Source organism: Neoroseomonas eburnea, from assembly GCF_018129005.1.
GTDB lineage: Bacteria > Pseudomonadota > Alphaproteobacteria > Acetobacterales > Acetobacteraceae > Neoroseomonas > Neoroseomonas eburnea.
Window position 1 is genome coordinate 1 of sequence record NZ_JAAEDL010000028.1, and the last position, 53,619, is coordinate 53,619.

The 53,619-nt window shown below is 73.1% G+C and carries 57 protein-coding genes, 1 tRNA gene and 1 riboswitch (1 of these 59 only partly in view); of the genes, 28 read left to right on the top strand and 30 right to left on the bottom strand.

All coding sequences use genetic code 11. The features are described from left to right. The 3 genes from GXW74_RS21945 to GXW74_RS21955 all read left to right on the top strand — a co-directional run. The coding region (locus tag GXW74_RS21945) for an ABC transporter permease (RefSeq protein WP_211848735.1) at positions 1–851 on the top strand (851 nt) is incomplete at its 5' end. Continuing rightward, positions 848–1,780, top strand: coding sequence for an ABC transporter ATP-binding protein (locus tag GXW74_RS21950; RefSeq protein ID WP_211848736.1), 933 nt, complete (start codon positions 848–850; stop codon positions 1,778–1,780). The genes GXW74_RS21945 and GXW74_RS21950, both read left to right, overlap by 4 nt. After that, the gene (locus GXW74_RS21955) at positions 1,777–2,499 is read left to right on the top strand and encodes an ABC transporter permease (protein WP_211848737.1); all 723 of its coding nucleotides are present in this window, start codon (positions 1,777–1,779) and stop codon (positions 2,497–2,499) included. The genes GXW74_RS21950 and GXW74_RS21955 overlap by 4 nt, the downstream gene beginning before the upstream one ends. Here GXW74_RS21955 and GXW74_RS21960 read toward each other — a convergent pair. From GXW74_RS21960 to GXW74_RS21970, 3 genes are all read right to left on the bottom strand, one after another. Beyond that, entirely contained in the window at positions 2,480–2,902 is a 423-nt protein-coding gene (locus GXW74_RS21960) for a CBS domain-containing protein (protein ID WP_211848738.1), read from the bottom strand. The genes GXW74_RS21955 and GXW74_RS21960 overlap by 20 nt on opposite strands. A gap of 71 nt (positions 2,903–2,973) precedes the next feature. Further along, positions 2,974–3,834: a sulfurtransferase gene (locus GXW74_RS21965; RefSeq protein ID WP_211848739.1), complete on the bottom strand. Its 861-nt coding sequence runs from the start codon at positions 3,832–3,834 to the stop codon at positions 2,974–2,976. Further along, positions 3,831–4,793 (bottom strand): Bug family tripartite tricarboxylate transporter substrate binding protein, encoded by a 963-nt coding sequence (locus GXW74_RS21970; protein ID WP_211848740.1) that lies wholly within the window; start codon positions 4,791–4,793, stop codon positions 3,831–3,833. Before GXW74_RS21970 ends, GXW74_RS21965 begins: the two co-directional genes overlap by 4 nt. A 79-nt stretch (positions 4,794–4,872) precedes the next feature. Between GXW74_RS21970 and GXW74_RS21975 the strand changes: the two genes are divergently transcribed. The 4 genes from GXW74_RS21975 to GXW74_RS21990 all read left to right on the top strand — a co-directional run bounded on the left by GXW74_RS21975 (position 4,873) and on the right by GXW74_RS21990 (position 8,022). After that, the gene (locus tag GXW74_RS21975) at positions 4,873–5,493 is read left to right on the top strand and encodes a DUF1194 domain-containing protein (protein ID WP_211848741.1); all 621 of its coding nucleotides are present in this window, start codon (positions 4,873–4,875) and stop codon (positions 5,491–5,493) included. Positions 5,494–5,555: 62 nt separating this feature from the next. Then, positions 5,556–6,206, top strand: coding sequence for a LysE family translocator (locus GXW74_RS21980; RefSeq protein ID WP_211848742.1), 651 nt, complete (start codon positions 5,556–5,558; stop codon positions 6,204–6,206). 61 nt (positions 6,207–6,267) lie between these two features. Then, positions 6,268–6,375: riboswitch (SAM-I-IV-variant riboswitch) on the top strand. A 38-nt stretch (positions 6,376–6,413) separates the two neighbouring features. After that, a complete protein-coding gene (locus GXW74_RS21985; protein WP_211848743.1) occupies positions 6,414–6,707 on the top strand; it encodes a hypothetical protein in 294 nt (97 codons plus the stop codon). A 208-nt stretch (positions 6,708–6,915) separates the two neighbouring features. Next, on the top strand, positions 6,916–8,022 hold the full coding sequence (locus tag GXW74_RS21990; protein WP_211848744.1) for a 2-aminoethylphosphonate--pyruvate transaminase: 1,107 nt from the start codon (positions 6,916–6,918) through the stop codon (positions 8,020–8,022). 238 nt (positions 8,023–8,260) lie between these two features. Here the strand turns inward: GXW74_RS21990 and GXW74_RS21995 are convergent, their stop codons facing one another. Beyond that, entirely contained in the window at positions 8,261–8,929 is a 669-nt protein-coding gene (locus GXW74_RS21995; RefSeq protein ID WP_211848745.1) for an OmpW/AlkL family protein, read from the bottom strand. A gap of 157 nt (positions 8,930–9,086) precedes the next feature. Here GXW74_RS21995 and GXW74_RS22000 point away from each other — a divergent pair, with 157 nt between their 5' ends. Continuing rightward, positions 9,087–10,757: a formate--tetrahydrofolate ligase gene (locus tag GXW74_RS22000; RefSeq protein ID WP_211848746.1), complete on the top strand. Its 1,671-nt coding sequence runs from the start codon at positions 9,087–9,089 to the stop codon at positions 10,755–10,757. A gap of 12 nt (positions 10,758–10,769) precedes the next feature. Here GXW74_RS22000 and GXW74_RS22005 read toward each other — a convergent pair whose 3' ends face one another. The 10 genes from GXW74_RS22005 to GXW74_RS22050 form a co-directional block, all read right to left on the bottom strand. After that, a complete protein-coding gene (locus GXW74_RS22005; RefSeq protein ID WP_211848747.1) occupies positions 10,770–11,531 on the bottom strand; it encodes a nucleotide-binding protein in 762 nt (253 codons plus the stop codon). After that, entirely contained in the window at positions 11,532–12,452 is a 921-nt protein-coding gene (locus GXW74_RS22010; protein ID WP_211848748.1) for a flagellar biosynthesis protein FlhF, read from the bottom strand. It abuts the gene before it with no gap. Beyond that, positions 12,452–14,512: a flagellar biosynthesis protein FlhA gene (flhA, locus tag GXW74_RS22015; RefSeq protein WP_211848749.1), complete on the bottom strand. Its 2,061-nt coding sequence runs from the start codon at positions 14,510–14,512 to the stop codon at positions 12,452–12,454. Before flhA ends, GXW74_RS22010 begins: the two co-directional genes overlap by 1 nt. A gap of 3 nt (positions 14,513–14,515) precedes the next feature. Continuing rightward, positions 14,516–15,907, bottom strand: coding sequence for a sigma-54 dependent transcriptional regulator (locus tag GXW74_RS22020; RefSeq protein ID WP_211848750.1), 1,392 nt, complete (start codon positions 15,905–15,907; stop codon positions 14,516–14,518). Between the two features lies 1 nt (position 15,908). Continuing rightward, entirely contained in the window at positions 15,909–16,232 is a 324-nt protein-coding gene (gene fliN / locus GXW74_RS22025; RefSeq protein WP_246523869.1) for a flagellar motor switch protein FliN, read from the bottom strand. Between the two features lie 3 nt (positions 16,233–16,235). After that, complete coding sequence (locus GXW74_RS22030; RefSeq protein ID WP_211848751.1) at positions 16,236–16,892, bottom strand: FliH/SctL family protein; 657 nt, start codon at positions 16,890–16,892, stop codon at positions 16,236–16,238. Position 16,893: 1 nt separating this feature from the next. Next, a complete protein-coding gene (gene fliG, locus GXW74_RS22035) occupies positions 16,894–17,898 on the bottom strand; it encodes a flagellar motor switch protein FliG (RefSeq protein WP_211848752.1) in 1,005 nt (334 codons plus the stop codon). A 3-nt stretch (positions 17,899–17,901) separates the two neighbouring features. Continuing rightward, positions 17,902–19,536 carry a flagellar basal-body MS-ring/collar protein FliF gene (gene fliF, locus GXW74_RS22040; RefSeq protein ID WP_211848753.1) on the bottom strand — a complete coding sequence of 545 codons (1,635 nt, stop codon included), beginning with the start codon at positions 19,534–19,536 and terminating at the stop codon, positions 17,902–17,904. 208 nt (positions 19,537–19,744) lie between these two features. Then, positions 19,745–20,407 carry a flagellar hook assembly protein FlgD gene (locus GXW74_RS22045; RefSeq protein WP_211848754.1) on the bottom strand — a complete coding sequence of 221 codons (663 nt, stop codon included), beginning with the start codon at positions 20,405–20,407 and terminating at the stop codon, positions 19,745–19,747. A gap of 119 nt (positions 20,408–20,526) precedes the next feature. Continuing rightward, a complete protein-coding gene (locus GXW74_RS22050) occupies positions 20,527–22,158 on the bottom strand; it encodes a flagellar hook-length control protein FliK (RefSeq protein ID WP_211848755.1) in 1,632 nt (543 codons plus the stop codon). A 259-nt stretch (positions 22,159–22,417) separates the two neighbouring features. Here GXW74_RS22050 and flgE point away from each other — a divergent pair, with 259 nt between their 5' ends. The 6 genes from flgE (at position 22,418) to GXW74_RS22080 (ending at position 28,553) form a co-directional block, all read left to right on the top strand. Beyond that, positions 22,418–23,710 carry a flagellar hook protein FlgE gene (gene flgE / locus GXW74_RS22055; protein ID WP_211848756.1) on the top strand — a complete coding sequence of 431 codons (1,293 nt, stop codon included), beginning with the start codon at positions 22,418–22,420 and terminating at the stop codon, positions 23,708–23,710. 24 nt (positions 23,711–23,734) lie between these two features. Beyond that, entirely contained in the window at positions 23,735–25,264 is a 1,530-nt protein-coding gene (locus tag GXW74_RS22060; RefSeq protein ID WP_211848757.1) for a flagellar hook-associated protein FlgK, read from the top strand. Positions 25,265–25,268: 4 nt separating this feature from the next. Then, the gene (locus tag GXW74_RS22065) at positions 25,269–26,333 is read left to right on the top strand and encodes a flagellin (RefSeq protein WP_211848758.1); all 1,065 of its coding nucleotides are present in this window, start codon (positions 25,269–25,271) and stop codon (positions 26,331–26,333) included. Positions 26,334–26,883: 550 nt separating this feature from the next. Further along, complete coding sequence (locus GXW74_RS22070) at positions 26,884–27,711, top strand: flagellin (protein ID WP_211848759.1); 828 nt, start codon at positions 26,884–26,886, stop codon at positions 27,709–27,711. A gap of 66 nt (positions 27,712–27,777) precedes the next feature. Beyond that, entirely contained in the window at positions 27,778–28,212 is a 435-nt protein-coding gene (locus tag GXW74_RS22075) for a flagellar biosynthesis repressor FlbT (protein ID WP_211848760.1), read from the top strand. Next, positions 28,209–28,553: a flagellar biosynthesis regulator FlaF gene (locus GXW74_RS22080; RefSeq protein WP_211848761.1), complete on the top strand. Its 345-nt coding sequence runs from the start codon at positions 28,209–28,211 to the stop codon at positions 28,551–28,553. Before GXW74_RS22075 ends, GXW74_RS22080 begins: the two co-directional genes overlap by 4 nt. A 12-nt stretch (positions 28,554–28,565) precedes the next feature. On the opposite strand, the gene GXW74_RS22085 is transcribed toward GXW74_RS22080, so the two are convergent. Continuing rightward, positions 28,566–28,940, bottom strand: coding sequence for a hypothetical protein (locus GXW74_RS22085; RefSeq protein WP_211848762.1), 375 nt, complete (start codon positions 28,938–28,940; stop codon positions 28,566–28,568). Positions 28,941–29,047: 107 nt separating this feature from the next. On the opposite strand from GXW74_RS22085, the gene GXW74_RS22090 reads away from it, so the two are divergent. Beyond that, positions 29,048–30,136, top strand: coding sequence for an AbrB family transcriptional regulator (locus GXW74_RS22090; protein ID WP_211848763.1), 1,089 nt, complete (start codon positions 29,048–29,050; stop codon positions 30,134–30,136). A gap of 12 nt (positions 30,137–30,148) precedes the next feature. Here the strand turns inward: GXW74_RS22090 and GXW74_RS22095 are convergent, their stop codons facing one another. Then, a complete protein-coding gene (locus GXW74_RS22095; protein WP_211848805.1) occupies positions 30,149–30,664 on the bottom strand; it encodes an adenine phosphoribosyltransferase in 516 nt (171 codons plus the stop codon). A 181-nt stretch (positions 30,665–30,845) separates the two neighbouring features. On the opposite strand from GXW74_RS22095, the gene GXW74_RS22100 reads away from it, so the two are divergent. Beyond that, the gene (locus GXW74_RS22100) at positions 30,846–31,031 is read left to right on the top strand and encodes a DUF2842 domain-containing protein (RefSeq protein ID WP_211848764.1); all 186 of its coding nucleotides are present in this window, start codon (positions 30,846–30,848) and stop codon (positions 31,029–31,031) included. Positions 31,032–31,074: 43 nt separating this feature from the next. On the opposite strand, the gene GXW74_RS22105 is transcribed toward GXW74_RS22100, so the two are convergent. After that, on the bottom strand, positions 31,075–31,392 hold the full coding sequence (locus GXW74_RS22105) for a hypothetical protein (protein WP_211848765.1): 318 nt from the start codon (positions 31,390–31,392) through the stop codon (positions 31,075–31,077). Between the two features lie 96 nt (positions 31,393–31,488). Then, a tRNA-Pro gene (locus tag GXW74_RS22110) sits at positions 31,489–31,565 on the bottom strand. A gap of 163 nt (positions 31,566–31,728) precedes the next feature. On the opposite strand from GXW74_RS22110, the gene GXW74_RS22115 reads away from it, so the two are divergent. Next, positions 31,729–32,181: a c-type cytochrome gene (locus GXW74_RS22115; RefSeq protein WP_211848766.1), complete on the top strand. Its 453-nt coding sequence runs from the start codon at positions 31,729–31,731 to the stop codon at positions 32,179–32,181. 11 nt (positions 32,182–32,192) lie between these two features. On the opposite strand, the gene GXW74_RS22120 is transcribed toward GXW74_RS22115, so the two are convergent. Then, positions 32,193–32,873 carry a cytochrome b/b6 domain-containing protein gene (locus GXW74_RS22120; RefSeq protein WP_211848767.1) on the bottom strand — a complete coding sequence of 227 codons (681 nt, stop codon included), beginning with the start codon at positions 32,871–32,873 and terminating at the stop codon, positions 32,193–32,195. 17 nt (positions 32,874–32,890) lie between these two features. Here GXW74_RS22120 and GXW74_RS28465 point away from each other — a divergent pair, with 17 nt between their 5' ends. Beyond that, positions 32,891–33,715, top strand: coding sequence for a hypothetical protein (locus tag GXW74_RS28465; RefSeq protein ID WP_211848768.1), 825 nt, complete (start codon positions 32,891–32,893; stop codon positions 33,713–33,715). 76 nt (positions 33,716–33,791) lie between these two features. Continuing rightward, positions 33,792–34,877: a LysM peptidoglycan-binding domain-containing protein gene (locus tag GXW74_RS22130; RefSeq protein ID WP_211848769.1), complete on the top strand. Its 1,086-nt coding sequence runs from the start codon at positions 33,792–33,794 to the stop codon at positions 34,875–34,877. Here the strand turns inward: GXW74_RS22130 and GXW74_RS22135 are convergent. Next, entirely contained in the window at positions 34,817–35,245 is a 429-nt protein-coding gene (locus GXW74_RS22135) for a hypothetical protein (RefSeq protein ID WP_211848770.1), read from the bottom strand. The genes GXW74_RS22130 and GXW74_RS22135 overlap by 61 nt on opposite strands. Before the next feature lie 49 nt (positions 35,246–35,294). On the opposite strand from GXW74_RS22135, the gene GXW74_RS22140 reads away from it, so the two are divergent. The 3 genes from GXW74_RS22140 (at position 35,295) to GXW74_RS22150 (ending at position 37,472) form a co-directional block, all read left to right on the top strand. Then, on the top strand, positions 35,295–35,972 hold the full coding sequence (locus GXW74_RS22140; protein WP_211848771.1) for a phosphatidylserine decarboxylase: 678 nt from the start codon (positions 35,295–35,297) through the stop codon (positions 35,970–35,972). Next, positions 35,969–36,874 carry a CDP-diacylglycerol--serine O-phosphatidyltransferase gene (gene pssA, locus GXW74_RS22145; RefSeq protein ID WP_408903888.1) on the top strand — a complete coding sequence of 302 codons (906 nt, stop codon included), beginning with the start codon at positions 35,969–35,971 and terminating at the stop codon, positions 36,872–36,874. Before GXW74_RS22140 ends, pssA begins: the two co-directional genes overlap by 4 nt. A gap of 151 nt (positions 36,875–37,025) precedes the next feature. Next, on the top strand, positions 37,026–37,472 hold the full coding sequence (locus GXW74_RS22150) for a protein-tyrosine phosphatase family protein (RefSeq protein WP_211848772.1): 447 nt from the start codon (positions 37,026–37,028) through the stop codon (positions 37,470–37,472). Between the two features lie 185 nt (positions 37,473–37,657). On the opposite strand, the gene GXW74_RS22155 is transcribed toward GXW74_RS22150, so the two are convergent. The 4 genes from GXW74_RS22155 to GXW74_RS22170 form a co-directional block, all read right to left on the bottom strand. Further along, positions 37,658–38,890 carry a CaiB/BaiF CoA transferase family protein gene (locus GXW74_RS22155; protein WP_211848773.1) on the bottom strand — a complete coding sequence of 411 codons (1,233 nt, stop codon included), beginning with the start codon at positions 38,888–38,890 and terminating at the stop codon, positions 37,658–37,660. Between the two features lie 72 nt (positions 38,891–38,962). Further along, a complete protein-coding gene (locus tag GXW74_RS22160) occupies positions 38,963–39,358 on the bottom strand; it encodes a hypothetical protein (RefSeq protein ID WP_211848774.1) in 396 nt (131 codons plus the stop codon). Continuing rightward, on the bottom strand, positions 39,355–40,107 hold the full coding sequence (locus GXW74_RS22165; protein WP_211848775.1) for a CoA-transferase: 753 nt from the start codon (positions 40,105–40,107) through the stop codon (positions 39,355–39,357). The genes GXW74_RS22160 and GXW74_RS22165 overlap by 4 nt, the downstream gene beginning before the upstream one ends. After that, positions 40,104–40,934: a CoA transferase subunit A gene (locus GXW74_RS22170; protein WP_211848776.1), complete on the bottom strand. Its 831-nt coding sequence runs from the start codon at positions 40,932–40,934 to the stop codon at positions 40,104–40,106. Before GXW74_RS22170 ends, GXW74_RS22165 begins: the two co-directional genes overlap by 4 nt. A 113-nt stretch (positions 40,935–41,047) precedes the next feature. On the opposite strand from GXW74_RS22170, the gene GXW74_RS22175 reads away from it, so the two are divergent. From GXW74_RS22175 to GXW74_RS22190, 4 genes are all read left to right on the top strand, one after another. Beyond that, entirely contained in the window at positions 41,048–41,590 is a 543-nt protein-coding gene (locus GXW74_RS22175) for a GNAT family N-acetyltransferase (protein WP_211848777.1), read from the top strand. Between the two features lie 84 nt (positions 41,591–41,674). Beyond that, complete coding sequence (locus GXW74_RS22180) at positions 41,675–42,148, top strand: hypothetical protein (protein ID WP_211848778.1); 474 nt, start codon at positions 41,675–41,677, stop codon at positions 42,146–42,148. 209 nt (positions 42,149–42,357) lie between these two features. Then, complete coding sequence (locus GXW74_RS22185) at positions 42,358–42,852, top strand: flavin reductase (RefSeq protein WP_211848779.1); 495 nt, start codon at positions 42,358–42,360, stop codon at positions 42,850–42,852. Between the two features lie 114 nt (positions 42,853–42,966). After that, complete coding sequence (locus tag GXW74_RS22190) at positions 42,967–43,137, top strand: hypothetical protein (RefSeq protein WP_211848780.1); 171 nt, start codon at positions 42,967–42,969, stop codon at positions 43,135–43,137. Positions 43,138–43,264: 127 nt separating this feature from the next. Here the strand turns inward: GXW74_RS22190 and GXW74_RS22195 are convergent, their stop codons facing one another. The 3 genes from GXW74_RS22195 to GXW74_RS22205 all read right to left on the bottom strand — a co-directional run bounded on the left by GXW74_RS22195 (position 43,265) and on the right by GXW74_RS22205 (position 46,855). After that, entirely contained in the window at positions 43,265–44,827 is a 1,563-nt protein-coding gene (locus GXW74_RS22195) for a sulfatase-like hydrolase/transferase (protein ID WP_211848781.1), read from the bottom strand. A 255-nt stretch (positions 44,828–45,082) separates the two neighbouring features. Continuing rightward, positions 45,083–45,559 carry a hypothetical protein gene (locus GXW74_RS22200; protein ID WP_211848782.1) on the bottom strand — a complete coding sequence of 159 codons (477 nt, stop codon included), beginning with the start codon at positions 45,557–45,559 and terminating at the stop codon, positions 45,083–45,085. Positions 45,560–45,733: 174 nt separating this feature from the next. Then, positions 45,734–46,855, bottom strand: coding sequence for a branched-chain amino acid ABC transporter substrate-binding protein (locus GXW74_RS22205; RefSeq protein ID WP_211848783.1), 1,122 nt, complete (start codon positions 46,853–46,855; stop codon positions 45,734–45,736). A gap of 195 nt (positions 46,856–47,050) precedes the next feature. Between GXW74_RS22205 and GXW74_RS22210 the strand changes: the two genes are divergently transcribed. Both GXW74_RS22210 and GXW74_RS22215 read left to right on the top strand, forming a co-directional pair. Further along, positions 47,051–48,061, top strand: coding sequence for an SH3 domain-containing protein (locus GXW74_RS22210; RefSeq protein WP_211848784.1), 1,011 nt, complete (start codon positions 47,051–47,053; stop codon positions 48,059–48,061). A 4-nt stretch (positions 48,062–48,065) separates the two neighbouring features. Continuing rightward, positions 48,066–51,131 (top strand): caspase family protein, encoded by a 3,066-nt coding sequence (locus GXW74_RS22215; RefSeq protein WP_211848785.1) that lies wholly within the window; start codon positions 48,066–48,068, stop codon positions 51,129–51,131. A gap of 180 nt (positions 51,132–51,311) precedes the next feature. Here GXW74_RS22215 and GXW74_RS22220 read toward each other — a convergent pair whose 3' ends face one another. From GXW74_RS22220 to GXW74_RS22230, 3 genes are all read right to left on the bottom strand, one after another. Then, positions 51,312–51,704, bottom strand: a complete 393-nt coding sequence (locus tag GXW74_RS22220; RefSeq protein ID WP_211848786.1) for a hypothetical protein — start codon at positions 51,702–51,704, stop codon at positions 51,312–51,314. A gap of 240 nt (positions 51,705–51,944) precedes the next feature. Beyond that, positions 51,945–53,120, bottom strand: a complete 1,176-nt coding sequence (locus GXW74_RS22225) for a BaiN/RdsA family NAD(P)/FAD-dependent oxidoreductase (RefSeq protein WP_211848787.1) — start codon at positions 53,118–53,120, stop codon at positions 51,945–51,947. Further along, positions 53,117–53,619, bottom strand: the end of a protein-coding gene (locus GXW74_RS22230; protein WP_211848788.1) for an NAD(P)/FAD-dependent oxidoreductase. 1,141 nt of this gene lie beyond the right edge of the window; 503 of the gene's 1,644 nt are visible here — the last part of the coding sequence; its start codon lies off the right edge, out of view; its stop codon occupies positions 53,117–53,119. Before GXW74_RS22230 ends, GXW74_RS22225 begins: the two co-directional genes overlap by 4 nt.

Consider the following 53,619-nt stretch of genomic DNA (forward strand, 5'->3'; position numbering starts at 1 on the left):
GGCTCGGGCCGGCGGCGGGCGGCTGGGCCGCGGCCGGCGCGCTGCTGTTGGCGGCACGGCTGGCGCTCGGGCGCGCCGGGTTCGGCGCGATGGGGCGCGCCCTGGCGGCGGCTGGATTTGTCGGTGCGGTCGGCGCGATGTTCGCGGCGGGGCTGCTCGACCATCTCTCGCTGGTGCGCGAGGCGGCGGGACGCGGCGAGGAGGTGCGCGCCGCGCTGACCGGCCATCTCGCCCTCGTCGCCGCGGCGCTGCTGCCGGCGCTGGCGATCGGCGCGGCCCTCGGCGCCTTCGCCTTCGCCGTGCCGCGCAGCGCGACGCCGGTCATGGGCGTGCTGGCTGCCTTGCAGGTGATCCCGGCCATCGCGCTCTTTGCGCTGCTGATCGAACCGCTCGCCGCGCTCGGCCGTGCCCTGCCGTTGCTCCGGGACGCAGGGCTGCGCGGCATCGGCGCGGCGCCGGCGGTGCTCGGCGTGTTCCTCTACCTGCTGCTGCCGGTCGCGGCGGCGACACGGGCGGCGCTGGGCGCGGCGCCGGCGGCGGCGGTGGATGCGGCGCGCGGCCTCGGCTTCGCGCCGGGGCAACTGCTGCTGCGCGTGCGGCTGCCGCTCGGCGCGCCGGTCTTCCTCGGCGGGCTGCGCACGGCGACGGTGCAGGCGGTGGGGCTGGTGACGCTCGGCGCACTGGTCGGCGCCGGCGGCTTCGGCGTGCTGATGTTCCAGGGGCTCGGGCAGTTCGCGCCGGACCTGATCCTGCTCGGCGCCCTGCCGGTGGCGGCGCTGGCGCTGGTGCTGGACGCGGCGCTGCGTGCGGTGGAGGAGGGGCTGTCGCGCGGCACCGCCGGCGCCACATGATCCGCTTCGAGAGGGTGCGGAAGTCGTTCGGCGCCGCGCGGGCGCTGGACGGGCTCGACCTGGTCGTGCCGGAAGGCGCCTTCGCGGTGCTGCTCGGCGGTTCGGGGGCGGGGAAGTCCACCGCCCTGCGCATGGTCAACCGGCTGATCGAACCCGATGCGGGGCGGGTGCTGCTGCGCGGGCGCGACGTCGCCGCGGAACCTGCGCCGGCGCTGCGGCGGCGTATCGGCTACGTCATCCAGGGCATCGGGCTGTTCCCGCATTGGAGCGTGGCGCGCAACATCGGCGCCGTGCCGCGGCTGCTCGGTTGGGAGGAACGCCGCATCACCGCGCGCGTCGAGGAACTGCTGACGCTGCTCCGCCTCGACCCCGCGGCCTATCGCGACCGCATGCCGGCCGAGCTCTCCGGCGGCCAGGCCCAGCGTATCGGCGTCGCCCGCGCGCTCGCCGCCGATCCCGACATCCTGCTGATGGACGAGCCCTTCGGCGCCCTCGACGCCGTGACGCGCCAGGCGCTGCAGCAGGAGATGGCGCGGCTGCACGCCGCGACCGGCAAGACCATCCTGCTGGTGACGCATGATGTCGAGGAGGCGCTGTCGCTGGCCACGCGCCTCGCCGTGATGGCCGATGGCCGCCTGCTGCAGGAAGGCGCGCCGCGCGAGTTGCTGGACGCGCCGGCCGATCCGCGCGTGCGGGGCCTGCTCGATGGCGGCGCGCTCGGCATGCGGCGGCTGGCGCTGGTGGCGGCCGCGTCGATCGCGCGCGCTTCCGGCGAGGCGCCCGCCTCCCTGCCGCGCATCGCCGCCGCTGCGACGGGGCGGGATGCGCTGGAGGCGATGCTCGTCGCGCGCGCCGAGGCGGTGGTGCTGGTGGACGAGGGCGGAGCGCCTGCGGGACTGGTCGCGCTGCGGGACCTGTTGCGCGCATGAGGCCGGCGGCGCTGCTGCCGGCGGTGCTCTTCGCCGCGGCGCTGCTGGCGCTGCCGCTGGGCGGCGCGACCTTCGGCGCGTTGTTTCCGGAGGTCGCGGAGCCGCTCTACCGGCGGGAGCCCTTCACGACGCTCGCGTTGAGCCATGCCGGCCTGGTGCTGGCCTCGCTGCTGCCGGCGGCGGCGATCGGCATCGGCCTCGGCATCGCCGCGACGCGGCCCGGGGCGCGGGAGGTGCGTGCGGTCGCCGATGCCCTGGTCGGCTTCGCCCAGGCGGTGCCGCCGGTCGCCGTGATCGCCATCGCCGTGCCGGCGGTGGGCTTCGGCGCGGCGCCGGCGCTGCTCGCGCTGGTCTGCTACGCGACGCTGCCGGTGCTGCGTGCGACCGCCGGTGCGCTGGCGACCGTGCCGCCCGAGGTGCTGGACGCCGCGCGGGGCGCCGGGATGACGCCGCGCCAGGTGCTGTTCCGGGTCGAGTTGCCGCTCGCGGCGCCGCCGATCCTCGCCGGGCTGCGCGTCGCGGCGGTGCTGGCGGTGGCGACGGCGGCGGTGGGGGCGGTGGCGGGTGCCACCTGCCTCGGCACGCCGATCATCGCCGGGCTGGTCAACGGCAATCCGGCCTGGGTCGTGCAGGGCGCGCTGCTGACGGGGCTGATGGCCTTCGCGGTGGACGGGCTGCTCGGCGCGCTGGCGCGGCCGGTCAGCGCATCACCTCCATGAAGCCTGACTCGTCGTCCAGCCGGGCATGCTCCCTGGCGCGGAAATCGTAGCGGGAGACGATGCCGACCACATGGCCGCCCTCCACGATCGGCACGTGGCGGAAGCCGCAGTCGTTCAGCAGCAGCAGCGCATCCATCGCGGTGGCCCGGGGGCCGAGCGTCGTCGGGTTCTTCGTCATCACCGCATCGATGCGGGTTGCCTTGGCATCGAGGCCCTCGGCCAGCAGCCGCACAGCGTCGCGGCCGGTGAAGATGCCCAGCAGATGCCGATCCTCGTCCACCACCAGCACAGCACCCACCTTGCGCGCATACATGGCGGCGCAGGCCTCGGAGACGGTGGCGGTCGGGGCCAGCGTCAGCGGCTTCTGATCGCGGACGATCTCGCCCATGGTGCGCTGGGGCATGGCGGGGTCTCCTCCGTCTTGGGAATGTCACATTGCGCCGGCGGGCCGCCCGCAATCTTGACGCAGCGCAATCAGCCGGCGCCGGTTTCCATCGGCAGCGATGGGTCGCGGCCCCATTCGTCGAGGCTGCCGTCATAGACCGCAAGCTCCGCCCAGCCCGCGCGCAGCAGGTTGAAGGCGAGGTTGCTTGCGGCGATGCCGCCGCCGCAATAGGCGATGACCCGATGCCCCGGCGCGATGCCGGCTTCGGCAGCCAGGGCGGCGATGCCCGCGGGCGGCAGCGTCGCATCGGCGAGCCGTGTCGCCGGCAGGTTGCGGCTGCCGGCGATGCGCCCCGGACGGTGGTAGGAAAGCCCCCCGGTGCCGGCGTGCTGTTCGGACGACAGGGCGTTGACCACCAGCACGGCCGGGTCGCCCAGCGCGGCCAGCACATCCGCCCGGTCCGCGATGGCTGCCGTTCGGGGCCGCGGGGCCAGGGGCCGCGCGGCCGGCCTCGGCGGCGCCGGCGGGCCGGCCTCCACCGGCAGCCCGGCCCCCTGCCATGCCGCGAAGCCGCCTTCGAGCACGCGGACCGCATCGAAGCCGAGCCAGCGCAGGGTCCAGAAGGTGCGTGCGGCCCAGTTGCCGCCGACCCGGTCGTAGAGCACCACCCGGCTGTCCTCCCCGACACCGTGTGCGGCGAAGGCGGCCGCCGCGACCTCGGGGGAGGGCAGGGCGAAGCGGTAGGGCCTCGCCCGGTCCCACAGCCAGTCCAGCGCATCGAGATGCACCGAACCGGGGATGCGCGCCTGTGCGAAGGCGGGGCGCGCGCTCGCCTGCAACATGGTCGAGAGGTCGGGCGCCGGGCGCTGGAACACGCTGCCATCCAGCACCACGAGCCCCGGCGTGCCGAGCTCCGCGGCGAGGCCCGCGGGAGTGACGGTCAGGGTCATTGCGGCTCGAAGTTCGCGATGCGCAGCAGTTCCGCGTTGCGGGCGACATCGGCGGCGATGAAGCGTTCGGCCTGGTCGACGCTCTCCGCCACCGGCTCGAAGCCGAGGCCGGTCAGGCGCTCGACCACGGCGGGCTCGCGCATGCCCTCGACGATGGCGGCGTTCAGGCGGTCCACGATCTCCCGCGGGACGGCGCGCGCGGCCCAGACGCCGTACCAGGAATAGAATTCGAAGCCCGGCAGCCCGGCCTCCGCAAGTGTCGGCAGGTCCGGGGCGAGCGGCGTGCGCGCGGCGGTGGCGATGCCGAGGCCGCGCAACTGCCCGCCGCGGATCATCGGCAGCGTCGCCAGCACCGGGTCGAACATGAGCTGGGCATTGCCCGCCGCCACATCCGTCAGCGCCGGGGCGGAGCCGCGATAGCCGACGATCTCGATGTTCGCTCCGGTCATCCGGTTGAACTCGATCGATCCCAGATGCCCCGCCGCGCCGAGCGAGGAGGTGGCGAAGGACCATTTCGAGGGCTCGCGCTTCGCCGCCTCGACCACCTGCGGGATGGTGGTCTGCGGCAGGCGCGGGTTCATCACCAGCACGAGCGGCCCGCGCGCGGTGCGCGCCACGGGGATGAAGTCGGTGACCGGATCATAGGGCGCGGCGCGCATGACATGGCGCGCCATCGGATGGATCGAGGCCGAGCCCAGGATGGTGTAGCCATCCGCCGGCGCCTGCAGCACCGCCTGGCTGCCGATCGCGCCGTTGGCGCCCGGGCGGTTCTCCACCACCACGGTGACGCCGAGCTTCTCCTGCAGCTTCTGCGCCGCGAGCCGCGCCATCGCATCGGTCGCCGCACCTGGCGTGTAGGGCACGATCACGCGGATGGTGCGGTTCGGCCAGGCCTGCGCGAAGGCGGGTCGCGCCAGCGCGAGGCCCGCCGAGCCGACCAGAAGTTCCCTGCGCCTCATCGTCTGCCCTCCGTTCCGGTGGCGGGAGCATGCACGCCGGGGCGGGTGCGTCCAAGCTTCGCGCATGCGAAAAGCGGGCATGGAGAAGGTGGATCTCGCGCTCTGTCTCGCCGTGGATGCGTCTTCCTCGGTGGACTATGACGAGTTCGGTCTCATGCTCGGCGGCTATGCGGCGGCGTTCCGGGACGAATCGATCGCCGCGGCGATCGCCGCCGGGCCGCGCGGGGCGGTGGCGGCGGTCCTGCTGATGTGGTCGGGGCGTGGGGCGCAGGCGGTCGCGGTGCCCTGGGCGCGGCTCGACGGCGCCGCCGCCGCCGCCGCCTTCGCCGAGGCCGTCGGGAACGCGCCGCGCGTGGTGGCCCCGGGCGCCACGGCGCTGGGGGAGGGGATGGCGGCCGGCCTCGCGCTGCTCGCCGCCTGCCCGGCGGAGGCGACGCGGCTGGTGATGGATGTCTCGGGCGACGGGCGGCACAACCAGGGGCGCCCTCCGGGCCCGGTGCGGGACATCGGCGTCGGTGCCGGCGTGACGATCAACGCCCTCGCGGTGCTGAACGAGGAGCCCGACCTGCTCGACCACTACCGGGACGAGGTCATCGGCGGCCCCGGCGCCTTCGCCATCCACACGCCGGACTACGCGGCCATCGCCGAGGCCATCCGCGAGAAGCTGCTGCGGGAGCTGGCCGGCGCGCCGGTCGTCTGACGGGCCGCCGGATCCGCGTCGCCGCTTGGGAGCGGCGGGGCGGGTGGCGTAGATTCCGCCGCATGCCTGAAATCACCCAGCTTGCCCTCTTCTTCGCCGCGGCCCTCCTCCTCGCGGTGACGCCGGGTCCCGGGATCTTCTACGTCGCGGCCCGCACCCTCGCGGGTGGCCGATCGGAGGGCATCGCCTCCAGCTTCGGCACCGGGCTCGGCGGCATGGTCCATGTCCTGGCGGGCAGCCTCGGTGTCTCCGCGATCGTGCTGGCCAGCGCGGAACTCTTCACGGCGCTGAAGCTGGTCGGCGCCGCCTATCTCGTCTGGCTCGGCCTGCGCACCCTGGGGGCCGCCCGCCGCGATGCCCTCGCTGCCGCAGGAGCCGCGACCCCGGTGCCGCCGGTCGGGGCGCGGCGCGCCTTCCGCGAAGGCATGCTGGTCGAGGCGCTGAACCCCAAGACCGCCGCCTTCTTCCTTGCCTTCGTGCCGCAATTCGTCGATCCCGCATCCGGTCAGGTGGCGGTGCAGTTCGCTGCCCTCGGCACGGTGTCCGTGGTGCTGAACACGCTTGCCGATGTGGTGGTGGCCTTCGCCGCTGCCGGCATCCGCTCCGGTGTCGCGGCGCGCCCCGGCTTCGTCCGCCGTCTGCGCGAGGCCTCCGGGGCCGCGATGATCGCGCTCGGCCTCGGTCTCGCGCTCGCCCGCCGCCCGGCGAACTGACCCCGGGCGGGCGATGGGCCGCCCTGGCCCCTTGCCAGCCGCCGCCGCGCGTGGCTTTCTCGCCGTGCATCAAGAGTTGGGCCGGCGCCCAACGCCAACCTGCCTTCCCGGGCAAGGTGGCGCCTCCGCAAGGGGGGATGCGGCCACTCCGGCAACCAAACGGGATGCGCCGCCGTGTCGGTTCGACTCCGGACAAGGAGGACCCCGATGCTGGATGTGGCGCCCGCCCCCGACCTGGCCCTGCTGCTCGCCCCGGGCGACGAGGCCGAGTTCGTCGCCCTCTGTGCCTGGACCACGCGGCTCGGGCGGAGCGAGCCGTCCTGGCTCTATGTCGTGCTGCATCGCGGCAGCGGGCTTTGGACCCATGCCTATCGCGTGGTGCCGGACCGGCGGCCCGGTCACCTTGCCGTGTACCTCGAGCGCGCCGAGCCCGGCGACCGTCGCGCCGCGCTGCGGCACTGGCTGCAGGCGCGGGTGGCGGAGGCCGACGACCGGCGCTGAGAGCCTGTTTGGAAAAGCACCGTGCGGCGCTTTTCCATGTCCGGCACCGGCCCGCACCCCGACCCGGCCACCCATTCCAGGATACTGACGTGGGTGGCCGGGCGGGGGTGCGGGCCGGTGCCGGACATTCCAAACGGGCGCCGAGCGGCTTGCGTCGGCGCGGCAGGGCAAGGCAGAACTCTCCACGTTCCGCAGGATCGGGTTCCTCATGCTCCTTCTCATCCCTGGCCCCGTGCAGACCCGCGCCGAGGTGCGCGCCGCCATGGCCCAGGACATCGCGCCCTGGGACCGCGACTTCCAGGCCGTCTACGCGCGGGTGCGGGAAAGGATCGTCGGCATCGCCCACGGCACGCCGGGCGTGCACGCGACGCTGCCGATCCAGGGCGCCGGCCATTTCGTGACCGAGGCGGCGTTGCGCACCTTCGTTCCGCCGGGTGGCAAGGTGCTGATCCCGGTCAACGGCGCCTATGCCCAGCGCATGGCCCGCCTGGCGCGCGAGGCGGGGCGCGAGGTCATCGCCATCGACCTGCCCGACACGCGCGGCGCGACGGCGGCCGACATCCTGCCCGCGCTGGAGGCCGACCCCGCGATCGGCACCGTCGCCTTCGTCTACAACGAGACCGGCAGCGGCATCGTCAACGACGTGGAGGGCATCGGCGCGGCGGTGCGCGCGGCGGGACGGCGGACGGTGCTCGACGCCGTCTCCGCCTTCGGCGCGCTGCCCTTCCGCCTGGACCAGCACCCCGAATGCGACACCCTGGTCTTCACCTCCGGCAAGTGCCTGGAAGGCATGCCGGGCATGGGCTTCGCGGTGGCGCGCATCGACCGGGCCGAGGCCTGCGCGGGGCATGCCGGCTCGTGGTCCCTGGACCTGTCGGACGTGCTGGCGCATGCGCGGCGCGCCGGCTGGGGGTCGATCCGCTTCACCCCGCCGGTGCAGGCGATCGCCGCCTTCGACGTGGCGCTGGACCTGTATGAGGCCGAGGGCGGCCAGTCGGCGCGGCTCGCGCGCTACCGCGCGAACGCCGATGCGCTCTACGAGGGGTGCGCGGCGCTCGGTCTGCGGCCGTATCTCGAGAAGCGGCACCAGGGGCCGGTGATCGTCACCGTCCACCAGCCGGCCGATCCGCGCTTCGACCTGATGACCTTCGTCGAGGCGCTGAAGCGGCGCGGCGTGCTGATCAGCAACTTCTACAACACGGCGGCGCCGACGCTGCGGATCGGGGCGATCGGGGCGATCACGCCCGAGGATATTCGCGGCGCGGTCAAGGCGATCGGGGCGACGCTGGAGGAGATGCTGCCGAAGGCGGCGTGAGGGGCGCCGGAGAGGGGCGCCGCCCCTCTCCGGACCTCGCCCCGCCAAGGGCCGAAAGGCCTTTGGAAACCATGAGATTCACCGGGGATTCCGAGGCGGGGGGCTCACGGTCGCGCGGCTGATCGAGCGCGGGCCCTGGCCCACTTCGAAATCCGACAAAGTGCCGGTGTCCAGAGGCCTTTCGGCCTCTGGCGGGTGGGGTTCGGGGAGGGCAGGGCCCTCCCCGATACTCCGCCTCTCAGAACCGGTACCGCACGCTGACGCCGAAGATCCACGGATCGAGGTCCGCGGTCGCGTTGATCCGCCCGACGGCGGTGTCCACCGCGACATCCGGCCGCAGGAACACCTTCTTGACGTCGAGGTTCATCAGCCAGTTCGGCGCCAGTTCGATGTCGAGGCCGATGTTGAGCGCGAGCCCGAAGGCGTTCTCGACATCGACGCCCGTCACCGGCGGGGTGCGTCCGCCACCCTCGCTGTAGAACATCGTCCAGTTCGCGCCGATGCCGATGTAGGGGCTGTAACGCTCCGCCGGCAGCGGGTGGTACTGGAAGGTCAGCGTCGGCGGCAGTGCCCAGACGTGGCCGAGGTCCACCGTGCCGAGCGCGCTGTTGCGCACTTCGAGGTCGTGGCGGGTGGTGGCGGCGATCAGGTTCACCGCGAAGTTCGGCGTGAAGAAGTAGGTGAAGTCGAGCTGCGGGGTGACAGCGAAGGACGCATGCGGCGTGCCGCCGATCAGGTCCACGTCGCCGGCGTCCATCGGCAGCATGCCGATGACGCCGAAGCCGATCATGAAGTCACCGGCCTGCTTGCCGCGCACGGCGTTCGGCTGCTGCTCCTGCGCCAGCGCAGGCTGCGCCAGGAGGCCGAGCACCGCGGCTCCGGCCAGAAGCATGCTCTTGCGGATCATTGGAAAACGTCCCCTGTCAATTCCAGCGTGATCGCGATAGGCGCGCCGTCGCGCGGCGTCCTTGATCCTTCTCAAGCGCGGCATTGCGCCGGCGCAGGGTTGCAAGCCGGCCACACTCCCCGTAAGCGCCGCGGGTCCAGCCAAGGGGGATGACGGGATGGCCACCGACATCGAGATCGCACGCGCAGCGACGCTCAAGCCGATCCGCGAGATCGCCGAGGCGGCGGGAATCCCCGAGGACGCGCTGGAGCCCTACGGCAAGTACAAGGCCAAGGTTTCGCTCGATTTCGTCGCCGCGCAGCAGGGCCGCCCGGACGGCGCGCTGGTGCTGGTCACCGGCATCAACCCGACCCCGGCGGGGGAAGGAAAGACGACCACGACGGTCGGGCTTGGCGATGCGCTGAACGCGCTGGGCACGAAGACGATGATCGCGCTGCGCGAGCCCTCGCTCGGCCCCTGCTTCGGCGTGAAGGGTGGTGCCACCGGCGGCGGCTACGCGCAGGTGGTGCCGATGGAGGACATCAACCTCCACTTCACCGGCGACTTCCACGCCATCACCAGCGCGAACAACCTGCTGGCCGCGATGGTGGACAACCATCTCTACTGGGGCAACGGGACGGGGCTGGATGCGCGGCGCATCTCCTGGCGGCGTGCGCTCGACATGAACGACCGTGCGCTGCGCGGCATCGTCGCCTCGCTCGGCGGGGTGGCGAACGGCTTCCCGCGCGAGGACGGCTTCGACATCACGGTCGCCTCGGAAGTCATGGCGGTGTTCTGCCTGGCGAAGGACCTCGCGGACCTGCAGGCGCGGCTCGGGCGCATGGTGGTCGGGCAGACGCGCGATGGGCGCGCGGTCACGGCGAAGGACCTGAAGGCGGACGGCGCCATGGCGGTGCTGCTGCGCGATGCCTTCGCGCCCAACCTGGTGCAGACCATCGAGGGCTCGCCCGCGCTGGTGCATGGCGGCCCCTTCGCCAACATCGCGCACGGGTGCAATTCGGTGATGGCGACGCGGCTCGCACTGAAGCTCGCCGATGTGGTGGTGACGGAAGCCGGGTTCGGCGCCGATCTGGGGGCGGAGAAGTTCCTCGACATCAAGTGCCGCCAGGCGGGGCTGAAGCCGGCGGCCTGCGTGGTGGTGGCGACGGTGCGCGCGCTCAAGATGCATGGCGGCGTCGCCAAGGCTGATCTCGGCACCGAGGATGTCGCGGCGGTGAAGCGCGGCGTCGTCAACCTCGCGCGCCATGTGGAGAATGTCGGCAAGTTCGGCATCCCGGTCGTGGTCGGACTCAACCGCTTCTCATCGGATACCGAGGCCGAGATCGCCGCGGTGCAGGCCGCGATGCACGCGATGGGGACCGAGGCGATCCTGTGCACCCATTGGGGCGACGGCGCCAAGGGCGCGGCAGGCCTCGCTCGCGCGGTGAAGGGGCTGATCGACGGCGGCCGCGCGGATTTCGCGCCGCTTTATACCGATCACGTCTCGCTCGCCGGCAAGATCGAGACCATTGCGCGGGAGGTCTACCGCGCCGGCTCCGTCGCCATCCCCGCGCCGGTCGCGGCGAAGCTGAAGCGCTTCGAGGAAGACGGCTTCCGCGACCTGCCGGTGTGCATCGCCAAGACGCAGTATTCCTTCAGCGCCGACCCGACGGCACTCGGCGCGCCGACCGGCCACGTGCTGCCGGTGCGGGAGGTGCGGCTGTCGGCCGGCGCCGGCTTCGTCGTCGCGGTCTGCGGGGAGATCATGACCATGCCCGGCCTGCCGCGGCGACCGGCGGCGGAGAGCATCCACCTCGACGCCGAAGGGCGGATCGAAGGATTGTTCTGACGCGCCGCGCCGTCAGGCGAGGCCGCGCGCGATCGCCTCGACATCCTGCGCCGCCGGGCTTGTCGGGTGGCGCGTCAGCAGCGGCGCCTGGTGCCGGATGGCGTCGCGCACGCGCGGGTCGCGGCGCACGATGCCGGCAAGCGGGATGTGGCGCCTGAGGAAGGTGCCGGCCGCGCGCGCCAGCGTCGCATGGGTCCGGGTGCCGGCGGCGAGATCGCTGGCGAGGTTGACGACGATGCGCGCATCGCCGCCCGGCCGGTCGCGCGCATGCAGCTTCAGGACCGCATAGGCGTCGGTCAGGCTGGTGGGTTCCTCGGTGGCGAGGACCAGAAGCGTGTCGGCGGCGGCGGCGATGCGCCGCTGCGGCGCGTCCAGCCCGGCGCCGAGATCGACCACCACCCGGTCCCAGCGCAGCGCGGCACGCGCGATCGCGGACAGCAGCGCATCGAGCGCCGGCGGCGCGAGTGTCGCGAGCGCGCCCGAGCCCGACCGTCCGGCCAGGATGTCGATGTCCGCCGGCGGATGCCGGGAGGCCGCATCCTCCGGCGACAGCGTGCCGGCGATCACGGAGGAGAGGTCGCGCGCCGGCTGGAAGCCGAGCTGCACATCCACATTGGCAAGGCCGAGATCCGCGTCCACCAGCAGCACCCGCGCACCCTGCCGCGCCAGCGCCTGGGCGAGGGTGATGGCGAACCAGGTCTTGCCGACGCCGCCCTTGCCGGAGGCGACGGCGATGATGCGGCCGGGGGCGGGGAGAGGCGCGAGGGCAGTCATTCAGGCGGCCTCCTGCGGGGCGGCAACGCCGCGGCGCGGCGCGGCGGCAAGGCGCGCGGCGAGCCGCGCGGGCGAGAGCGGTTCAAGGCCATCCGCGACGTCCGGGCCGATGCCGGCCTCCGTCAGCAGCAGCGGCCCGGCCTCGGCGGCGGCGAGCACGGCGCCGAGCCGGCGCGCGGCATCGAGCCGCGTCGGCACCAGGTGCCGCGCGCCGATCGCGGCGAAGGCGCGCGCCAAGTCGGCGGCTTCCTGGGCGTCCAGGCCGGCGGGCAGGACCAGCACGAGATCGGCCCCCGATGCCGTGGCGAGGCCGCGCAGCGCGACCGCCTGGGGCGGGTCGAAGGGATCGCAGCCGGCGGTGTCCACCAGCACGGGCTGGCCGCGCTCGCGCCGCCCCAGCGCCTTGCCGAGCGATGCGGCGGAAGGCGCCACGGCCAGGGTGAGGCCGAGCACGCCGGTGAAGGCGGCAAGCTGCGCCGCCGCACCGGCACGCTGGCCGTCGGCGGTGACGACCACCGGCGCGGTGCCGCGCATCACCAGGCGAGCGGCGAGCTTCGCGCAGGTCAGCGTCTTGCCCGCGCCCGGGGGGCCGACCAGCATCAGCGGCTTCTCCTGCGCCTCCGGCAGCGGGGCGAAGCCGAGCGTCGCGCCGAGCGCCGCCTCCAGCGGCGCCGCGCCGAGCGCGAGCGCCAGCGCGACCGGCAGGTTGTGGAAGGCGAGCGGCCCCGCCACCGGCACCGCCGCGACCGAGGGGCCCATGGGCGGGATCAGCACCGGTTCCTCGGGTTCCAGCGCCGCCGTCACCTCGACGCCGCCGGCGACGCGGCGGGTGCCGAGGATGACCGCCTCCGCGCCCAGCTCGCTGCGCAGCAGCGCCATGGCCTCGGACATGCTCGCGGCGCGGAAGACCTTGAGCCTCATCAGAGCGACCCCACGGTGCGAATGCGGGCGCGCGGGTGGATCTCGGTATGCGCCAGAACGGTGGTCGAGGGACGGAAGCGCTCGACGATCGCGCGGACATGCGGGCGGATCGGGCCGGAGCAGACCAGTACCGGCTGTTCGCCAGCGGCGTTGGCGGCGTCGAAGGCCTCGCGCAGGCGTTGCATGAACTCGCCGAGGCGGGAAGGCGCCATGGCGAGCTGGCGTTCCTCCGGCGGTCCGACCAGCGCCTCGGTGAAGGCGACTTCCCACTCGGCGGAGAGCGTGATCATCGGCACATAGCCCTGCGGCCCGCGCGCCGCGTCCGAGAGCTGCCGCGCCAGCCGCGTGCGGACGATGGCAAGGATGCCCGGCACCGAGCGCGCCCCCGCCGCGGAGGCTTCCTGGATGCCTTCGAGGATGGTCGGCAGGTCGCGGATCGAGACGCGTTCCGCCAGCAGCGCCTGCAGCACGCGCTGGATGCCGCCGACACCGATCTGCGACGGAACCAGGTCGGCGACCAGCTTGCGGTGTTCGGCCGGCAGCTCGTCCAGCAGCTTCTGGGTCTCGGCGAAGGACAGCAGCTCCGCCATGTTCTCCCGCACCAGCTCGGTGATGTGGGTGGCGACGACGCCGGCGGCGTCCACCACCGTGCAGCCGCGGGCGAGCGCATCCTCCCGCCGCGTCTCCTCGATCCACAGGGCGGGCAGGCCGAAAGTGGGCTCGTTGCAGCGTTCGCCGGGCAGGTCGGGCACGCCGCCCGCCGGGTCGATCGCCAGCAGCAGCGGCGGACGGAGCTGGCCGCGCCCCGCCTCGATCTCCTTCACCCGGATGGCGTAGGTGTCGGGGGAGAGGGAGAGGTTGTCCTGGATGCGCACGGAGGGCAGGACGAAGCCCATGTCCTGCGCGATCGACCGGCGCAGGCCCTTGATCTGCTCGGTCAGGCGCGGCGCGTCGCCGGCGGCGAGCGACAGCAGCCCATAGCCCAGTTCCAGCCGCAGCAGGTCCATCCGCAGCGTGTCGGCGATCGGCGGCTCGCCCGCGATGGCGGGTGCGTCGGGCGGCGCGGCGGGGGCGAGCGCTGCCCGGTGCTTCGCCCAGGCCGCCGCGCCCGCGGCGCCGGCCAGCGCCAGGAAGGGCAGCAGCGGCATGCCCGGCAGCAGCCCCATGAGGCCCGCCGCACCCGCCGCGATGGCGAGCGGCTTCGGCCCGGCGCCGAGCTGCCCGACCAGCACCTTGTCCGCCGTGCCTTCCGTGCTGCCCTTGGTGACGACGATGCCGGCGGCGACCGAGACGAGCAGCGCCGGGATCTGGCTGACCAGGCCATCGCCGACGGTCAGGACGGAGAAGGTCTGCGCCGCATCGGCGAAGCCCAGCCCGTGCCGCGCGATGCCGATCGCCATGCCGCCGAGCAGGTTGATGAAGGTGATGATCAGCCCGGCGATGGCATCGCCGCGGACGAATTTCGCCGCGCCGTCCATGGCGCCGTAGAAGCCGGTCTCCTCCTCGAGTTCGCGGCGGCGGCGGCGCGCCTCGGTCTCGTCGATGATGCCGGCGGAAAGGTCGGCGTCGATCGCCATCTGCTTGCCCGGCATGGCATCGAGGCTGAAGCGCGCGGCCACTTCCGCGATGCGCCCAGAGCCCTTGGTGATGACCATGAAGTTCACCACCAGCAGGATGGCGAAGACGATCAGCCCGACGACGACATCGCCGCCCATCAGGAAGCCGCCGAAGGCGGAGACGACATGCCCCGCCGCCTGCTCCCCTTCATGCCCATGGCTGAGGATGGTGCGCGTGGTGGCGACGTTGAGCGCGAGACGCAGCAGCGTCGTCAGCAGCAGCAGCGTGGGGAAGGAGGTGAAGTCGAGCGGCCGCTGCAGGAACAGCGCCGTCATCAGCACCAGCACCGACAGGGTGATCGAGATGGCGAGCCCGGCATCCAGCAGCACCACGGGCAGCGGCACCACCAGCACGACAAGCAGCGCGACGACGCCGAGCGCCAGCGCCACGTCGTTGCCGGGCTGCGCATTCCGCAGCCAGCCGGGCAGGGCGATCGCCGCCACGCGCTACCCTGCCGCGACCGCGCCGTAGGGCGGCTGGCCGGGCACCGGCGGCACGGCGACGCCCGCGGCGCGATATTCATGCAGCTTGTTGCGCAGCGTGCGGATGGAGATGCCGAGCATCTCGGCCGCCCGCGTGCGGTTGCCGAGGCAATGCGACAGCGTCTCGAGGATCAGGTCGCGCTCCACCTCCTCCATCCGCCGTCCGACCAGGGCGGCGACGGGCTGCGGCGCGGGGCGGGCGGCGGCGACGGCGACCGGCAGGCTGGGCGCCGCCTCCGTCGCCGCGGTGAAGGGCATCGCCTCCAGCAGGTCGATCGCCTCCGGCCCGATCGCCGGACCCTCGGCCAGCAGCACCGCGCGGTGCAGGGTGTTCTCCAGTTCGCGCACATTGCCCGGCCAGGCGTGCGTCAGCAGCAGGGCCTCCGCGGCGGGCGACAGGCCGCGCTGCGGCAGCCCGTTGGCGCGGGCGTAGCGGCGCGCGAAGTGCCGCGCGAGCGGCAGGATGTCCCCCTGCCGTTCGCGCAGCGCCGGGATGCGCAGCCGGACCACGGCGAGGCGGAAGAACAGGTCCTCCCGGAAGCGCCCCTTCGCGACCTCGGCGGCGAGGTCGCGATGCGTCGCGGCGAGGATGCGCACATCCACCTTCACCGGCGCATTGCCGCCGAGCCGGTCGATCTCGCGTTCCTGGATGGCGCGCAGGATCTTGGCCTGCAGGCGCGGATCCATCTCGCCGATCTCGTCGAGCAGCAGCGTGCCGCCCTCGGCCTGCTCGAACTTGCCCTTGCGCGAGGCGACGGCACCGGAGAAGGCGCCCTTCTCATGGCCGAAGAGTTCGGATTCCAGCAGGGCTTCCGGCAGCGCCGCGCAGTTCAGCGCGACGAAGGGCCCGCGCGCGCGGCGCGACGCGGCGTGGATGTGCCGCGCCAGCACCTCCTTGCCGGTGCCGCTCTCGCCGGTGATCAGCACGGAGGCATCCGCGCGCGCCACCTGCTCGGCGCGCGCGAGCAGCGTCGTCATGGCGGGGTCCTGCACCACCGGCCGGTCCGGATCGGCCGCCACCGCCTGCAGCATCGCGGCGATGAGGTCGGCCTCCGGCGGCAAGGGCAGGAAATCCTTCGCCCCCGCGCGGATCGCGCGCACCGCCGCATCGGCGTCGTTCGGCCTGCCGCAGGCGACGACCGGGCAGGCGATGCGTTCATCCGCGAGTTGCGCCACCAGCCAGCCGACATCGTGCACCACGTCGCACAGCACCAGGTCCGCCCCCTGTGCGCGCATGAGCCCGATCCCGGCGGAGACGCCCTCCGCCGTCAGCAGCCGTGCGCCGCGCGCCGCGGCGATGCGCGCAGCCGCGCCGAGCTCCGCCTCCAGCGAGCCGATGATCAGCAGCCGCGGCATCTCAGGCGCCCCGGTCCGACTTCACGATCTCGGTCATCGTCACGCCGAGCCGGTTGTCGTCCACCATCACCACCTCCCCGCGCGCCACGAGGCGGTTGTTGACGTAGATGTCCACCGCCTCGCCGAGCTTGCGGTCGAGTTCCACCACCGCGCCGCGGCCGAGCTTCAGAAGCTGCGACACCTGCATCGTCGCGCGCCCGAGCACGGCGCTGATCTGCACCGGGATGTCGTAGACCGCCTCCAGTTCCCGCGCCGGAGCGGAGGCGGCCTGCCGCGCCTCCTCGGAGGCGGCGGAGAGCGGCTCGAAACTCGTATTGCCCGACATGGCTTACTCCCTGGGCCCGAGGCCGGCGGCGTCCAGCACGCCGCGGATGTCGCGGCGCCGGGCCGCGAGGTCGAAGGCCGCGCCACCGCCGCGCCATTCGGCGCGCGCATCGCCGGGCGCGAGCGCGGCATCCTCCTCCACCGTCACGCCATCCGCCGCGAGCAGCGCGCGGGTCGGTTCGGCGAGGCCGGGGGCGACGAGGATGCGCGCCTCCGGCGTGGTCTCCAGCAGCGGCGCGAGCCGGCGCACGAAGCCGGCGGTGAGAGCCGCGCCGTTCTCCGCCGCGATCCCCGGAAGCGCCGCCTCCAGCATGGACAGCGCGAGCCGTGCGAGGTCCGTCGCGACCTTGGCCGCCGCCTCCGCCGCCGCGGCGCGGCCCTCGCGCAGGGCGCCGGCGGCGAGCAGAGCGGCCTGGGCGGCCAGCGCCTCGCGCGCGGCGGCGGCTTCGCGCAGCCCTTCGGCGCGACCCTCCTGCCGCGCCAGGCGTCGCGCCTCGGCGAGGATCTCCTCCATAGGATCGGGCCCGGGTGGCTCCGGCGGCGGGGACGGCGGCGCGGCGGCGGCTTCGCGCCGCGCCGCGTCGAGCGCGGCAATCAGGAAGGTGGGGGCGAAGCCGTCCCTGGTGGCGGCGAGCGCGAGAGGGGCGAAGCCGTCGGCCATGTCAGTACACCATCTCGTCTTCGCGGCCGTCCTGCATCTGGATCTGGCCCTGGGCCGCGAGGTCCTTGGCCAGCAGCACGATCGCCGACTGCGCCTCGTCCACGTCGCGCAGCTTCACGGGGCCCAGGTTGGCCAGGTCCTCCTTCAGCATCTTCGCCGCACGCTCGCTCATGTTCTTGATGAAGAGGTCGCGCAGCGTCTCCGACGCGCCCTTGAGCGCGAGGACGAGCTGCTCCTTCGGCACCGCGCGCATCAGCACCTGCACCCCGGCGCCATCCAAGCGCTGCAGGTCGTCGAAGGTGAACATCAGGCCGCGGATGCGTTCGGCCGCATCGCGGTTGCGTTCCTCGAGGGCTGCGAGGATGCGGCTTTCCGACTGGCGGTCGAGGTTGTTGAAGATCTCGGCCATCATCTCATGCGCGTCGCGCCGCTGCGCGCGCGCGAGGTTCGACATGAACTCCGCCTTCAGCGTCTTCTCGACGCCGTCGAGCGCTTCCTTCTGCACCGTCTCCATGCGGAGCATGCGCATCACCACCTCCATCGCGAAGCCCTCCGGCAGCAGGGAGAGCACGCGCGCGGCGTGGTCGGACTTCACCTTGGTCAGCACCACGGCGACGGTCTGCGGGTACTCGTTCTTGAGGTAGTTCGCGAGCACCGCCTCGTTCACGTTGCCGAGCTTGTCCCACATGGTGCGGCCGGCGGGACCGCGGATCTCCTCCATGATCTGGGCGACGCGCTCGCGCGGCAGGGTCTTGAGCAGCATCCGCTCCGTGGTTTCCCAGGAGCCGACCAGATTGCCTGTCTGCCCGAGGTTGTCGGCGAATTCGCGGCACAGCTCCTCGACCGTCGGCGCCGGCACGGTGCCGAGGCTCGCCATGGCGGTGGAGATGTCGCGGATCTCGTCCTCGTGCATCTTCGCGAAGAGCCGCGCGGCGTGCTCCTCGCCGATCGCCAGCATGAAGGTGGCGGCCTTCTGCGCGCCGCTCAGGGTCGGGGGCAGTGCCATGCCTCAGGATCCTTCCGGCGCCATCCAGCGGCGCACCACGCTCAGGGATTCGTCGGGGTGGCGGTCCACCAGCTCCTGCATCTTCGCGATGGAGGAGGCGCGCATCTGCCCCTCGACCATGCCGATGGAGACCATCGCCTCGTTTTCCGCCGCGCCTTCCAGCGCCGGGTGGCCGGCGGTACCGGCCAGGGCCGCGCCCCCGGGGCCCGCCACCGCGACCGCGCCGCCGCCGGGCAGGGCGGCCGCCGGGGCCGGTGGCTGGATCATCGTCGCCAGCCGCCCGGCGAGCGGCCGCCCGACCAGCAGCAGCGCGACCAGCGCGACCAGGGCGAAGAGCCCGGTCTCCATCAGCCGTGCGAGCGTCGTGCTGCTGAAGGAGAGGTCGAACATGCCAGGCGGGCCCGCATCCGCCGCCGGCGGCTCCGCGAAGCGCAGGGAGACGACCTCCACCGTGTCGCCCCGCCGCTCGTCGAAGCCGATGGCGCCACGCACCAGGGCGGAGATGCGGGCGAGTTCTTCCGGCGTGCGCTCGCGGAAAGTGGCCGGGCCGCTCGCCTGCGGCTCCCAGACGCCGTCCACCAGCACGGCCACGGATTGCCGCCGCACCACCGGATGCTCGCGCACGGTGCTGCGCGTGGTGCGGCCGATCTCGTAGTTGGTCGTCTCCTCCTGGCGGCTCTCCTGGGAGCCGCCGCCGCCCGCCGGGTCGGCGCCGGGGACGTTGTTCTGCACCGTGGTCGGCTGGCCCTCGGCGTTGCGGCTGCTCTCCTGCACGCTCTGCTGGCTGCGCGGCACCTGGTTGTCGGGGTCGAAGCGTTCCTCGGTGGTCTGCACGCGGTCGAAATCCATCTCGACCGTCGCCTCGGCGCGGACGCGGCCCGGGCCGAGGGTGCGTTCCAGCATCTCCTCCACCGCGCGCCCGATGCGCAGTTCCTGGGCGCGGCGCATCTCGTCCTGCGACATCGCAGCCGCCGGGCCGGCCAGGGCCTGCCCCCCGCGCGCCAGCAGCGCGCCGCGGCTGTCGACGATGGAGACGTTCTGCGGCCGCAGCCCGGGCACGGCGGTCGCGACCAGGTGCAGCACCGCCTGCACGCCCTCCCGGTCGAGCCGCTGCGCGCCCTGCATGGTCAGCACCACCGAGGCCTGCGCCTCCCCACGTTCGCGCGAGAAGGCCTCGCGCCGCGGCAGCACCAGGTGCACGCGCGCCGCGCGCACGCCGGCCAGGCCGCGGATGGAGCGCGCCAGCTCGCCTTCCAGGGCGCGCAGCCGGTTCACGTCCTGCTGGAAGGGCGTGGTGGTCAGGGATTCGCCGCGGTCGAAGATCTCGTAGCCGACCGAGCCGCCCTGCGGCAGGCCTTCCCGCGCCAGGGAAAGCCGCAGCCGCGGCACCTGTTCCTCCGGCGCCAGGATGCGGCTGCCGCCGGCCTCGATGCGATGGGGGACGCGCGCGCGTTCCAGCGCGGCGACGACCTGTGCGGCGTCGCGCGGGTCGAGGTCGGCGTAGAGCAGCGCCATCGGCGGCTGCCCCGCCCGCAGCACCAGCCAGGCGAGCAGCCCGAGCACCGCGAGCCCGGCCCCGGCCATGGCGCCGAGGCGCAGCGGTCCCAGCGCGCGGAGCTGCGCAAGCACCGCGTTCACCGGCGCCACCTCCCGCGTCGCTCACCGCGCCCTGCCGGCCGCATCCATCGCATCCGAAGGCCGCCTCCTGCCGCCGCGGCAGACTTTGCCGGGTGGCGGTTGCGGCGCGGTTAACGCGGGCGCGGCGGTACGGCGCGCGGGGCCGGTGGGGCGGCCGCGCGCGAAACCGGGCCGCCGGTACCGACGTCAGCGGATAGGCCGGCCGCCATCAGGTCTCGGGCACGAGCCGACGCAGCTTGTCGAAGCCGACGCTCAGCCCGCCGAGCGACAGCGTCAGGGCGCCGTCCTGGCGTTCCGCGCCGGTGACCGTGCCGGCGACCGTGAAGGACAGCGCGACCTGTTCCCCGTTCTCCGCGCGCCCGGTGACCTGCACGCCATAGGCGCCATCCGTCACGCTGGTGCCGGCGTCGTTGCGCCCATCCCAGGTCCAGCCGCTGGCCGCGGTGCCGAGGGTGACCGTCTGCCGGCGCACCACGCGCCCGCTGCTGTCGGTGATCGAGATCTCGGCGCTGCGCGCCGTGCCGGCGGCGGGCAGGCGGATCTCGGCGCTGCCGTTCTGCAGCGCGACCTGGTCGGCCTCGACCTCGACGCGCTGGCCGATCAGCGGCGCGGCGGCGGTGAGCTGCGCCGTCTGCTGCAGCGCGATCAGGCTTTCGAGGTTCTGGTTCATCGCGATCTGCTGCTCGACCGAGGCGAACTGCACGAGCTGGTTCGTCATCTGGTTGGTGTCGAGCGGGTCGGTCGGGCTCTGGTTCTGCAACTGGGTCGTCAGCAGCGTGAGGAAGGTGTTGAAATCCCCCGCGAGGCGCGTGTTGGAGCTTGCCGCGCTGCTGGTGGCGGCGGCGGTGGTCGAGGTGATCGATCCGGACATGGCGAGATCCCTTTCCTGGAGCAGATCCCGATCGGATGGAATCACCTGATCGGGTGAGGACGCCGGTGGACTCGACGCGCCGGGGCGGCGGCCGCGAGCCGGTGCGAATGCGGGCCGCGCTAGACGGCGAGGTCGAGCAGCGAGAGGGCGCGGCGCCGGGGCGCGGGCTCGGCTCGAGTGTCGAGGCCCACCTCGCCGCCTGATTGCATGCCGCGTGCCATGCTGGTCTCTCCGCCGCGTGGGTTCCGACGCTGCCCTTCGGAACCGCCTCCGCTGCCCGGCGCGAGCCCGAGCGAGAGCGAGCGGCCGTCCGGCTCGATGCCGGCGGCGCTCAGGGCGCGGTCGAGATCGCGCTGGTCGCGCTGCAGCAGGGCAAGCGTTTCCGGGCGCTCGGCAAGGATGCGCACCTGCGCGCCATCGCCGCTGCGCTCGACGCTGACCTCGACGCGGCCGAGCTCGACGGGTTCGAGCGTGACGGAGAGCCTTGCGGTGCCGCCGCCGCCGATGGCGACCGCGACGACCAGCGGCGCGAGCTGGCGGACCGGCGCGGTGGTGGGCGCGGGGCGCGCGGTGGAGGGAGGGGCGGGCGGCGGCGTCGTCGGGGTTAGGACCGCGCCGGGAGCTTCCGTGGCTGGGCCGGTGGCTGCCGGCGCGGCGGGTGGCGGGGGCTCCGCGGCGGGTGCCGGCGGCACAGGTGTCGCGGCGACTGGGGTGGCCGCCATGTCGCTCTCGGCGGCGGCCGGCGATGGTGCCACGCCGGCCGGCGGAGCCGCCGGCGGGAAGGAGGTGACGGCTGCATGCGGCTCCTCCGCGACCGGGGGATCGCCGGGACGGGGCGGCCCGGTCTCGCCGCGTGCCGCGGGGCTGTCGGTCGCGGGGCCCGGGGCGCCGGCGCGCTGCGCTGTGGCCGGCCGCGAAGCCTTGCTCGCCGCGACCGGGGCCGCTGTCGTCGCCGTCGCTTCCGGGGCGACCCCCGGGGGTGCCGCCGGCGCGGCTCCGGCGATGACAGGCGCGCGGGCGGTCGTGCCCGCGGTGGCCGTGGCGGGCCTGGCGACGGTGCCGGCATTCGTGGGCGCGGCCGTTGTGGGAGGACAGGAGGTCGTGGCGACGGGGGCGGCGGCCATCGGGACAGCGGCGGTCTCGGACGGGCCAGCGGCCGGTCCGACGGCGGCTGCCGGGGATGATGGGTGTGCGGCCGGCTGCGCCGCGATGGTGCCCGCTTGGCCGGAGGCGGCAGTCGCCGCCGGCGCGGCCGGCTGCGTGGCGGCGGCGACGATGGGATCGGCAGGATCGCCGCTCGCTGTCGGCGTCGGGCCGGGTGTCGCCTCGGCCGGCGGCGGCGTGACGGGGCCTGGGCCGGCCATGCGCGCGGGGCGCGCATCGGTGGCGGGCGGCGTTCCCGCCTCCGCGCCATTCGACGCCGCCCCCGCCATCGTCGACACTGCCTCCGCCGCGGTTCCGGGCGGCGTTGTCGGCGGTGTCGGCGGTGTCGGCGGCACTGCGCCGGGCAGGGCCTGTACAAGCAGCGCCTGCAGATCCGGTGGCGCGCCCTCCGGCAGTTCCGGCACAGGGGCTGTCTCCGGTGCCGGAGCTTCCGCCCCGGCCGGCGCAGCGGGCCCCCCGGCAGCCGCGGGTGTCGCCTGCGCCACCTGCGCGAGCGCCTCGGCGAAGGCGCTCGTCCCGCCGGTAACGGCGGTGGCCTGCGGCGCGATGGCGATGGCGGCCGGGGCTTGGCTCGCAAGGACATCCATGCCGGTCGTGCCTTTCCTGCCGGCGCCGCGACGCGCGGCGCACCGCCGGCGCGCGGAGGCGGCCGGCGCCTGGCCGGCTGCAACCGCCGGGCCAGCGCCGGACGGCCCCCCTGCGGCAGGAAGTGCCGCCCTGGCCTGCGGGTTCTGCCGCCGAGGGGCAGAGCTCGCCCGGTCCGCGGCCGGTCTGGCCTGGCACGCCGGTTGCGCCATGCCGCAGCCGCGTCGCGCCCCGCAGCGTCCGCCCAGCCCGGAGAGCCCCATGTCCCTGTTCGGTTCCATGACCACCGCGATCAGCGGCCTGACGGCCCAGGCGCGCGCCCTCGGTCACATCTCGGACAACGTCGCCAACAGCCAGACCGTCGGCTTCAAGCGCACCGACACCAACTTCGTGTCCTTCCTGACCGACAGCACCCAGACGGTGCACCGGCCCGGATCGGTGGTGGCGCGGCCGGACTACACCAACACCCTCCAGGGCACGATCGAGCAGTCGGAGAATCCCCTTTCTCTCGCGATCGCCGGGCAGGGGTTCTTTTCCGTGGCGCTGCCCAACGGCACGTCCGGCGGCCAGGTGACCTTCGACGAACGGCAGTTCTTCACCCGGGGCGGCGACTTCCAGCTCGACACCGACGGCTATCTGGTCAACGGCGCCGGATACTACCTGCAGGGCTGGACGGCGGACGCGTCCGGCGAACCGGACCGCACCAGCCTGCAGCCGATCCGCGTGAGCGAACTGGTGTTCAACCCGATCGCGACGGCCAATATCGAACTCGCCGCGAACCTGCCGGCCTCCGGGACGGACCCGGTCTCCACGCCGATCAACGTCTATGACAGCCTCGGCGCGCTGCAGGACATGACGCTGACCTGGACGCCGACGGCGGCGAACACCTGGACGCTCGAGATCAGTGCTCCCGGCGCGGGCGGATCGCTCGGCACCATCGAGGTGCAGTTCGGCCAGGCGGCGACCCCGGCCGTGCCGGACGGCACGATCGGCGGCTTCGCCAACGCGACCGGCTCGCTGGCCGGCACGGCGTCGGCGCTGGGCGACCCGGCCAGCGTGACCTTCACCGCCGATTTCGGCCAGGGCAACCAGACCATCTCGCTCAACCTCGGCGCCTTCGGCGCCGCGCGGGGCCTCACGCAGTACGCGGGGGAGGAATACGAGCTGCGGAACCGGAGCCAGGACGGCGTGCCGCTCGGCGCCTATTCCTCCGTCACGGTGCGGGACAACGGCGACGTCGCCATCAACTACGACAACGGCGAGGCGCGCGTCATCGCGCGCGTGCCCATCACCACCTTCAACAACCCCGATGCGCTGCAGCGCCTCGATGGCCAGGCCTTCATGCGCACGCTGGAAAGCGGCGAGGCGCGGACCACCGACCCGGCCTCCAACGGCGCCGGGCGGCTCTCGGTCGGCTCGATCGAACGGTCGAACGTCGATATCGCCTCCGAATTCTCGAAGCTGATCGTCGCGCAGCGCGCCTATACGGCGAACACCAAGATCGTCACCGCCTCCGACGAGATGCTGCAGGACACCATCAACATGCGGCGCTGAGCCGCGGCCTGACGGAGCGCCGCCATGAGCCTCGACGCCGCGCTGATCACCGCGCGTTCCGCCCTTCTGCACACGCAGCGCGCCCTGGCCGCCTCGGCCAACGATGTCGCCAATGCCGATACGGTCGGTCACACCAAGAAGACCGTCGCCAGCCGGGCCGTGCAGGTGGACGGCGCGGGGATCGGCGTGCGCAGCCTGGCGCCGACCCGCGACGTCGACGAGGCGCTGGTGACGGAGCTCAATTCCCGTCGCGCCGCCGCCGCCGGCGCCGAGGTGCGGGAACGGCTGCTGCAGGCGATCGAGACCGCCCACGGCAATCCCGAGAACGGCGAGAGCCTCGGCGACCTGACCGCGGCCCTGCGCACCGGCTTCGAGGACCTGCGCGCCGACCCGGCCGAGGCCGGCCGCCAATCCAGCCTGCTGCTCGATGCCGAGGCGCTGGCGACGCGGCTCAACGAGGTCTCCTCGGCGATCGGCGATGCCCGGCAGGAGGCGCAGGACGGCATCGTGACCGAGGTCGCGCGCATCAATGCCTCGCTGCGCGAAATCGCCGCGCTGACGCAGCAGATCCGCGAGCAGACGGCGCTGACCGGCAGCGCCGCGGCGCTCGAGGACCAGCGCGACGCGGCCATCGCGACGCTGTCGGAATCGATCGAGGTGCGGGCGCTCAAGAGCGAGGACGGCAACCTCGTGCTGGTGGCGCGCAACGGCCTGGTGCTGCCGCTCGACGCCAAGGGCGACGCCTTCTCGACCGCCGACGCGACCATCGGCGCGTCGAGCTATCACGGCGCCGGGGGCACCATCCCCGGCATCATGCTCGGCGGCCAGGACGTGACGGAGAGCCTGGCCGGCGGGCGGCTTGCCGAATACGTGACGCTGCGCGACCAGACGCTGCCGCGCTACCAGGCCGAGGCGGATCTCGCCGCGGCGCAGCTCGCCGCGCGCTTCGAGGGGCAGGGGCTGCGCCTGTTCACCGATGCCTCGGGCAGCGTGCCCGATGTCACCCAGCCCTATTCCACCAGCGCGATGCTCGGCTTCGCCGGCAGCATCCGGGTGAACCCGGCGGTCAGCGCCGACCCCTCCCTGCTGCGCGACGGCACCCATGCCGTCGCGGGCAGCGCCGGCGGGCCCTCGGCCTTCACGCCGAACCCGTCGGGCGGGCCGAGCGGCTTCACCACGCTGCTCGACCGCGTCCTCGACTACACCTTCGGGGCGGAGGCGCAGGCGGGCGTCGCCTGGGACCCGATCCCGACCGGCGGGCTGGGGCCGGATGGGCTGCTCTCCTCCCCCTTCGGCGCGCCGGCGACGCTCGAAGGCTACGCCGCGCTGGTCACAGCGACGCAGACCGCCGACCGCGCGGCGGCGACCGCGGCGCGGACCGGCGCCGATGCGATGGTGCAGGGGCTGGAGGCGCGCTTCGCGCAGCGTTCCGGCGTGGACGTGGATACCGAGATGGCAGCGATGGTGGCGCTGCAGAACGCCTATGCGGCCAATGCGCGGGTGATGAGCACGGTGCAGGCGATGTGGGACGCGCTGCTCGGCGCGGTGAGGTGATGCGATGAGCGGAATCGGGTCGATCGGCCGCCTGGATGCCGGTGCCGCCGCCCTGCGCGCGCGGCTTGAGGTGCTGACGCGCCAGATGTCGGACGGGCGCAAGGGGCCGGGCTACGGCGACATCGCGCCGGAGGCCCGGCGCGCCATCGACCTGCGCGCCGACATGGCGCGGCGCGAGGCCTGGGAGGGCACGATCTCCCGCGCCCTGGCGCGGACCGAGGTGACGCAGAAGGCGCTCGGCCGCATGTCGGACATCGCGACGCAGTTCTACGAGGAAGCCATCCTCATCGACGGCACGAGCGAGGAGCGCATCTCCGCCGTGGCCGCGCAGGCGAAGGCGGCGCTCAGCGAATTCGCGAGCCTGCTCAACGAGCGCTACGCCGGCGAGTACCTCTTCGGCGGCAGCGACGGCGCCAACCCGCCGATCCCGGACCCGGAGAACATCGCCTCCTCCGGCTTCGCGACGGACATCGCGGCGGCGGTGGCGGGGCTCGGCGGCGGCAACGCGGCCGCGGTGGCGGCGGCGACGCTCGCCGCGGCATCCTCCGACGCCGCGGGCACGACGCCGTTCTCGGCCTTCCTTTCGGACCCCGCGCTGGGGCTGACGGAACCGCGCCGCAGCGTGCCGGCGGCGGAAGGCGAGCGGGTCGGCTACGGCGTCTTCGCCAACCGCAACGCGACGGCGACGAGCGAGGGCGAGACGACCGGATCCTGGGCGCGCGACATCCTGCGCGGGCTGGCGACGCTCGCGGCGATGGACCCGTCCCAGGCGGCGCTCGGCACCGATTTCACCGACCTGATCGCGACCGTGCGCGACGGGATGCGCAGCGCCATCGACGCGATCGGGGAGGAGCGCGGCGCGCTCGGCGTCACCGAACAGCGGCTGGAGACGACCGCCCAGCGGCATTCGGAGGTTTCGGTGGCGCTCGCCGGTCAGCTCGCCAGCATCGAGGAAGTGGACATGGCCGAGACGATCAGCCGGCTGCAGAACACGAAGACGCAGCTCGAGGCATCCTACAACGCGATCGCTCTGGTTTCCGGGCTGACGCTGACGCAGTTCCTGCGCTAGAGCAGATCCCGATCAGGTGGAATCACCTGATCGGGTAAAGATGCTCGCGAAAACAAGAGGCCGGAGCGGTTGCCGTGAGCCAAGGCGAACGGAAACCGCTCTAGCGGCTTGCCTGCCTGGTTCGCCGGATCTCCGGCGAACGAAGCGGAGCGGCAGGCCGCCGGAGGCACGGGCTGGCGGAGCGAGGGCGACGTCAGCGGGATGTCGGGATCGGGTCATCAGCGGGCGATGTGGACCGGGGGGGCCTCTGCCCCCTCGTGCTCCCCCGGCAGGGGACACGGTGCCCTGGACCCGCGGTGACTCGGGTGTCGGGGGCGAAAGGTCCTGTGGCCGACAGAGGGGGGCATCGCCGATGCCATGCATCGGCGACCCGGACCCCTTGCGCAGGGAGTTTGAAAGGGGCGGCGCGCCTCTCAACCCGGGCGTTCCGGATTCAGTGTCGGTTAACGCGCCGTCTGCATTCTGTGCTCGACACCGCAAGACGCGGCGCGCAACCCGGCCCGGGCGGCGGTCACCACCACCGGGCCACCGGATCCAGGGGAAGACCCCGATGTCGCTGAACTCCGTCAACACCAATATCGGCGCCCAGGTGGCGCTGCAATCGCTCAACCGCACCAACACCGACCTGAACACCACGCAGAAGCGGATCTCGACCGGCCTGCGCGTGAACGACGCCAAGGACGACGGCGCTGCCTTCGCCGTGGCGCAGTCGGTGCGTGCCGATGTCGCCGGCCTGACGGCGGCGAACGAACAGCTCGGCGGCGTGAAGGGCATCCTGGACACCGCGCTTTCGGGCCTGAACAAGGTCTCGGAGACGATGGTGAAGGTGCGCGAGACGCTGGTGCGCCTGGCGGACGACACGCTGAACGCCGATCAGCGCGCGCAGTACGAAGCGCAGTACGATGCGCTGCGCACGCAGATCACGAACTTCATCTCGGATGCGACCTACAATGGCCGCACGCTGCTCGCCACCGCCGCGCCGGGCGGCGACATCACCACCACGCGCAACGAGAGCGGCACGACCTACACCATCACCTCGGTGGATGGCGCGGGCACGCTGATCGTCGCCGCGGCGCCGACCGATGCCACCGCCGCGCAGGCCGCGCTGGCCGATGGCGGCGACTTCGACACGGTGCAGACGGCGATCAGCAACGCGCTGAACACCTTCGGCAGCGATGCGCGCTACATCGACAACCAGGTCGCCTACAACAAGGACAAGGCCGATGCGCTGGAAGCGGGCCTCGGCGCGCTGATCGACGCCGACCTCGCCAAGGAATCCGCCCGGCTGCAGTCGCTGCAGATCCGCCAGCAGCTCGGCACCCAGGCGCTCTCGATCGCGAACCAGGCCCCGCAGACCCTGCTGAGCCTGTTCCGCTGATCCCGGCGGTGGCGTCGGGCGCCCTGGCCCGGCGCCACCCCATCCACATTCGGCCGGGAGGACAGGATGTCCACGCTGGTGCTTGAACTTCGGCAAGGCGACCTGATGGTCGTCAACGGCGCGCCGATCCGCTTTCGCAACCGGGCGCGCATCGAGCTCACCGCCAAGGCGCGCTTCCTCTTTGGCAAGCAGCTGATGACGCCGGAGGGCGCGAACACGCCCTCCCGCCGCATCTACTTCGCGCTGCAGACTGCCTATATCGGCGACGAGGATGAGCGTGAGGCCGGCCTGACCGTCGCCCGCCGCCTGATCGCCGAGTTCCAGGCCGCTACCACCTCCACCCTCGCGCGGGATCTGCTCGACCGGGCGCTCGCCGCGGCCGAGGCCGATGAGTGCTACCAGGCGCTCAAGCTGGTGCGCCGCGTGATGCGGCATGAGGAGGTGGTGATGGGCGTGGCGCTGCCCGGCGCCGCAACCGCCGAGGATGAGGAGGCGCCATGACTCTCGCTGACATCGCCCGCGCCTATGGCGCGACCCGTGCCGCGCTCGACCCGCGCGAGCAGGAGGCGGATGTGTTCCGCCGCGTCACCGGCGGGCTGCGCGCCGCCAGCCAGCAGGAGGGTGCGGCACGTGTGCGCGCGGTCGCAGACAACCGGCGGCTTTGGCTGGCGGTAGAGTCCGCCCTGGCCGATCCCGCCAACCGGCTGCCGCCGACCGTGCGCGCGGGGCTGATCTCGCTTGGCCGCGCCGTGCAGCGGGAGATGGAACTGGGCGACCCGGACCTCGCCTTCCTGATCGAAGTGAACGACCAGGTGGCTGCCGGTCTCACTGGCCGCGGCTGACGCGCCGGCGCCTCACGCCTCCGCGGCGGGCGCGTCCTGCCGCGTGGGTGGGGGCGGCGCCTCGGTTTCGGGCATTGCCGCAGCATCGGCGCTTGTCTGCGGCCGCACGCCGACCGGCACCGGCGCATCCGTGACCACCGCTGCGCGATAGGCCGCGATCTGCCGGGGGGAAGGGATGGTGTTGGCCACGCCCCCTGCCGCGTCACGGAATTCGATGACCACCATGCCGAGGCTGCCATCGAGCCGCAGCCGCGGATTCGGCGTGGCAGGGGCCGGCACAGGCGCCGGCGGCGCGGCACCTGCATCGCGTTCACCCCCCGCAGCGCGCTGGGGCGCGCGGACGACTTCGGCGACCGGGCGTATCGGAAGCGCAATGTCGGCTGTCATGGTTGTGACTCCATCGTCATTCTCCGAGATGAAGATGAACGAAGGATTGACGTCGCGCGGCGCACTTTGACCGCTGCCTCGCGCGCGACGATTCTGCCCGCCTGCCCGTGTCCGATCCGCCGTCCTACGCTCCGCCGCCCGATGCCTATCTGCGCACGCTGCTGCTCGCGGTGCTGGCCGGCGGGTTGCTGAACACCATCGGCCTGCCGCTCGGCTGGATGGTCGGCGCCATGCTGTCCACCGCCTGGCTCGGCTGGCGCGGGGCCGCGGCGGTGCCGAAGTTCCTGCGCCCGGCGGGGCTCGTCGTGCTCGGTCTCGGGCTGGGGCAGGGCTTCACCGCGCCGGTGATGGCGGCGGTCGCGTCCTCCCTGCCGGCCATCCTGGCGGGCGGGGTGCTGTCCATCCTGGCGGGGCTGGCGGTGGCGCCGCTCTATGCCCGCATCGCCCGGTCGGATGCGCGCACTGCCTACTACGCTGCCATCCCGGGCGGCATCGTCACCATGGCGGTGCTGGCGCAGCGCGCGGGCGCGGCGGTCTCTGCGGTGACGGTGGCGCAGACCATCCGCATGGCGGTGGTGGTGCTGACCTTCCCGGCGCTGGTCGCGGTGATCGCCGTGGGCGGGCGGGATGCCGCCTTCTCCGCCGCGCTGCCGGGCTTCGCCTGGGGCGGGATGGCGCTGCTGCTGGCGTGCGGCGCGCTCGCGGCCCTGCTGGGCGCGTGGGCGGGGCTCGCCAATGCCGCCATGATCGCGCCCTGCCTGCTGGCGATGGGGCTGTCGGGCAGCGGGCTGCTGCCGTCCTCCATCCCGCGCTGGATGGTGGATGCGGCGCAGCTGGCGATGGGGGCGAGCCTCGGGCTGCGTCTCACGCCGCAGAGTCTCGGCGGCGGGCCGCGGCGGCTGGCGGCGGCGGGGCTGGCGTCCGCGCTGGCCGTGGGCGTGTTGCTGGCGCTGCTCGGGCTTGGCCTCGGCTGGCTGTCCGGCCTGCCGCCGGTCGCGGTGGTGCTCGGCATGGCGCCGGGCGGCATGCCGGAGATGGCGGTCACGGCGAAGGCGCTCGACCTCGCCGTGCCGCTGGTGCTCGGCTTCCACCTGGTGCGCACGGTGCTGTGCAACCTGCTGGTCGGCCCGATCTGGAGGCTCGCCCTCGCGCTCGGCCTGGTCCGCCGCCCACCGCCCGAAGACCACGGCGGATAGGCGGCCGCGGTGCTATTCGTCGTAGGCGACGAGGGATTCGAAGGGCACGTCGATCCGGTTCCTGCCGCCGAGAAAGGTCAGCTCGATCAGGGCGGCCGCGCAGGGCACCACCGCCCCCGCCTGGCGCAGCAGGCTGATGCCCGCGGCCATGGTGCCGCCGGTGGCGAGCAGGTCGTCCAGCAGGATCACCCTCTGGCCCTTCTGCACGGCGTCGGCCTGCATCTCGATGCGGTCGGTGCCGTATTCCAGCGCGTAGTTCAGCCCGATGGTCAGCCCCGGCAGCTTGCGCGGCTTGCGCAGCATGATGAAGCCGAGGCCGAGTTCGAGCGCGAGCGGCGCGGCGACGAGGAAGCCGCGGCTCTCGATGCCGGCGAGCAGGTCGGGCTTGTGCGGCCGGATCGCGCGGGCGAGCCGGGCCATGGCGGCCCGCCAGGCCGGTCCGTGCCGCAGCAGGGTGGAGATGTCGTAGAAGAGGATGCCCGGCTTCGGGAAATCCGGAATGCCGCGGATATGGGCCTTGATGTCGATGCTGTCGGTCGTCACGGGATCGCTGCCGGTCCTGATGGAGGGGGGCGCCGCCGCAGGGGCCGCGGCGACGGGCCGGCGCTTCGCTAGCCTTCCTGCGCGCAAAGTAGAAGTGCGGCGATCCGCCTGTCGATGCCGCCGATCGGGACTTGGCGGATGGCGGCGGACGCGTCAGATGCGGGGCATGTCCCGCACCTCCATCGCCCTGATCGCCGGTCTCCTCGGATTCCTGCTCTACGTCGCCGGCGTGCTGGTGGTCGCGGACCATGTGCGCGGCCTGCACTGGGCGCTGGAACTCGCCTTCTTCGCCGTGGCCGGCGTTGCCTGGGTGTGGCCCGCCAAGCGGCTCATCGTCTGGGCGGTGCGCTGACCGCCCGGGCCGGCCATCGCCCCTGGCGAGGCCGGAGGCGCCCTCAGCGCCGCGGACGCGTGCCGGTGACGATGGCCGGGTCGCCGGCGGTGATCACCTCGATCTGCGTGCCCTGCCGCTGCCAGGCGAACAGGCAGTTCGCTGCGCCCGTCCCGGCACAGGCCACCATTTCCGGCCGCCCCGCGCAGCGCGCATCGCCACGCCCGCAGCGGTCGGCGTCCGGTACCAGGAGTGGGGACCACCCCTCGCGCAGCAGCGATTCGCGCGCCTGGGCGTAGGGCGTGCCTGGCGCGACGGCAGGCTGGGCCGATGCCGGGCCGGCGAGGAGGAGGCCGACGAGGAGGATGTGCGGGCGGACCATGCCGGCAGGCTAGCCGCGCACCGCGCGCACGCGAAGCGGGCAAAAGAAAAGCCCTTGGTTTCCCAAGGGCTTAACTCTCGCGGCGCGGCCGGGAACTGGTCGGAGTGAGAGGATTCGAACCTCCGGCCCCTGCGTCCCGAACACAGTGCTCTACCAGGCTGAGCTACACTCCGTCGCCAGGTCCGCGCTGCGGAGGCGGCGGTATAGCGGCAGGTCCCCGAGGCCGCAAGACGGGGTGCCGCGAGACTTTGTCACGCGCCATTGCCTCGCGGGAATGGCAGCGTCACCGTAGCCGCGCGTGTCGTGCGGCGCGCTATCCTTGCTGGGGAGAATGCCATGAGGTCTTGGGCGTTGGTTGCAGGGTTCGGGCTGCTCGCGCTGGGCGCCGGCGTCGCCCTGGCGCAACAGTCGCCGTCGGATCTCAGCGCCGAGCGTCGCGGCCTGATGCGGCAGCAGGTGCAGGCGGTACGGGCGATCGCGCCGGTGGTGCAGGGCGGCGGCGATCCCCGCACCGTCCAGCCGCAGGCCGAGGCCGTGCTGGCGACCGCCCGCCGCAAGCTGACGATGTTCCCGCCCGGCAGCGACCGTGACGACGACCGCGCGCGTCCCGAGATCTGGACCGATCGGGCGACCTTCGATCGTGACGGCCAGGCCCTGGTCGATGGCGCGACCGCCCTCGTCGCCGCCTCCGCCGCCGGCGACCGTGCCGCCTTCGCTGCCGCCTTCCAGGCGGCCACCAATGCCTGCAACGCGTGCCACGATCGCTTCCGGCTGCCCCAGCGGCCCTGACGCCGCGCGGTTCAGAACAGGGCGAGCCGCCACAGCGCCACGGCCATCGCGGCCGCGGCGCCCAGCAGCAGCGCGGCGAGGACGCGGTTGCCCATCCGCGGCGGCGTCCGCGCCGCCGCGGAGTCGGCCGGAAACTGCGCGCTGCCCGTGACCATCGCGCCGACGAGCCGCCGGCCGAAGGCGATGCGATAGGTCGCGACCGCCGCGACATGCAGGGCGACCGCGATCAGCAGGAGGTCGAAGATGCGCGCGTGCCAGCCGGAGACGCGCTGGCTCGCGTCGTAGCCGATCCAATCGGCGAAGGGACCGCGGTAGAGTTCGGCATCGTCGGCGAACAGCCCGGTCACGCCCTGTGCCAGCAGCAGCGCCAGCAGCAGCACGACCATCCAGCCGCCCGCCGGGTTGTGGCCGGGCCTCGCCTCGTCCTCGCCGCGCAGCAGCGCCGCGGCATGGTGCAGCACCGCGCGCGGCCCGGCGAGGAAGCGGGCGAAGCGCGCCGTCTCCGAACCCAGGAAGCCCCAGGCGATCCGAAACAGGACCAGCGCCAGCGCGAGACAGCCGGAGAGCATGTGCCACTCGATCCGCCGCAGCTTCGCGGTGGCGTAGGAAACGGCGACCAGCAGGACGATCGACCAATGGAAAAGCCGCACCCAGCCGTCCCAGACCTTCACCCGCACGGTCCTGCCCGCCATGCATCCGCTCCTTCGTCGTGCCGAGCCTGCCATGGCGCTCGCCCTGGCGCGATGCCTCGGGCAGCCTGACCGGCATGGGACTCGACACGGTGCCGATGGTGGCGGTGAGCGGCATCATCGCCGCGCTGGCCGCAGTGATCTGGGCGGGTGGCGGGCGGCTGCTCGGCTGGCCGCGGCTCGCCGGGGCGGCGGGGGGATTCGGGCTGCTCGTCGGGCTGATGGCCCTGTTCGGCGTCATCAACGCTTCCCCCCGGCAATTGGTGGAACGGCTGCCGGCGCTTGCCCTGGTCGGCCTGGTGGCGGGGCTGCTGGCGGATGGCGGCCGGGCGCGGCAGGTGGCGGGTAGCCTTCTGGGCCTGCTGGCAGGTGCCTGGTGGATGGCCGGCGCGCCGATGCACCCCGACAGCCTGCTGCGGGCGGCGCCGGTGGCGCTCGGGCTGTTCGCCGCCATGGCTCTGGCGCTGCGCGGTGGGGCAACCACCGCTCCGATGGCGATGGCCTGGCTCGCGCTGGCGGCGGGCGTGGCTGCGGCCAGGGCAGGCGGGCCCTACCTCCCCGGCGCACTTGTCGGCCTGGGCGCCATCCTGGGGGCGGCGCTGACCGGGGCAGGGCAGGGGATGACGGCGCGGCTGCCGCTGGCGCTCACCCTTGCCGGCATCGCCGCGGTGCCGGTGCTGGCGCGGGCGGCGCCGGCGGATGTCGCGGCCGCCGCCGCGCCGGCCCTGGCCCTGCTGGCCGGGCCGGTGGTCGGGCGGCGCCTGCCGGTGCGGCTCGGGGCGTGGCTCGGCCCGGCGCTGGCGGCGGTGCCGGCGATCGGGCTGGCGCTGCTGCTCCGGCGATGAGCCGTGCCGGGGTGATTTCTTTGTGCACAGGTGCTTCCGTTAGGGCGTAACCTTTTGACGGATTCGGGAACCGGCGATGCAACGTGCCGCGATGATCGGCCTTGGCGGGATCGTGGTGATCCCGGCCCTTGTGCTGGCCTATCTCGGCCGGCCGCAGGCGCCCCGGCCGGCTGCACCGGGGGCCGCCCCGCCTGCCGCGGTGAGCGCCCCGCTGGCTGCCGCCTCCGTCCCCATGGCCTCAAGGCCGGCGGCTGCACCGGCCGCCTCCGCCTCGGCCCCGACCGCGGCGGCTTCCGGACCGGCTCCGACGCAGGTCGTGGCGCCGGCCGCCGCCAGCCGCGCCCCGAGCTTCGACGTCGTGCGGGTCGGGGCCGGCGGCTCGGCGGTGATCGCCGGCCGCGCCGCGCCAGGGGCCGAGGTGTCGCTGCTGCTCGACGGCCAGCGCGAGATCGGCCGCACCCGCGCCGATGGACGCGGCGAATGGGTCATCCTGCCCGCGCCGATCGCCCCCGGTGCGTGGGAACTCTCGTTGCGCGCCCGCCTGGGGACCGAGGCTTCGCCCGGTGCCGAGACGGTCGTGGTGATCGTGCCCGAACCTGTCCGTCGCGCCGCGCCCGCGGAGGCGCCCGTGGCCGTGCTGCTGCCCTCCGCCGCGCCGCCGCGCCTGTTGCAGGCCCCGTCGGCAGAGGCCGCGCCCGGCCTCGCGATCGGTTCGGTCGAGCAGCAGGCGGACGGCGATGTCCGTATCGCCGGCGCGGCGCCGGCCGGCGCTGCGCTGCGGGTGCATCTCGGTGACCGCCATGTCGCGGACACCACCGCGGATGCCGAGGGGCGCTGGCAGGTCGCCACGTCCGGCGGCGGGCAGGGAACGTTGCGGGTGGACCGCATCGGCGAAGGCGGGCTGGTCGCGGCGCGGGCGGAAGTGCCCTTCACCCCGGTCGCGGCCGCGCCCGACGGCCTGGGCGCGCGTCGCGTTGTGGTGGAGCGGGGGACCAATCTCTGGCGCATCGCCCGCGCCACCTACGGGCAGGGGCCGCGCTACACCGTCATCTACCAGGCCAATCGCGGGCAGATCCGCGATCCGGGGCGGATCTTCCCCGGTCAGGTCCTGGACGTGCCGGGCGGCCAGGCAACGCCTGCCGCCTCCAGCGAATCGAGATAGGGATCGAGCGCCAGCACGAAGCGCACCAGCGAGGCGACCAGCGCCGTCGCATTGGCCGGGGCGGCGAGCGGCGCCGAGGCTTCCAGACGCAGCCTGTGGTCGGGCAGCAACCGGGCGCGCCAGCCGCTGGGCAGGTGCGCGGGCAGGCGGGCGACGGCCGCGAAGGCGCGGCGGCGGTCGGCACCGGGTTCGGCGGTGGAGGGGATGCGCGCCGCGTCGGCGGCGAGTCGCAGCCCATCCGCGGCGACCTCCGCCCGGCAGGCGCGGCCGCGCCAGGCGAAGCGCAGCGCCGGGGCCGGATCCGCGGCGAGCGGCGCGAGGGCGCCGTCGGGCGTGACGGCGAAGGGGCCGAGGGCAATCGTTTCCATGCCGCCAGGGTTGCCCGGGACTGGTGAACACACCATAACCGCGCCCGATATGGCCCTCGGACACAGCCTTCGTATGGTGCTCGCCCCGCCGCATCCGGCGGGGCGGCCCTTCCTCATCGGCGGGGGCGCGGCGGCGCTGCTCGGCCTGATCCTGCTCGGCAACTGGCTGTTCTGGCTGGCGGTGATCTTCGTCGGCTTCTGCCTGTATTTCTTCCGCGACCCGGAACGCGTGCCGCCTTCCCGCCCCGGCCTCGTGCTCGCCCCGGCGGACGGGCATGTCGTCTCGATCATGCCGGCGGTGCCGCCCGCCGAGCTCGGCCTCGGCGAGGCGCCGCGCTGGCGGGTGGCGATCTTCCTGTCGGTGCTCGACGTGCATGTGAACCGCATGCCGGCCGAGGGCACGGTCACCCGCATCGCCTACCGGCACGGCAAGTTCCTTTCCGCCAACCTCGACAAGGCGAGCGAAGAGAACGAGCGCAACGCCATCGCGCTCAGCCTGCCGGACGGGCGCGACCTCGCGGTGGTGCAGATCGCGGGGCTGGTGGCGCGGCGCATCCTCTGCGACGCCAAGGTCGGGGATTCCGTGCAGGCGGGCGACCGATACGGCATCATCCGCTTCGGCAGCCGCACCGACGTCTACCTGCCGCCGGGCGTGCAGCCGCTGGTGAGCGAGGGCCAGACCATGATCGGCGGCGAGACCGTGATCGCCGAGCTCGGTCCGCGGTGACCGAGGACCGCCCCGGGCCGGGCCGCCCGCGCGGGGATGAAGGCCGCGTGCGCCGCCTGCGCACGCGCTTCCGTCCACGCACCCGGCCACGCTTCGAGGGGCAGTCCTTCAACCGGCTGATCCCCAACCTGCTGACCATGCTCGGCCTGTGCTGCGGGCTGGTCGCCATCCGCTTCGCCTTCGAGGGCCGCTTCGAGCAGGCCGCCGTGCTGATCGTCGTCGCCGGGGTGATCGACGGGCTGGACGGGCGGCTCGCCCGGCTGCTCAAGGCGACGTCGCGCTTCGGGGCGGAGTTCGACAGCCTGTCGGACTTCCTGTGCTTCGGCGTGGCGCCGGCGATGATCCTGTACTTCTGGACCATGCAGGACTGGCGGGCCCTGGGCTTCGCGCCCTGCCTGCTGTTCGCGGTGTGCATGGCGCTGCGGCTCGCGCGGTTCAACGCCGCGCTCGATGTCGGGACCACGGTGAAGCCGGCCTACACCTACAATTTCTTCACCGGCGTGCCGGCGCCGGCGGGGGCGGGCTGCGTGCTGTTCCCGCTCTTCCTCGGCCTGTGGTTCACGCAGGCGGGCTGGCCGATCCTGGCCTCGGCGATCCGCCACCCGGCCTTCGTCGGTATCATCCTTCTGCTGGTGGCGGGGCTGTCCATCAGCACCCTGCCGACCTGGTCCTTCAAGAACTTCAAGGTGCCGCGCCACGTGGTGCTGCCGCTGCTGGTCGGCACCGGGCTGTTCGCCGCGCTGCTGCTGGCCGAGCCCTGGGCGGCGCTGGCCATGGCGGGGGTCGGCTACCTCGGCATGCTGCCCTTCTCCGTGCGTTCCTACCTGCGGCTGAAGCGGGAGGCGGAGAGCATGTTGGAACCCCTGGTGGTGGCGGAGGGTCCGCGCTCCGGCGCGGCGTGATCCGGCGCACGGCCCTGTGATGCGCGGTCTTGGTCCATTCACGGCCCAATGCCAGTCTTCTCCCGGGCCCGTGGCGCGCCGTCGCGCCCGTAGCCGATCGGGAGGGATGCATGGTGCCGCGGCAGGGTGTGCTTCGCGCGCCGCCGCGGCCATGACACCGCGCGGTGTCGTCACGCTCGGCCTGGAGGGGCGGGAGGTGCGGATCTCCTGCGGGCCCTTCGACGCGATGCCGCAGGGCGCGCGGGGGCTGTGCCTGGAGGCTCGCGCGGCGCGCGTGGCGGAGGCCGAGTGGCGGCTCGATGTGCCCGATTTCGGCGTGCCGGACCCGGAGGCGCTGCGTTCCGTGCTGGCGGGGATGCTGGCGGCGATGCGGGCGCGACCGGAGGATGCCTACCATATCGGCTGCCGGGCGGGGCTGGGTCGCACGGGGATGGCACTGGCCTGCCTCGGCGCTATGGCCGGCATCGACGATCCCGTTCGCTGGGTGCGCGGGACTTATGACCCCGCGGCCATCGAGACATCGCAGCAGGAGGCATTCGTGATCGGCTTCGCCGATGCGGTCCGGCCGGAGGCCAGCCGGCAGGTGGTGCGCGACTGACAGGAACTGAGAGATGGCGCGCCTGCGTCATCTTCGCGCTGGATGCGCAGTAAGGTCGGGGGGAGGGGAACCTCCCCCATCCCCCCTCCCTTCCTTGTCCTTTGGAGACTGTCCTTGGAGGTCAGTTCCCAAGTGCCAAAGAAGGCTGGGGGGGGGGGGGGAAGTCCTCTTCCTTCCGTCTTCTCCTATTTCCGCCGCGCCGCGACGATCACCCCGTCATTCTCCAGCGCCGCGATCTCCGCTTCCGTGAAGCCGCGCCCGAGCAGCACGTCCCGCCCATGCTGATTGAAGCGCGGCGGCGCGGAGCGTGCTCCGCCTGGCGTGCGGGACAGCTTGATCGGCGTGTTCAGCGCGCGGAACTCGCCGATCTGCGCCACCATGTCGCGGAAGGCGGTGTGTTCGGCGGCCATCGCCTCATCCACATGCAGCACCGGCCCGGCGGGCAGGCCGGCGGCGAGCATCCGGCGCGTCAGCTCGTGGCCGTCCTCGCTGGCGAAGCGGGCGTTCAGCACCTCGGTCAGCGCGTCGCGGTTGACCACGCGCTGGCCGTTGGTCGCGAAGCGCTCGTCCTTCGCCAGTTCGGGGATGCCGAGGAACTCGCAGAACTTGCGGAAGGCCGGGTCGTTCCCGGCGGCGACGAAGATCTCGCAGGTCTTCGTCGTGAACTTGGAATAGGGCGCGAGGTTCGGGTGCGGGTTTCCCGTCGCCATGGGCCGCTTGCCCGAGAGGAAGAAGTTGGCGGCATGCGGATGCAGCAGCGCCATGCCGCAATCGTGCAGCGTCATGTCGCAATACTGGCCGCGGCCGGATTTCTCGCGCTCGTGCAGCGCCATCAGGATGGCGATGGTGCTGAACAGGCCGGTCGCGATGTCCACGATCGGGTTGCCGAGGCGGGTCGGGCCGGAGGTCTCGGTGCCGTTGATGGACATCAGCCCGACCATCGCCTGCAGCACGGCATCATAGCCGGGGAAGCCGCCGAGCGGGCCCTCGCCGCCGAAGCCGGAGACGCGGCAATGGATCAGGCGCGGGAACTTCTTCGACAGCACCTGTTCATAGCCGAGGCCCCACTTCTCCATCGAACCGGGCTTGAAGTTCTCGACCAGCACGTCGGCGCCTTCGAGCAGGCGCATCAGCACCTCGCGCCCCGCCGGCTTGGACAGGTCGAGCCCGACCGACCGCTTGTTGCGGTTCACGCCGACGAAGTAGGAGGCATCGCCATCCGCGTTGAAGGGCGGGCCCCAGTCGCGGACCTCGTCGCCCTGCGGGGGTTCCAGCTTGATCACCTCGGCGCCGTGGTCGGACAGCACCATGGTGCAGTAAGGGCCGCCGAGCACGCGCGTCAGGTCCACCACGCGCAGGCCCGCGAGCGCGCCGGGCGAGAGCTTCGCCCCGGTTTCGATCGCCGCGTTGTCGTCCATTGCCTGCCTCTCCCGAATAGCGGCCGGAAGATGCGTCAGCGTCGCGCGTTTGTCGAACGGTGCGGGGGTGGATCAGAACCCTGCCGCCACCGCAAGGCAGAGCGCCGACAGCAGCGCCCCGGCGCAGGCGGCCGCCAGCAGCGGTGCCGGCGTGCCGGGTTGCAGGGCCTCGGGGTGGCCGGGCGGGTGGCACAGGGTCAGCATCGCCCCGACCCTGGGCGGCCCGCCCGGCCGCGCCATGTGCAGGTGCGCCAGGCGCGTCGTGCCGTCGGGTTGCGGCACGGCAATTCCGATCGGCGTGGCCGCGTCGCCCGGCTCGGGCCGCGACACGACGATGCCTTCCAGGACCACCCAGCCGCGCCGTGCCCGCCACATGAGGAAGCAGGCGACGCTCGCGACGGCGGTCACCGGCAGGACCGCCCAGAGGACCAGGGCGGAGAGCCCGGGATCCGCCAGAGGGCCGCTCATGCCGCTCGGGCGCGGCCCCAGACCCGGCTGCAGAAGTCGGGATAGGTCTCGACCATCTCGTCGCAGACGCGGCCGCGCAGCAGGGCGAGTTCGGCCTCGGTCGGGTCGGGAGTGGCGGGGATGTCGCCGTCCACGTCGAAGCCGAAGCCGGTGGCTGCCCGCACGGAGTCCACCGTTTCCCCGGGGTGCAGGCTGTCCAGCGAGAAGCGCGCGCGGTCCGGATGGAAGCGGAAGACGCATTTGCCGGTGACCAGCGCCTGCGCCGTGCCGCGGCGGAAGACGCCAGGCGGCGAGACGCCGGGGGCGGAGATGTTGTCCACCCTCTCGACCAGCACGCGGGGGGAATGCTCCTCGCGGAACAGGATCGTCCGGGGCGTCATGAAATACATGAAGGCGGACCCGAAGCTGCCGGGGAAACGCACGCTCATGCCCGGCCATTCGCCGGTGCCGACCAGGTTGAGGTTGGCCTGTCCGTCGATCTGCCCGCCGCCGAGGAAGAACAGGTCGATCCGCCCCTGGCCGGTGAGGTCGAAGAGTTCCCGCGTGCCCTCGGTGAAGGGGTTGCCGCTGCGCTTGTGCAGCAGGGAAAGCCGCACCGGATTGCCCATCAGCTTCACCAGCCAGCAGGCCGCGGCCGGGATGGGGGAGGCGGCGCCGACCGCGATGTGCCGGGCCGGGGGGGCGGAGGGATCGAGGATCAGCCGCGCCAGCGTCGCCGCCAGCCGTTCTTCCAGGGCGATCGCGCTCATTCCGCAGCCACCTTCCGCGCACCGCCGAACACTTCGCGGTCAATCCAGGCGCGGAAGCCCTCCTCGGTCTTCGCCGCACGGGCGTAGTCGGCGACATAGGCGCTGTCGAAGCCGTATTCGTCGAGCAGCGCCACCGGATGCGCGCCGCGTTCGGCGATCGCCGCCGCGGTGATGTAGTTCGCGCTGATCGCACCCGGGGCCATGCGCTCATCCTCGAGGAAATTGCCCTCGACGACACGCTCCACCGTGACCAGCGCCTGCCTCGAGGCATGGGCGATCGTCGCGCACTCGCGCCGGCGGCCGAGCCAGACATTGCCCTCGCTGTCGGCCATGGCGGCGTGGAAGACGGCGAAGTCCGGCTGCTTGGCGGGCAGCAGCACGATGGGGTCCTCGCCGTTCTCGGCGAAGGGGTTCGGCACCACCTTCCAGTCCGGGCGGTTGGCGAGGATGTCGCTGCCGATGATCCCGCGCAGCGGCATGAAGGGCACGCCCTTCTCGGCTGCCTGGAGCATGGTGTGGATGGCCGGGCATGTGGCGTCGCGGACCTTGACGCGACCTTGCTTCAGCGCGGCGGTGAAGCGCGGCGGGAAGCCGGCCTCGCCGAGGGAGAGGGCGCTGGTCTCGACCTCCGCGACGCAGCCCGCGCCGATCAGCATGTCGGTCGCGAAGCCCGAGACCGGCACGCCGAGCAGCCGCAGCCTGCGCGCGCCCTTGCGGATCAGTGCCTTGGCGAGCGCGACGGACGGCAGGGAATTGTCGGGTGGCATCGCCACCAGCGCCCCATCGGGGATCTGGGCGGCGAGCGCGTCCACGGACGGCAGCATCATGGTCGGGTCCTCCGTGGCGAAGTCTAGCCCTCGGCCGGCGGGCGCGCCAAATCGCGGCCGGTGACACCGGCGGCAAGGCGCGCTAGAGCCGTCCGAACCGTTCCGGCACGAAGATGCGCATCGTCACCCTGCACGGCCGGCGTCTGACCCTTCGCCCCTGGCGGGCGGAGGATCTTCAACCTCTCCACGTCCTCAACGGCGATCCGGAGAGCATGCGCCACTTCCCAGCGGTGATGACGCGGGCGGAAAGCGATGCCTGGGCGGCCCGCCTGCAGGCCCATATGGAGGCCCATGGCTGGGGCTTCTGGGTGGCGGAGGAACACGGCGGCGCCCCCTTCGTCGGTGTCGTCGGGCTGATGAACATTCCGTGGGAAGCGCGCTTCACCCCGGCGGTCGAGGTCGGCTGGCGCATCTCGCCCGCCTTTCGCCGCCGCGGCTATGCGGCCGAAGCGGCGCGGCTGGCGCTCGACTTCGGCTTCGGGACACTTGGCCTGCCGGAGATCGTCGCCTTCACCGTGCCGGGCAACACCGCCTCCCGGCGGCTGATGGAGCGGCTCGGCATGCGGCCGGATGGAACCTTCGAGCATCCGCGGCTGCCCGAAGGCCACGAGCTGCGGCGCCATCTGCTCTACCGCCTGGCGGCCCCGGCGCGCTGAAGCGCTGCGGTGCGCGCGCGCACTCGATCTGCAACCATCCTGCGCTAGGATCATTTGCAAGCAACGACCCGGCAGGAGGTTTCCGTGTCCCGCATTCCGCTTCGCGCATTCGCCGCGTCCTTCGCGCTGATGGGCTCGCCCGCGATGGCCTCCTCGGTTTCCACGGCCTGGGCGCAGTTGCCGTCGAACAATCAGGAGGAATGCCTCAGCATCGGCAGCCGCGCGGTGGAGAGTGTCGGCTTCCGCGCCAGCATCTCCCAGGACCGCCAGACAGTCTTCGGCTGGCGCGGGGAGGAGGCGCTGACCGTCCGTTGCATCTCCGCCAGCGGCGTTGCGGTGGTCTTCGCCTGGGTGACGGACGAGGCGAATGACAGCGGCCGGCTCGTGGAAGCGGTGACCTCGGCCTACCGCAACCGCGGCGTGACGGGCGGCGGCAATCTCGGCGGCGGCAATCTCGGCGGCGGCAATCTCGGCGGCGGCAATTTCGGTGGCGGCGGCGGCAATCTCAGCCCTGGCGCCTTTGGCAGCGCGCCGGGCGGAGGCATCGTCAAGCGGTGATCTCCCGGGGGGGGGGCGGCGCGCCTCCCCGCAGGCGCAACGGACCCGCGCCGCCAGCGGCGGCGCAGCCCGGCCGATCCCGCCGCCCGCCCGATGACCGGAGGGGGCCGGCGCATGCGATGCTGCAATGCGGCGATCGGCATGCCATCGCCTCTTTCCCGGGGCCGCCGGCGACCGCAGGATAGCGCCTTCCCTGAGGATTCCTCCGCATGACCGTGTCCCGACAGGAATTCCGCGACGCCATGTCCCGCCTTGGCGCCGCGGTGAACATCGTCACCACCGATGGACCGGCCGGGCTTGGCGGCATGACCGTGAGCGCCGTCTGTTCGGTGACCGACGATCCGCCGACGCTGCTCGTCTGCCTCAACCGCGGCAGCCCGCAGAACCGGCTGTTCAAGGACAATGGCGTGCTCTGCGTGAACACCCTGGCGGCGGGGCAGGAGGCGCTGTCCGGCCTCTTTGCCGGCCGCAGCGCGGATGCCGACATGCCCGAGCGCTTCGCGAACGCGAGCTGGGGCCTGCTCGCGACCGGGGCGCCGGCGCTCGACGGCGCGACCGTGTCCTTCGACTGCCGCATCGCGGAGGTGGTGGAGCGCGGCACCCACAGCGTGATCTTTGCCGAGGTGGAGGCGGTGCGGCAGGGCGCGGCGTCGCGCGGGCTGATCTGGTTCAGCCGCGACTATCACCGCATCGGCGCGGAGTGAGGCGCGTCACCTTCCGCGCCACCCGCATCGCATCCCACCCATGCCGAAGCCGCAAAGGCGCCGTAAACGCCCATGACCCTATGCTGCAGACGGGCAGACAGAGGAGCGGCTGGCATGGCCGAAGTGAAGGTGGAGCTTCCGGACGAGTTGGCGCAGGAGATCGCGCGCCGCGCGGCCGCGCTCGGCACGACGGCCGAGGACTGGGTGGCTGCGGTGGTGCAGGATCTTGCCGCCGACCTGCCGGAGGACACCGCCGACGGGCCGGACGGCTGGATCGCGCGGTAGGGCCCTGCCCGCGAGGTTCGCCGGATGTCCGGCGAACGGCGCGGACGGGCAGGTCGCTGCAGACAATGGCCGGTGGCGTCAGAACGAAGCCCGCAGGGCTTCGGAATCAGGACACTGGGCCGCGCGCCTACCATTCCCCGTAGAAGACGCCGGCCGCCTTGTGGCGGTCGGTGCGGAGTTCGGCCTCGGCCCAGGTCAGCGTGGTCCGGCGCTTGAGGCCGGTGAACCAGGCGAGCAGGCGCGCGCGCAGCGCCTCGCGCACGCCTTCCAGCGCCGGGTCGGCGCCGAGGTCGTGGAATTCCTGCGGATCGGCGACGAGGTCGTAGAGCATCGGCCGGAACCCGTCCGTCCAGTGGACGAATTTCCAGCGGTCGGTACGCACCATCCAGGCATGGTGCTGGCCGGTCTTCAGGCCGAGCCGTCGGCGCGCGCCGCGGAAGGTCCAGTCGAGCTCGCTGAACACCGCGTCGCGCCAGGCCGGCGCGTCCCCGCGCGCGAGCGGCAGCAGGGACCGCCCCTCCACCACATGTTCCGCCGGATCGAGGCCGAGGCCGTCAAGAATCGTGGGAACCGCGTCGATCGCCTCGACGAAGCGGTCGTCGGCGCTGCCGCGCGTGGCATCGGCCTCGCCGGAAGGGTCGTAGAGCAGGAAGGGCACGCGCTGGATGCAGTCGTGGAACAGCTCCTTCTCGCCGAGCCAGTGGTCGCCGAGATAGTCGCCATGGTCGGATGTGAAGACGACCAGCGTGTCCCGCCAGCGGCCGAGCCGGTCCAGCGCCTCCCAGACCCGGCCGAGATGGTGGTCGAGCTGCGCGACCAGCCCCTGATAGGCGGGGCGCACCGTCGCGATGCAGTCATCCTGCTGGAAGGCGCGGGCGACTTCCTCGGCCTGGAACTCGCGCAGGACAGGGTGGGCCTGGTTGCCGCGCTCGGCCGCGTCGCGCGCGACGGGCAGGCATTGCTCGGGTGTGAACATCGCGTGCCAGGGCGCCGGCGCGATGTAGGGCCAGTGCGGCTTCACATAGGACAGGTGCAGCACCCAGGGACGGTCGCCCTGCTCCTCCATGAAGGCGATGCCGCGGTCGGTGGTGTAGGCGGTCTCGCTGTGCGCGTCCTTCACCCGCGCCGGGTAGCGCGCGTTGCGCATCTTCCAGCCGTTGCGCGTCGCGCCGGCCTCGTCGGTCACGGCGATGACATAGTCGGTCCAGGGATCCGTGCTGTCGTAGCCCTGGGCGCGCAGCCAGTCGGCATAGGCGCTGTCGGTCTCGGCATGGTGGCCGTCATGGCGGTCGACCAGGGTGAACCAGCCCTCGCGCAGCAGCACCGCGAGCTCGTCCTGCCCGTCGAGCAGCAGCCGCTTCATGCCGCGCGCATCGGGCAGCATGTGGGTCTTGCCGGCGAGGGCGAGGGTCCGCCCGCTCTCCCGCAGATGCCAGCCGAGCGTGACCTCCCCGACCGAGAGCGGCACCCGGTTGTGCGTCGCGCCGTGGCTCGACACGTAGCGGCCGGTGTAGGCGCTCATGCGGGATGGCCCGCAGATGCCGGACTGGACATAGGCCTGGGTGAAGCGAACGCCGCGCGCGGCCAGGGCGTCGATGTTCGGCGTCTTCAGGAAGGGATGGCCGGCGCAGCCGAGATGATCCCAGCGCAACTGGTCGCACATGACGTAGAGCACGTTGCGAATGGTCATGTGCGTTCCCTGCCGTTTGCGTGCGCAGCCTAGCGGCGCCGCGGCGGTGCGGAAGGGGGCGGGGCGGGGAGGCCGGGCGGCGCCCCGCCGGGCCTCCCCGCGGCGCCGGAACGCAGAAGGCCCCGGAGGTTGCCCTCCGGGGCCTTCCCATCGCGTGGCCGGTGTGCGGCCCGCGAAACCCTGGTGACCCGCGAGCTCGGCCTGCGCCATCCGGGTATGACCCTCGGGCCCTGCGGCCCGATGGTCACCGGATGGTCAGGCGCCCGCGGTGATCCGGGCCACGGGCGCGACAGCCCGATTGATGCGATGAGACACCGGATCACCTCCTTTCGGTTGTTGACGACGAAGCCATGCTGCGCCGCGGCGAGGCCGCTGCGCAACCACTTCGATGCGAGTCGCCGCCGCCGGGGCGGATTCGTGTCTGACCGGATTGAACGGTGATGGGTCGATGGGGCCACGGACGGCACGGCAGCCCTCGCCGACCCGACCTGCCGGCGCATCCCGGGCATCCGCGCGGGAGGGCGAGAAGCCGGCCGGCGCCATCGTCGCCCGCTTCGCCGTCAATGCCCCGGCTATCTCAAGGGGCTGAATCAGGCCGGGCTGGCGCGCATGCGCATCGACGGGCAGCGGAGGCTCCACGGCCTCGGCCCCGGCGGCCTTCGGCCCGGACGGATCGCGCCGGTCGGCGCGATCGATGCGCGGCTGGAGCAGCTTCGGTTCGCCCCGGCTCACGGCAGCCGCTCCAGCCCCTTGTTTTTGCGAGCATCTTCACCCGATCCGGTGATCCCGCCTGACCGGGATCTGCTCCAGGGGCGAAGTGCGCGGCGCACCGCGGCCCCTGAACGCGAAAGGCCCCGGCGGTTTCCCACCGGGGCCCCGTCGCGGTCGCGCCCGGAGCGCGTCGGATCAGGACAGTTCGGCGTAGGCGCCGTTGCGCCAGATGTAGAAGACGTAGTCCGGCACCGTGACGTCGCCCTTGGCGTCGAAGGAGATCGGGCCGAGCACCGTCTGCCACGGCCCTTCCGCCTTGATCACGGCGGCGAGCCGGCGCGCCTCGGTGCTGTTCGCCTTCGTCGCCGCGGCGGCGAAGATCTGGATCGCCGCGTAGGTGTAGAGGACGTAGCCCTCCGGATCGACGTTGCGGGCGCGGAAGCGCGCCACCACCTCGGCCGCCGTCGGCCGCTTGCGCGGGTCGGAGGAGAAGGTCATCAGCGTGCCTTCGCCGGCCGCGCCGGAGATCTGCCAGAACTCGTTCGTCACCAGCGCGTCGCCGCCGATCAGGGTGACGTTCATCCCCTGCTCCTTGGCCTGGCGGATGATCAGCCCGCCTTCGGTGTGGTAGCCGCCGAGGTAGATGACGTCGACGTTCGCCGCCTTCATGCGGCTGACCAGGGCGTTGTAGTCGCGCTCACCCGGCGTGTAGGCGGCGTAGAGCGTCTCCTGCATGCCGCCGGCGTTCATCGCCTTCTTGGTCTCGTCCGCGAGCCCCTTCCCGTAGGCGGTGTTGTCGTGAAGGATCGCGACGCGGCGGTTGCGGAAGTTCCGCAGGATGTAGGCGCCGGCCACCTGGCCCTGCTGGTCGTCGCGGCCGCAGGTGCGGAAGGTGTTCCACTTGCCTTCGTCGGTGAAGCGCGGGTTGGTCGAGGCGGGCGAGATCTGCAGCACGCCTTCCTCGGCATAGACGTCGCGCGCCGGGATCGAGGAGCCGGAGCAGAAATGCCCGGCGACGAAGACGACGCGCCGCGCGGCGAGCTGGTTCGCCACCGAGACCGCCTGGCGCGGGTCGCAGGCGTCGTCGCCGATCTCGAGCGCGAGCTGCCGGCCGAGCACGCCGCCGGCCGCGTTGATGTCGTTCACCGCCTGGGTGGCGCCTTCGCGCATCTGGGTGCCGAAGGCGGCGTACTGGCCGGTCATCGGGCCCGCGGTGGCGATCCGGATGGGGCCGGAAGCGGCCTGTGCGAAGGCGTCGCGTCCGATGGCGAGCGTGCCGAGGCCCGCGCCGAGCACCAGCCTGCGTGTCGTGAGCATCCTTTTGTCCCCTTCGCTGAAGCCGACCGTCGTCCGTGCCCCGATGGCACGGCGACCGCCATCGCGGCGGAGGGTAGGGCAGACGCGAGCGGCTTGCCCAGCGTGACCTTCCGCACACGGCGTCCGGCACATACTGGCAACGAGCGGAGCGTCCTGTTACTCTGTCTCGCCGAGGTCTTCCCGGAGTAATTTTTGATGCGCGCCTCCCTTCGCCGCCCCATCGCCAGCGTCACCGCCGCCGTCATGCTGGCCGGTTGCGTCTCGACCCAGGCCGGGCGCATCGGCGCGGACGATGGGCGCGACGCCTGCCGCGCCTATGTGGTGCAGCTCGATTCGACCGGGGATTTCTACGGCGAGGACATCCTCCGCGGCGCCGCGATCGGCGCCGGCACGGGCGCGCTGGCGGGCGGCATCATCGCCGCGGCGACCGGGCGGCGCGGCAGCGACATCCTGGCCGGGGCGGCAATCGGCGCGCTCGCCGGCGGCATCGTCGGCGGCGTCGGCGGCTACCTCGCGGCGCGGCAGCGCCAGGCGCAGGACCAGGGCGCGCTGGTGCAGGCGGTGGGCGGCGACCTCGCCAACGAGAACCGCCAGCTCGCGGCCACCCAGCTCGCCTTCAACCAGCTCGTCGATTGCCGGGTGAACACCGCCAACCGGATCCGCAGCGATGTCCGCGCCGGCCGCATGTCGCGCGACCAGGGCATGGCGCTGATGAGCTACCAGCGTGACCTGATGCGCCGCGACGTGGCCCTGGCGCGGCAGATCAACGAGAAGATCGGCACCCGCGGCGCCGAGTTCGACACCGCGATCGAGAACATCGCCCCTGGCACCAAGGGGGCGATGACGGCGCGCGCGGGCCGGCCGCAGCCGGTGACGACGCGCGTCTCCGCCCCCATCCGCATCCGGCCCGATGCCGGCGCGCCGCAGATCGGCCAGCTCGGCCCGAACGAACAGGTCACGGTGCGCCCGGCCGAGGGCAGCTTCGCGCTGGTCGAGACCTCCTCCGGCGTGCGCGGCTACGTGCCGGCGAATGCCGTCGGCGTGCGCGGCCTGGGCAGCCCGACGGCGAATGTCGGCGGGCGCGGGCAGGAAGGCGAGTTCCGCCAGCTCGCCGCGACCAACATCGCGCGGCGCGACAACTTCGCCGAGAGCGTGCAGACCGCCGACCGCCTGGCGGAGGGCCAGGGCTTCGAGCTGGCCGGCTGAACCCATGTCCGGCCGCCGCCTGCTCCGCGGGTTCTGGCTCGCGGCGGTCCTTGCGCTCGCGCCCGCGGCGCCGCACGGCCAGGCGCTGAACGAGCCGCCGCAGCAGCCCTTCCTGCGCATCGAGGCCGAGGCTCATATCGCCCCGGTCGCGCGGCTGGCGATCGATGCGGAAGGCTCCGTGCTGGCGAGCGTCTCGGACGACAAGACGCTGCGGCTGTGGAACCTGCCCGAGGGGACGCCGCGCCTCGTCATCCGCCCGCCGATCGGGACCGAGGCGGAGGGCGAGCTCTACGCCGTCGCGATGACGCCCGATGGCGCGCGCGTCGCGGCCGCCGGCTTCACCGCGCGATCCTGGGACAGCGGCTTCGCCCTCTATATCCACGATGCGCGCACGGGGCGGCTGATGGCGCGGCTGCCGGGCCTCGCGGCGCCGGTGCAGCACCTCGCGTTTTCCGCGGACGGGACGCGGCTCGCCGCGGCCCTTGGCGGGCGCGCCGGCGTCAAGGTGTGGGATGCGCGGAACGGGCGGCTGCTCTTCGAGGACACCGCCTATACCGGCCCCGCCCGCATGGTCGCCTTCGACGCGGCGGGGCGGCTCGCGGCGAGTTCCGCCGATGGCGGCATCCGCCTGTACGGCGCGGAGGGCCAGCGCCTCGGCAGCCGCGTGCCGGTGCCGGGCGGGCGCCCCTATGGCCTGGCCTTCTCGCCCGAGGGGTCGCTGATCGCCGTCGGCTACGAGGACCGGCTGCGGGTGGAGGTGCTCTCCGCCACCGACCTGCGCACCGTCTTCGTTCCCGATGCCGGCGGACTGGCGGGGGAGGGGCTGCCGGCCGTCACCTGGGCGCATGACGGGCGCGGCGGGGTGCAGCTCCATGCGGCAGGCTATGCGCGGCTCACCCGCGGCGGCGCCGCGCCCGCGCCGGCATCGCAGGGCGGGGCAGGGACGCGCGGGTCGAGCTCGGGCTCCTCGCAGGGTGGGCGCGGGCTGGTGGTGCGCGAACAGCAGCCGGCGCCGGCGCCGGCGCCCGCACCGGTGCCGGCCCAGGCGGCGTCGCCAGAAGCGCGACGGGAGTTCGTCATCCGCCGCTGGGCGGATTTCGGGCTGGGTGGGTCCACCGACATCGCCGCCGCGCGGGATGCCATCTCCCATCTGCTGCCGCTACCGCAGGGCGGGCTGGTCTTCGCCGCCGCCGATCCGGGCTGGGGACGCATCGCGCCGGACGGGGTGCTGGCCACTGCCCCGCGTCCGCCGGGCGGCGACTTCCGCAACACCGGGGTGACGCTGGCGCTGTCCGCCGACGGGACGCAGGTGCGCTTCACGCTGCGCGCCGGCGGTGCGCCGCTGGTCTTCGATCCGCTGACGGGCAATCTCTCCGCCTGGAGCGGAGAGGCCGGGTTCCACGCCGCGCGCACCGAGACGCCGCGCATCCGCGTGCTGGACTGGCAGGGTTCGAACCGTCCGCGCCTGGGCAACATGCCGCTGCGGCTGGGGGAGGGCGAATTCTCCCGCAGCCTCGCGATCCTGGTGCGGGAGGACGGTTTCCTTCTTGGCACCGACAATCATCTGCGGCTGTTCGACGCGCAGGGGCGGCTGGTCGATTCCATCGCCACGCCTGGCGCGGTCTGGGGCCTGACGGTTGCGGGCGACATGGGTGTCGCGGCGCTCGGCGACGGCACCATCCGCTGGTACCGCTTCGAGGCCGGCGCGTTGCGGGAGCAGGCCGCGCTCTTCGTCCATGCCGAGACCCTGAAATGGGTGCTGTGGACGCCGGAGGGGCTGTTCGACCACGCGCCCAATGGCGGGCAGGAACTGGTCGGCGTGCACCTCAATGGCGGGCGCAACCAGACGCCGGAATGGGCGTCCTTCCAGCAGGCCTATCGTGCGCTCTACGCGCCGAGGGCGGTGCGCGGAAAGATCGCGGGCGACTTCGCGCCGGCGCAGGAGCGGCTGACGCAGCTCGGCGAGGTGCGCAGCCGCATCGGCCGGCTGCCGACCCTCGCGCCCGGCACGCTCTGCGCGGTGGTGGGCGATGAGTGCCGCAGCCTCGCCTGGGATGCGCGCGCCCTGCCGGAAGGCGCCTCCGCGCTGCGCATGACCTTCACCGCGACCGATCGCGGCCTCGGCTTCGGTCCTCTCGACGTGCTGGTGAACGACCGCATCGCCGCCCGCGCCGAACCGGCGGTCGGCGAGGCGAGCGCCGAGGTGCCGCTCGACCCTGGCACCAACCGCATCGCGACGCGGCTGTATGGCAGCGACGGGACGCTGTTCGCCGAAGGACCGTCCATGCTGCTGCGCCGGCCGGGCGAGCCGGAGGCGCCACCGGGCGCCGGGCGGCTGGTGGTGCTGGCCGTGGGGGTGAACGAGTACGCGCTGTCGGATCTCAACCTGCGCTTCGCCGAGCCCGATGCGCGATCGGTGGGCGATGCGCTGCGGGCCAGCGGCAACGGGCTGTTCCGCGACGTCGACCTGCGCTTCCTGCCCAGCGCGCGGGCGAACCGCCGCGGCGTGCTGGACGCGCTCGCCGCCGTGGCGCGTGACACCGGGCCGGCGGACACCTTCGTCCTGTACCTCGCCGGGCACGGCATCGTCGCGCAGCCTGGCAACCGCTTCCTCTTCCTGCCCTCCGACGTGCGGGACACCAGCAACTTCACGGTGCTGCGGGAACAGGCGGTGGACGATGCGACGCTGGTGGCGGCGCTCGCGCGCATCCGCGCGCGCGACGCCTTCATCATGATCGACACCTGCTATGCGGGGCAGGTGGACATCGACCAGCTCGCGGCGATCGGCAACGACACCGGGCGGTTCCTGCTGGCGGCGTCGTCGAGCGTGCAGGAAGCGCTGGATTCCTACGACGACCGCAATGGCGTGTTCGCCTACGCCCTGATGGAAGGGCTGCGCGGGCGGGCGGCGGTGGATACGGAAGGGCGCGTCACGGCGCTCGCGCTCGGCGAATGGGTGATGCGGCGGGTGCCGCAGCTCGCGCGCGAGAAGGGGCACCAGCAGAATGCGGTGTTCCGGGCGGCACAGCGGGATCTCAGGTCGTTCCCGGTGGCCGTGGTGCAGCGGTAGGGCGGGCCGGGTCGCGCGGCGGCACCTGGCAAGGTGTCCACGCAAGCCGCGACCTGGACCAGCTCCGGTCGCCGCAGCGAAGGGCAGTCCCCGCGAACGGACAGCACAAGGCCGGCTGTCGCTCCGCGCGGGGAGCCTGGGGCGGGGGCAGTTCCGCCCGCGCCGCGGCGGTGCTGGCCTTCAGTCTCCGGGCGGCGTCGCGACGCAGCCCCCGCCGCTGCGGGTGAACGAGGCCACGCGCCCGTCCCGCATCTCGAACGTCACGCGGCAGGGCGGCGGCGGCGCATAGGCCGGGTAGGCGGTGCCGATCCCCCAGCCGGTGCCGTAGCCGCCGCGCCAACCGACGCCGCCGAACCCGACGCCCACGATCGGGGTCGGTGTCGAGGTACCGAGCCGTTCGTATTGCAGGAACCGCCGGCCCTCCGGCGTGGTGAAATCCCCGTCGGGCACGCCGAGCGCCTGCACCAGGTCGCCCTCCCGCGTGCCGACGAAGGCCTGCATGCGGGCGTCGAAGCCGGCCTGGGTGGCGCAGGCCGCAAGAGCAACGCCGGTCAGCAGCAGGATCGCGCGCATGAATGGAGGATGGGCCGGGATGCCGGCGATTTCCAGAGCGGCTTCCGTTCGCACGCGCTCACGGCGACCACTCTAGCCTCTTGCTTTCGCGAGCATTTTCACCCGATCAGGCGAGTCCACCTGTTCGGGATCTGCGCTAGAGCGGTTTCCGTTCGCCTTGGCTCACGGCAACCGCTCCGGCCTCTTGTTATCGCGAGCATCTTTGCCCGATCAGGTGATTCCACCTGATCGGGATCTGCTCTAGGCCGCCTCGCCCGCCGCCCAGCCGCTGGACCAGGCCCATTGGAAATTGTAGCCGCCGAGCCAGCCGGTGACGTCCACCGCCTCCCCGATCACGAAGAGGCCGGGGACGTCCTTCGCCGCCATGGTCTGCGAGGACAGCCCGGCGGTGTCGACACCACCGAGCGTGACCTCCGCCTTCGCATAGCCCTCGGTGCCCGAAGGCTCGAGCCGCCAGGCCTTGAGCAGCGCGCCGAGGCGTCTCAACTCGGCATCGCCGGTTTCGCCGATGACCCGCGGCGGCAGGTGCAGCGCGGCGAAAGCCTGGGCGAGGCGCTGCGGCAGCAGCTCCGCCAGGATGGTGCGCGATTCCGCCTTCGGCCGCGCGCGCTTCGCCGCCAGCAGCAGCGCGGTCGCGTCCTGCCCCGGCAGCAGGTCGAGGGTGACGGCCTCGCGCTCCCGCCAATATGAGGAAACCTGCAGCACCGAAGGGCCTGACAGTCCGCGATGGGTGAAGAGCATCGCCTCCGGGAAGGCTGCCTTGCCGCAGCGGGCGATCACCGGCAGGGCGAGGCCGGCGAGCGGGCGCATGAGGTCGAGCGCTTCGCCCGCGAAGGTCAGCGGCACCAGGCCCGGGCGCGGGTCGACCAGCGGCAGACCGAAGCGGTGCGCGACGTCGTGCGCAAGGCCCGTGGCGCCCATCTTCGGGATGGAGAGGCCGCCGGTCGCCAGCACCAGGCTGCCGGACGTGAAGGCGCCGCGGTCGGTCTCGATGCGGAAGCGGTCGCCGCGCGTGATGTCGGTGACGCGGTGGCGCAGGCGGAGGTCGACGCCGGCGGCGTCGCATTCCGCCAGCAGCATCGCCACGACCTGCCGCGCCGAGCCGTCGCAGAACAATTGCCCGAGCGTCTTCTCATGGAAGGCAATGCGGTGCTTGCGCACGAGCGCGATGAAGTCGTGCTGCGTGAAGCGGGACAGCGCCGAACGCGCGAAGTGGCGGTTCCGCGACAGGAAGCGTTCCGGCACGCAGCCGGTGTTGGTGAAGTTGCAGCGCCCGCCGCCGGAGATCAGGATCTTCTTCCCCACCTCCTCGGCATGGTCCAGCAGCAGCACGCGGCGGCCGCGCTGGCCCGCGCGCATGGCGGCGAAGAGGCCCGCCGCGCCGGCCCCGATGACGACGACGTCGAACTGGGTCACGCGGCCGCCGCGAGCCCCGCCATGTCGCGCCCCACCGCCTCCGCCACGCGGATGCCGTCCACGCCGGCGGAGAAGATGCCGCCCGCATAGCCGGCGCCTTCCCCGGCCGGATACAGCCCGATCGTGTTCACGCTGCGGAAGGACGCATCGCGGCGGATGCGCACGGGGGAGGAGGTACGCGTCTCGACCCCCGTCATCACCGCGTCCTCCATGTCGTAGCCGCGGATCTGCCTGCCGAAGGCGGGCAGTGCCTCGCGGATCGCGGCGACGACGAAATCGGGCAGGCAGAGCGCAAGGTCGGTCGGCGTGACGCCGGGCTTGTAGGACGGCAGCACGGAGCCGAGCGCCGTCGAAGGCCGCCCGGCGAGGAAATCCCCGACGAGTTGCGCCGGGGCGCGGTAGTCGCCGCCGCCGGCGACGAAGGCGCGTTCCTCCCAGTGCCGCTGGAAGGCGATGCCGGCGAGCGGGTGGCCGGGATAGTCCTGTTCCGGCGTGATGC

What these genes read in the sequence shown, in the direction of transcription:
- GXW74_RS21950 (WP_211848736.1), top strand. Translation starts at nt 848, where the DNA reads ATGATCCGCTTCGAGAGGGTGCGGAAGTCGTTCGGCGCCGCGCGGGCG.
- GXW74_RS21955 (WP_211848737.1), top strand. Translation starts at nt 1,777, where the DNA reads ATGAGGCCGGCGGCGCTGCTGCCGGCGGTGCTCTTCGCCGCGGCGCTG.
- GXW74_RS21960 (WP_211848738.1), bottom strand. Translation starts at nt 2,902, where the DNA reads ATGCCCCAGCGCACCATGGGCGAGATCGTCCGCGATCAGAAGCCGCTG.
- GXW74_RS21965 (WP_211848739.1), bottom strand. Translation starts at nt 3,834, where the DNA reads ATGACCCTGACCGTCACTCCCGCGGGCCTCGCCGCGGAGCTCGGCACG.
- GXW74_RS21970 (WP_211848740.1), bottom strand. Translation starts at nt 4,793, where the DNA reads ATGAGGCGCAGGGAACTTCTGGTCGGCTCGGCGGGCCTCGCGCTGGCG.
- GXW74_RS21975 (WP_211848741.1), top strand. Translation starts at nt 4,873, where the DNA reads ATGGAGAAGGTGGATCTCGCGCTCTGTCTCGCCGTGGATGCGTCTTCC.
- GXW74_RS21980 (WP_211848742.1), top strand. Translation starts at nt 5,556, where the DNA reads ATGCCTGAAATCACCCAGCTTGCCCTCTTCTTCGCCGCGGCCCTCCTC.
- GXW74_RS21985 (WP_211848743.1), top strand. Translation starts at nt 6,414, where the DNA reads ATGCTGGATGTGGCGCCCGCCCCCGACCTGGCCCTGCTGCTCGCCCCG.
- GXW74_RS21990 (WP_211848744.1), top strand. Translation starts at nt 6,916, where the DNA reads ATGCTCCTTCTCATCCCTGGCCCCGTGCAGACCCGCGCCGAGGTGCGC.
- GXW74_RS21995 (WP_211848745.1), bottom strand. Translation starts at nt 8,929, where the DNA reads ATGATCCGCAAGAGCATGCTTCTGGCCGGAGCCGCGGTGCTCGGCCTC.
- GXW74_RS22000 (WP_211848746.1), top strand. Translation starts at nt 9,087, where the DNA reads ATGGCCACCGACATCGAGATCGCACGCGCAGCGACGCTCAAGCCGATC.
- GXW74_RS22005 (WP_211848747.1), bottom strand. Translation starts at nt 11,531, where the DNA reads ATGACTGCCCTCGCGCCTCTCCCCGCCCCCGGCCGCATCATCGCCGTC.
- GXW74_RS22010 (WP_211848748.1), bottom strand. Translation starts at nt 12,452, where the DNA reads ATGAGGCTCAAGGTCTTCCGCGCCGCGAGCATGTCCGAGGCCATGGCG.
- GXW74_RS22020 (WP_211848750.1), bottom strand. Translation starts at nt 15,907, where the DNA reads ATGCCGCGGCTGCTGATCATCGGCTCGCTGGAGGCGGAGCTCGGCGCG.
- fliN (WP_246523869.1), bottom strand. Translation starts at nt 16,232, where the DNA reads ATGTCGGGCAATACGAGTTTCGAGCCGCTCTCCGCCGCCTCCGAGGAG.
- GXW74_RS22030 (WP_211848751.1), bottom strand. Translation starts at nt 16,892, where the DNA reads ATGGCCGACGGCTTCGCCCCTCTCGCGCTCGCCGCCACCAGGGACGGC.
- fliG (WP_211848752.1), bottom strand. Translation starts at nt 17,898, where the DNA reads ATGGCACTGCCCCCGACCCTGAGCGGCGCGCAGAAGGCCGCCACCTTC.
- GXW74_RS22045 (WP_211848754.1), bottom strand. Translation starts at nt 20,407, where the DNA reads ATGTCCGGATCGATCACCTCGACCACCGCCGCCGCCACCAGCAGCGCG.
- GXW74_RS22050 (WP_211848755.1), bottom strand. Translation starts at nt 22,158, where the DNA reads ATGGATGTCCTTGCGAGCCAAGCCCCGGCCGCCATCGCCATCGCGCCG.
- flgE (WP_211848756.1), top strand. Translation starts at nt 22,418, where the DNA reads ATGTCCCTGTTCGGTTCCATGACCACCGCGATCAGCGGCCTGACGGCC.
- GXW74_RS22060 (WP_211848757.1), top strand. Translation starts at nt 23,735, where the DNA reads ATGAGCCTCGACGCCGCGCTGATCACCGCGCGTTCCGCCCTTCTGCAC.
- GXW74_RS22065 (WP_211848758.1), top strand. Translation starts at nt 25,269, where the DNA reads ATGAGCGGAATCGGGTCGATCGGCCGCCTGGATGCCGGTGCCGCCGCC.
- GXW74_RS22070 (WP_211848759.1), top strand. Translation starts at nt 26,884, where the DNA reads ATGTCGCTGAACTCCGTCAACACCAATATCGGCGCCCAGGTGGCGCTG.
- GXW74_RS22075 (WP_211848760.1), top strand. Translation starts at nt 27,778, where the DNA reads ATGTCCACGCTGGTGCTTGAACTTCGGCAAGGCGACCTGATGGTCGTC.
- GXW74_RS22080 (WP_211848761.1), top strand. Translation starts at nt 28,209, where the DNA reads ATGACTCTCGCTGACATCGCCCGCGCCTATGGCGCGACCCGTGCCGCG.
- GXW74_RS22085 (WP_211848762.1), bottom strand. Translation starts at nt 28,940, where the DNA reads ATGACAGCCGACATTGCGCTTCCGATACGCCCGGTCGCCGAAGTCGTC.
- GXW74_RS22100 (WP_211848764.1), top strand. Translation starts at nt 30,846, where the DNA reads ATGTCCCGCACCTCCATCGCCCTGATCGCCGGTCTCCTCGGATTCCTG.
- GXW74_RS22105 (WP_211848765.1), bottom strand. Translation starts at nt 31,392, where the DNA reads ATGGTCCGCCCGCACATCCTCCTCGTCGGCCTCCTCCTCGCCGGCCCG.
- GXW74_RS22115 (WP_211848766.1), top strand. Translation starts at nt 31,729, where the DNA reads ATGAGGTCTTGGGCGTTGGTTGCAGGGTTCGGGCTGCTCGCGCTGGGC.
- GXW74_RS22120 (WP_211848767.1), bottom strand. Translation starts at nt 32,873, where the DNA reads ATGGCGGGCAGGACCGTGCGGGTGAAGGTCTGGGACGGCTGGGTGCGG.
- GXW74_RS22130 (WP_211848769.1), top strand. Translation starts at nt 33,792, where the DNA reads ATGCAACGTGCCGCGATGATCGGCCTTGGCGGGATCGTGGTGATCCCG.
- GXW74_RS22135 (WP_211848770.1), bottom strand. Translation starts at nt 35,245, where the DNA reads ATGGAAACGATTGCCCTCGGCCCCTTCGCCGTCACGCCCGACGGCGCC.
- GXW74_RS22140 (WP_211848771.1), top strand. Translation starts at nt 35,295, where the DNA reads ATGGCCCTCGGACACAGCCTTCGTATGGTGCTCGCCCCGCCGCATCCG.
- GXW74_RS22150 (WP_211848772.1), top strand. Translation starts at nt 37,026, where the DNA reads ATGACACCGCGCGGTGTCGTCACGCTCGGCCTGGAGGGGCGGGAGGTG.
- GXW74_RS22155 (WP_211848773.1), bottom strand. Translation starts at nt 38,890, where the DNA reads ATGGACGACAACGCGGCGATCGAAACCGGGGCGAAGCTCTCGCCCGGC.
- GXW74_RS22160 (WP_211848774.1), bottom strand. Translation starts at nt 39,358, where the DNA reads ATGAGCGGCCCTCTGGCGGATCCCGGGCTCTCCGCCCTGGTCCTCTGG.
- GXW74_RS22165 (WP_211848775.1), bottom strand. Translation starts at nt 40,107, where the DNA reads ATGAGCGCGATCGCCCTGGAAGAACGGCTGGCGGCGACGCTGGCGCGG.
- GXW74_RS22170 (WP_211848776.1), bottom strand. Translation starts at nt 40,934, where the DNA reads ATGATGCTGCCGTCCGTGGACGCGCTCGCCGCCCAGATCCCCGATGGG.
- GXW74_RS22175 (WP_211848777.1), top strand. Translation starts at nt 41,048, where the DNA reads ATGCGCATCGTCACCCTGCACGGCCGGCGTCTGACCCTTCGCCCCTGG.
- GXW74_RS22185 (WP_211848779.1), top strand. Translation starts at nt 42,358, where the DNA reads ATGACCGTGTCCCGACAGGAATTCCGCGACGCCATGTCCCGCCTTGGC.
- GXW74_RS22190 (WP_211848780.1), top strand. Translation starts at nt 42,967, where the DNA reads ATGGCCGAAGTGAAGGTGGAGCTTCCGGACGAGTTGGCGCAGGAGATC.
- GXW74_RS22195 (WP_211848781.1), bottom strand. Translation starts at nt 44,827, where the DNA reads ATGACCATTCGCAACGTGCTCTACGTCATGTGCGACCAGTTGCGCTGG.
- GXW74_RS22205 (WP_211848783.1), bottom strand. Translation starts at nt 46,855, where the DNA reads ATGCTCACGACACGCAGGCTGGTGCTCGGCGCGGGCCTCGGCACGCTC.
- GXW74_RS22210 (WP_211848784.1), top strand. Translation starts at nt 47,051, where the DNA reads ATGCGCGCCTCCCTTCGCCGCCCCATCGCCAGCGTCACCGCCGCCGTC.
- GXW74_RS22215 (WP_211848785.1), top strand. Translation starts at nt 48,066, where the DNA reads ATGTCCGGCCGCCGCCTGCTCCGCGGGTTCTGGCTCGCGGCGGTCCTT.
- GXW74_RS22220 (WP_211848786.1), bottom strand. Translation starts at nt 51,704, where the DNA reads ATGCGCGCGATCCTGCTGCTGACCGGCGTTGCTCTTGCGGCCTGCGCC.